The organism is Aquimarina agarilytica ZC1 (assembly GCF_000255455.1).
Taxonomy (GTDB): Bacteria; Bacteroidota; Bacteroidia; order Flavobacteriales; family Flavobacteriaceae; genus Aquimarina; species Aquimarina agarilytica.
This window is the reverse complement of record NZ_JH621258.1, coordinates 1-57,671: the sequence shown is the minus strand read 5'-3', so window position 1 is coordinate 57,671 and position 57,671 is coordinate 1. Positions and strand designations below refer to the sequence as shown.

The window sequence follows — 57,671 nt, the reverse complement described above, 5'->3', positions numbered from 1 at the left end:
AAATCAAACATCAATGCAAAATCTGAACAAACCTTACAGCGTTTACAAAAGATACTAGCGGATTATGCCGACACAAATATTTCTATATCGGGTCATACTGATAGTAGTGGAGCAGAGGCATACAACTTACAATTGTCAAAAAACAGGGCAGAATCGGTAGCTGCATATTTAAAAACTCATGGCTTAGATCCTTTGCGTTTTAGTGTGCAATGGTATGGAGAAACAAAGCCAAAATATGATAACAGTACGGCAGAAGGGAGAAGCAAAAATAGAAGGGTAGAGTTAGGCATTGTAGCTAATGAAAAAATGCAAAAAGAAGCTATAGAAGAAGCTAAAAAGCAATAGGTTGTAATTTAAAACGTATCCTATTTATAATTATGTTGAAAAATGCCTCTAATTTTGAGGCATTTTCTATTTTGTTCTACGTGGTTTTAAGTAAATTTGGGGATTACATTTTTAATAGAATCGCTCTAAAATTTGAAGTTGTTTTTCTAATGGCTTGATTTTTGTAGATTTTATTCTTTAGGTTAAAAAGGAATAGTAGTTGTCTAATTTTGAAGGAAATTCATATTTATGGGATTGTTGACAAGGCGTAAAAACAAAAAATTTAGTTATACCCCGCGTTATTATAAAAACGAAAAGGAGGGAAGTCCCTTTGAAATTAATCAAAAATTTGATAGCTACCGTAATACCATAGAACCCGCTAAGGGTTTAAAAGGTAAATTCTCAACTGCATGGGACGAATATCGAAGTAATCCTAAGAGTAGTGCAAATAAAAGAGTCTTATATATTTGTATTGTACTACTAGTTCTTTTTTTATTTATTATAGATTTTGATCTATCCATATTTTTTAAACGCTAATGTCCGATATTATTCAACTTTTGCCTGATCATGTAGCCAATCAAATAGCTGCAGGTGAGGTAGTACAACGTCCAGCATCGGTAGTGAAAGAATTATTGGAAAATGCTATTGATGCGGGAGCTACACATATCAACTTAATTATAAAGGAGGCTGGTAAAACACTTATTCAAGTAGTGGATAATGGTAAGGGTATGAGTACTACCGATGCCCGCTTATCATTTGAGCGCCATGCCACCTCAAAAATAAAAACAGCCGAAGATTTATTTGCACTTTCCACAAAAGGTTTCCGAGGTGAAGCTTTGGCTTCTATAGCAGCAATTGCGCATGTAGAACAAAAAACAAAGCAAGAAAATCAAGATTTAGGGACACATATAAAAATAGAAGGGAGTGAGGTGATTTTGCAAGAGCCTTGTGCCACACCAAAAGGAACTACTATTTGGGTTAAAAATTTATTTTTTAATGTGCCTGCTCGTAGGAATTTTTTAAAATCTAATGCGGTAGAGTTACGTCATATTATTGATGAATTTCATAGAGTAGCTATGGTGCATTGTAATGTGCATTTTGAGTTTTATTCTAATGGGAATGAAGTATTAAATTTGCCAGCAACAAATACGCGCCAACGATTGGTGCATATTTTTGGAGGTAAAACAAACGAAAAATTAGTCCCCGTTTCCGAAGAAACCGAGTTAGTTACTATTTCTGGTTTTGTAGGGAAGCCAGATTTTGCAAAAAAAACAAGAGGTGAACAATTCTTTTTTGTGAATGATCGTTTTGTGAAAAGTCCTTACTTACATCATGCCGTGATTTCTGCATTTGAAGGCTTGTTAAAAGATAAGAGTTATCCAAGTTATTATTTGTATTTGAGTGTTGATCCTAAATCAATAGATATCAATATACATCCGACAAAAACAGAGGTGAAGTTTGACAATGAACAATCACTATATGCAATTTTACGAGCAACTGTAAAGCATAGTTTAGGGCAGTTTAATATTGCGCCTGTCTTGGATTTTCAACGTGATGCAAGTATGGATTTGCCATACGAGCAAGTGAAAAAGACGATTAGTGTTCCTAAAATTGAAGTGAATAGAGATTTTAATCCTTTTGCTACTGAATTTGAAAAAGAAGCACCGCGTTTAAAAGCACTCAAAACCGAAACACCTAAAAGTAGTAATACTACATTTGTGTCTAATTTTAAGGCTAAAAAAACAGATGATTGGGAAGCCTTGTATTCGGGCTTAAATAAAGCGACTGAAACTATTGAACCTGCAACGGAATTTTCTAAATTAGAATTTGAAAGTTCTGCAAATACGGTGTCTATGTTTGATAAAGCTTCAGCGGAAGCGGATAAAACGCAAACAGTTTATCAGTTGCAACGAAAGTATTTGATAACCACCATAAAAAGTGGTTTGGTAGTGGTGCACCAAAATAGAGCACACCAACGCGTGTTGTATGAGGAATTTAGAAAACAAATTAGTTTGTCAAATGCAGTAAGTCAGCAATTGTTATTTCCGTTGGAACTCACTTTTTCTTCAACAGAAATTGCGTTATTAAAATCATTAGAAGCACATTTAGAACACGCAGGTTTTAATTTTAATACATTTACCGAAGAAGGAGTTTCTATACAGGGAATACCACCGGTAATTACCGAAAGTGAGGTGTCTATTATCTTAGAACAACTTATTGCAGATATGGAGCAGGAATTACCCGATACTGGGTTTTCTCAAATAGATGTTATGGCAAAGTCATTAGCAAAAAGTGCAGCAGTAAAAACAGGAGTTGTATTGGAAAACGAAGCACAGAAACATATGGTAAATCAATTATTTGCCTGCGAAGAACCTAATCGCGCTCCAAATGGAAAAACAACTTTTATTACATTAGGGGTTGACGAATTAGATAAAAAGTTTTAGGATGGATAGAATTACAGATACAGTAAAAACTTTATTGATCATAAATGTAGTGTTTTTTATAGGGAGTAATTTTTTGGTTCCCAATATAGCAGATACCTTATTTGCACTGTGGTTTCCTAAAAATCCTAATTTTAAAATTTGGCAACCTTTGACGCATATGTTTATGCACGGAGGTACGACTCATTTATTGTTTAATATGTTTGCTTTATATATGTTTGGTAGTCATATTGAACGTGCAATAGGAAAATCAAAGTTTATATTTTTATACTTTTCAGCAGGTTTTGGAGCTGCGGCATTACAGATTTTATTCGGCTATTATGAATTTATGCCCATGTATGCTGTTTTAAAAAATAATGGCTTAACCGATGTGAATGTTGTTGAATTTATTAAAAATATTTTAGAAACGGGCCAGTATACTAATTATGATGGTTTAACTCAATCAGGATTAAGAAAAATGATTGAATCATTTAGTATTCCAATGGTTGGAGCATCTGGGGCAATATTTGGAGTTTTGGTTGCGTTTGCTGTTTTGTATCCTAATTTACCATTAATGCTAATGTTTATTCCCGTACCAATAAAAGCAAAATATTTAATAGGTGGTTATTTTTTATTGGACGTATATGCAGCATTAACGGGGAATAATATTATTGGTCCAGCAAATACAGCTAATTGGGCACACATAGGTGGGGCAGTGGTTGGTTTTATAATTATATGGTATTGGAAAAAGAATTCGTTTAATGATAAACGTTGGTATTAATGAACTTTAAAGAAGCATACACGAAACATTTTTTACTAGCTTCAGTTTTACATAAGCTGATTATTGTTAATGTACTTGTTTTTGTATTTTTTCCATTGGTAAACACCTTGGGTTTTTTGTTTAAAACAGACTTGGAATTTATTAAAAATTGGTTTGCGTTTCCGCATGATATTTTTAGTTATGTATACAAGCCATGGACATTAATAACTTATGGCTTTTTACATTCGGGATTTAGGCATTTGTTGTTTAATATGTTGTATTTGTACTTTTTTGGACAAATATTTTTGAATATACACAATGGGCGTCGTTTTTTGAATGTTTATTTTTTAGGGATTATAGTTGGAGCTTTGGTATATATGTTATCCTATAATTTATTTCCAGCTTTCTCATCAGTGTCTTCTTCGGTATTAGTAGGTGCTTCTGCAGCGGTAAATGCTGTAATGGTAGCTGCTACTATACAGAGTCCGAATTATTCGTTTAAATTGCTATTTCTTCCTTTTACATTTAAATTATGGTGGATCACTGTTGCTTTATTGTTGTTCGATGTAATTAATATTCCTAATGGAAATGCAGGTGGACATTTAGCACATTTGGGTGGAGCGCTAATCGGTTATTTGTACATGAAGCAATTACAAAAGGGGAATGATATTGGACAACCTGTCGAAAATTTTATGGATTGGGTTGTAGCCTTAACAAAACCTAAAGAAAAAGTTGTATTAAAAACAGTACACAAGGCAAAAAAAGCTAAGACAACCACAAGGAATACCGCTTCAACACGTAAAACTACCCTATCCAGACAAACCAAAACACCCACACAAGAACAGATTGATGCTATTTTGGATAAAATAAGTAAAAGTGGGTATGAGAGCCTTTCAAAAAGTGAGAAAGATTTTTTGTTCAAAGCAGGTAAAAATTAGAAAGCACTTATGAAGCGTATTCTTTTTTTGTTAAACTCCATTTTGGTTTTTGTTTCATTGTGTTCATGGGGGATCTCATACATACCACCGACAAAATTACATTTTATTAACTATTGCACGCTTTTAATGCCAGCACTGTTGTTAACGAATGTTTTTTTTGCATTGTATTGGCTACTTCAATTAAATAAAAAATGTTTATTATCTATTGTTTTTTTACTATTGAGTGCTAATAGTTTATCACGTTTATATGGAATTGGTTTTTTTAAAACAGTACCCAGTGTAAGTGTTGTGAAAAAGCCCATAAGTATTATGTCTTATAACTCACGTCATTTTTCTTCGGCAGATGAGCATACTGTTTTTTATAAAGAATTTATTGATGCATATAAAGGGAATTTGCCAGATGTACTTATGGTACAAGAAACATTAATTAGTGCTATAAAAAAATTGAACAAAGCCTATCCTTATGTTTCTATAAAAGCGGAGGGAGCAAAACAAGGATCTAATTTTATAGTTTCAAAATATCCTATAGTAAATCAAGGATTAATTAGATGGGACGATAGACTGATGGGTAGAGATGCGGCTTTTGCAGATTTGAAAATAGAAAATGATACTATTCGTTTTTATAGCATTCATTTATCTTCTTATAAGTTTTCAAAAAAAGCCGAGGAATTACAAAAAAGAGGAGGGAAGAGTATTTTGAAGCGTTTTAGTAAAGTATTTAAATATCAGCAAAAACAAGTTGAGAAAATAAAAGCGCATATAAAGCAGTGTCCTTACCCAGTGGTGATTGGTGGGGATTTTAATAATAATGCATTTTCATATGTATATAAAGAACTGTTTAATGCTAGTGATTTTAAAGATACTTTTGTTGCAGCCGCCAATGGATTTGGAGCTACTTATGATTTTAGTTATTTTCCGACACGAATAGATTTTATTTTTGTGCCTACATCTGCTCAGGTTTTTTATCATAAAATTGATACGCACAAAGCTTGGTCCGATCATTTTCCTATAACCGCTAAAGTAAGTTTTTAGTCATGTGGGAACTATTGAGATTTTTTATCCACTATGGGTTACACTTTTTGTTCCCAGGAGTGATAGCTTACGTTTTTTTTAGAAAACAATGGAAAAAAGTGTGGTTACTGTTACTACTGACTATGCTAGTAGATTTGGATCATTTGTTAGCTACAGATTTTTTCGAAGCTAATCGATGTAGTATTAATTTTCATCCCTTACATACCTATTATGCTATTGGAGCTTATGTTGTGCTTTTTTTTATTCCTAAAACAAGAGTTGTCGCATTGGGATTACTTTTACATATGTTAACGGATTATCAAGATTGTATGTGGATGTAAGTTCTCGATACATTTTCCCTTCGCTATCGCTACGAGAAAATACTCGAACCAGTAATCGTGTATTATTTAAGTCTTTATATTACTTCGAGTGATTTACGTAATGAAATGGAGTAAATTGTATCGAGAAGTGGCTGTTGATTTATAGCAACGTATTTCTCGATACATTTCCCTTCACTATCAATACGAGAAAATATTCGAACCAATTAGCGTGTTTTATTCAAGTTTAGTATAAATCTTCGTATGGCTTCGAGTGATTTGTGAAATGGAATGAAACAAATCGTATCGAGAAGTGCTGGTGCTAGTTACAAATCTTGACTTTCTAAATAAGTTAAAGCATTTGGACCTTCGTTAAAAAGTAGATCTAAAATAGATAGGTTGGGAATGAATCCGTGTTTACTTTCAAAAACTTGAATGTAATTATCAAAGTTGGCGCCAATGTTTTTGTCTTTTGGATTCACAAGATATCTGTAATCAGCAATGTCATGTGGCGATTGTAAATTAAATTCGGTCGTTTTTGTTTGTGGTGTAGCTATTTGTAAGCAATCAAAAATAAATTCCGAAATTTTATGATTAAAATCAAGAAGGAATTTTGGCTTTTCTTGAAAAAGTGGAGCTATGTCATCTTCGTAAAATTCAAAGTAAGGAGAAGTTCTGTATGCAGCTTCTAGTGATTTCCAATGAATTTTTAAGCTGTTAAATTGATGCTCAATTTTAATATCCCTATATAAACGTTTATTTCCTTTTACACCAGAATGAAGTATAGGCAGGTTTAAAAGTAATATACCATTGGCTCCATAAATATAAGTACGGTTACGTAAAGTCTGTTTTTGATAATTATCACAATCTTCAAAAACAATACTTTTCGCCTTAGCTATAGCTACATATTGTGCAATAGAACCAAAATAACTAGGGTGTGTAACTATTTGACTCATTTAATTAGTACTCCGTTTTTGTATTATGCTTGTTTTTCTTTTCGCTTTTTTAAGAAGAAGCTAATGCCCATATATGCTAATATAAGTGCTAAAACTAAATAGCGATAGGAAACCAACTTACCATCACCTCCCACGGTGGTCATGATTCGATTCCAACGAATTTTGTTGAAAAAACCTTTGGCGTTAGTATCCCAACTCATGAATAAAAATACAGGTTTTCCTACTACATGATTTTCAGGAACAAATCCCCAATAGCGACTGTCTTCACTATTATGGCGGTTGTCACCCATCATCCAATAGTAATCTTGTTTAAAGGTGTATGAAGTAGTTGGTGTATTATTGATTAGTACTTGACTTCCGTTAAGGCTTACTTTATTTTCAATACCCATTTCTTTACCTTCGTAGACTTCGATAATACGCTTGTAAAAGTCAATATTCTCAGGGGTTAAATTCACAGATTTTCCTTCTTCGGGAATGTAAATAGGTCCCATTTGATCCTTATTCCAGTCAAGTTTACCATTATTTGGGAAGATTTTGGGTTCTTTTTCTCCTTTAGGACTAATGATACGTTCAATTGAAGCCACATCTTTACGTTTTGCAAATCGTTTGGCCTCTTTTTCTGTTAAGGCAGAAATATCGTAAGTGGTCCCTAAGTTTTTAAATTTAGCAATTCCAAAAGCTTTAGCCTGCTCATACTTTAAAGCGATAGGTCCTGTTTGCCTGTCTCTTGTAGCTAATCCATTTGGAAAAGCAACAGGATCGGTAATGTCATATCTTTCATAAAATGATTTTAGACTTACGGTAGCATTAGGCTTTTTAGTTTGTACATTATACGAGTACTGCGGTTTTGCTTTTTCAGGAAGGTCAAGCGGTTTTCCGTCAATAAAAATTTTACCATCTACAATAGTTAAGTTATCTCCAGGGACACCAACACAACGTTTAACGTAATTACTTTTCTTGTCAATAGGTTTGGTAACTTTAATACCATTACGAGTAAAAAACTGGGTTACGGTATCAACGGGCCAGCTAAACACTACTATATCGCTACGTTTAATTTTACTAAAACCGGGTAACCTAAAATAAGGAATCTGTGGCTTTTTTAAATACGAACGCTTCTTTATAACCGGAATCGTATCATGTACCATAGGAAATGATACCGCTGTCATAGGAGCACGTGCCCCATAATGAAATTTACTCACAAATAAAAAATCACCGATAAGCAATGTTTTTTCTAATGATGAGGTTGGAATGTTATAAGGTTGCATCACATAAGTATGCACAATAGTAGCAGCAACAACAGCAAATAAAATGGAACTGACCCATTCACCAGCGGCAGTTTTTGGAGTTAAGCTACGGTCTTTAATATGTTCAACATCTAGAAAGTAGTTTACATAAAAAATATAAAAACCTAGAGTGGCTACTACTAAAAAAGTATCAGTAGGTGTATTTTTACCAAAACTACGTATGGTTTCTACCCAAAAAATAGGGAGCATAATTACATTTATTACCGGGATAAATAGGAGTAGTACCCATGACCAGTGTCGGTTTATTATTTTGGTTAAAATATAAGCATTGTAAACAGGTACGGCAGCTTCCCAGGCTTTAAAACCAGCTTTAACATATAATTTCCAGGTTCCTAAAAAGTGAATCACCTGTATAACTAAAAAAAATATAAACCACTGTGTTAGTGTCATGATAGTATGTTTTATAAATGCATTTAAAGCAAATGATTTTACTTCAAACTATTATTTATTGTGTGTATTAAAAAAAATAATACATCATTATTTTGGAATTTAAAGACCTAAAACGTCTTTCATTCCATAAATTCCTTTTTTATCAACCAACCATTCCGAAGCAACTACAGCTCCTAGAGCAAACCCCTGTCTGTTGTAGGCTGTGTGTTTAATTTCTATTTCATCCACTTCAGAATGATAAGTAATGCTGTGTGTTCCAGGAACATCGCCAACACGTTTTGCCGTAATGGTAAGGTTTTTTTTGTCCCCTTCATATAGCTTCCAACCTTCAAAATCAGTATTTTCAATAATACCTTCGGCTAATGTAATGGCTGTACCACTAGGCGCATCAAGCTTTTTTGTATGGTGAATTTCTTCTGTTGTCACGCCGTAATTCCCAAGCATGGGATGCATTAGTTGCGCTACTTTTTTATTTAATTCAAAAAATAGATTCACCCCTAAACTAAAGTTAGAAGCGTATATAAAGCTTCCTTCTTTTTCAATGCATAGGCTTTTCATAGTTTCGTAATGATCTAACCAACCTGTAGTACCCGATACTACGGGAACTCCAGCATTAAAACAGTTGGTCAAGTTACCTACAGCTGCGGTTGGAATGCTAAAATCAATAGCTATATCTGCGACAGAAACATCATATGTAGTGGTGTTTTGGTCAACTTTAAGTACAATTTCATGTCCTCTTTCTAAAGCAATTTTTTCAATTGCTTGTCCCATGCGTCCGTATCCTAGTAGTGCTATTTTCATTTTATTTGATTTCTTTTTGAAACGATGCTATGTAGCGCTGTCTTGTAAATTATTTTTTAACTAGAAATTAATTTGTTGGCGAATATACAACTTCTTTATAGTATGCAATTAAAAACTATATTGTAAAACCATTCCATAATTAGCTTGAGCTGTTGGGGTATCAAACTCAATTTTAGGCGAAAAGCTTAGTTTTTTATTTAGATTATATTGTTGTAGGTGAGCTGTTACATTGGCATCTACAATATTTAATACATACAGGCCCACGGTAATCAGTATGGATAATTCTTGTTGTTTTCGAAATTGCCTTTGGGCTTCAATTAGACCGTTGTTGCTTAATATAGCTCGATCATTTTCTTGATCATAAAAGCGATCAGTAGTAATTCCGCGCAAGCGATTTTTAAAAATATCTCGAATTTCATCGTGATTATTTTTATTCCATAGGGTAATTCCGATTCCTGTTCCCAAGGCGCCATAAACAATTGGTATTTTCCAATACTTGCCAGTGTAAGCTTGTCCTAAACCGGGAAGTACGGCAGAGTAAAATGCAGCTTTAGAAGGGGCTAAGGCATTATAGGGGCGAATATTTTTTTGTTGCCTAATTTTCCTACGCTTGATACGTGCTAACTTTTTTAAGTTCTTTTTTACGGCAACTGAATCTACAGATACAATGCTTAAACTATCTTTTTCTTGCGCAAGCAATTGGATTGAAAAAAATAAAAATAATAATATTAGCCCTTGTTTAGCCACGCTTTAGTAACTTCAAAATACGATTAAAATCTTCTTTTGACGAGAATGGAATGGATATTTTACCTTTTCCATTACTGCTAGCTTTAATGTCTATTTTGGCACCAAAAAAATCAGCAAACTCGTCTTGAACCTCTGTTACAAATGAAGGATTTTGTTTGGTAGCCTTTTTATTGCCAGCAGTTTCTTTATTTGTAAGACTGCGAACAAGTTCCTCTGTTGCACGCACGGACAAAGAATCACTAATTACCTTTTCATAAGCACTAATTTGGGTGTCATGATCTTCAATATTAATTAAAGCACGCCCATGTCCCATACTCAAAAAGCCATCACGCATTCCCGTTTGAATGATTGGATCTAATTTTAATAAACGCAAGTAATTGGTTATGGTGGAACGTTTTTTACCTACACGTTCGCTCATCTGTTCTTGCGTTAAATTGATTTCATCAATTAGTCGCTGGTAGGAAAGTGCTACTTCAATAGGGTCTAAATCCTGACGTTGAATATTTTCAACCAAAGCCATAGCTAATGATTCATTATCATCGGCAATACGGATATAGGCAGGTATGGCTTTTAAACCTAGTTTTTTACTTGCACGGTAACGGCGTTCACCACTAACTAATTGATAGGAGTTAAAACCAAGTTTACGAACAGTAATGGGCTGTATTAAGCCTAATTCTTTAATAGAACTAGCTAATTCATTTAAAGCTTCTTCATTAAAACTAGTACGTGGCTGAAAAGGATTTACCTCAATGGCATCCAAATCCAATTCGACAATACTACCTACTACCTGATCTGCATTTTTATCATTTGCTGATTTAATGTCATTTTCAGGATCTTTAAGTAATGCAGATAATCCACGTCCTAGCGCTTGCTTTTTAGTTGCTTTCGCCATAAATAGCTATTTCTATTTGTTTTTTTCAATAATTTCATTGGCTAAACTTAAATAGTTAGCCGCTCCTTTACTACTAGCATCGTAATTAATAATGCTTTCGCCATAACTCGGAGCCTCACTCAAACGTACATTACGTTGAATGATTGTTTTAAATACCATTTCGTTAAAGTGTTTTTGTACTTCTTCAACAACTTGATTAGATAAACGTAAACGGGCATCGTACATGGTAAGTAATAAGCCTTCGATATCTAAATTTTGATTGTGTATTTTTTGAACACTTTTAATGGTATTTAGTAATTTTCCTAAGCCTTCCAAAGCAAAATATTCACATTGAATTGGTATGGCTACAGAATTGGCAGCAGTCAAAGCATTTAGTGTTAATAGCCCTAGTGATGGTGCACAATCGATTAAAATATAATCATATTGGTCAACTATAGGTACCACAGCTTTTTTTAGCATGTATTCACGTTGCTCCTTATCTACCAATTCAATTTCAATAGCGACCAAATCAATATGGGCAGGTACTAAATCAACGTTAGGAGCTGTAGTTTCAATAATAGTATCTTTAATATCAGCTGTATGTTCCAATAATTGATAGGTGCCTATCTCAACACTTTCAACATCAATTCCTAATCCCGAGGTAGCATTTGCTTGTGGGTCAGCATCAATAAGCAATACCTTTTTTTCAAGTACACCAAGTGAAGCAGCTAAATTCACTGAAGTTGTGGTCTTACCTACGCCTCCTTTTTGATTAGCTATCGCTATAATTTTTCCCATGCATTTAGATTTGGTTAGGAATGTAAAAATACAACTTTAAAGCTGTATAAAAAATCTACTTATTAACAGTTTTTGTAGTGTGTAAAGCTTGATTAGTGAGACTAGATAGATTTACATAAAATTAACTATTCCATTTATGAAGCCTCCACCATGGAATGATATACATTTTGTACATCGTCATCTTCTTCTAATTTTTCGAGTAACTTTTCAACGTCGGCCAGTGCGTCACCACTTAATTCTTTGGTCACTTGTGGTATACGTTCAAATCCAGACGAAAGTATTTCGATATTTCTATTTTCTAATTCTTTTTGAATGGCTCCAAAGCTACCAAAAGGGGCATAGATTAGCACACCATCTTCATCTTCAAAAATTTCTTCGGCACCAAAGTCAATAAATTCTAATTCTAATTCTTCTACATCAATACCATCAGCATTAATACGGAAATTACACGTATGATCAAACATAAATTCAACCGACCCCGAAGTACCTAAATTTCCATTACATTTATTAAATGCAGCCCTAACATTTGCAACAGTTCTGTTATTGTTATCTGTAGCGGTTTCAACTAGGATAGCAATTCCATGCGGTGCATAGCCTTCAAAAAGGACCTCCTTATAATCACCTTGGTCTTTATCCGAAGCTTTTTTTATAGCACGTTCAACATTATCTTTAGGCATATTGGCTGCCTTTGCATTTTGAATAACAGCACGTAGGCGAGAGTTTGATGCAGGATCAGGACCTCCTTCTTTAACAGCCATTACAATATCCTTACCAATACGTGTAAACGTTTTTGCCATTGCCGACCAACGTTTCATTTTTCGTGCTTTACGAAATTCAAAAGCTCTTCCCATCTTATAAATGATTTAATTATATGCGGACGTAAAAATATTAAATTAAGATTATATACAAAGAAGCATTCATTTTTTTTGAAGGAGACATACCAGTTTTACTGAATTAGAGGACCTTTTTAATTTCTGTGATCCATAACCTATAAAAAAATTAGTAATAATCAATTTTTTTAGTCAAAAATAGACAAGTAATCGTTGAAATGCATATTTCTTTGTTGAAAAAAATAGTAATTTGCACACTTAACAACTTGAAAAACAGATTGTTATATGTTTATCTGATTTTTTTAATTATACATGATAAAAAAGCAAACCTTTAGTAGTCTGAAAAAATCTACACCGGAAGAATTATTTGTCGATATTGGTTTGACCATAATTTGTGTTGATGAAAATTGTGTCATCCATTTTATTTCGGGGGACTATAAGCGGTATTGTATAGTGAAAAAGGAATTGGTAACAAATTTAGTAGGAACCTTGTTGCCAGAAATTGAAGTACAATTATTAAAATGTTTTCAACAAATTAAGCATTCGGATTCGAGTATATTAAAAACGACTATTTATGATATTGAAGATCGGAAATGTATTATCGTAGAAATAAGAAAAACGCTTAAGTTTCAGGGTGGTAAAAGACTGTATGTGATAAAATTACAGAATGAAGTCATATCTGCATTGTACGATATAAATTATGATGAGCAATTGAGTATTGCTTTAAATGAAAGATCGTTTGAAAATACGCCAAGAAATTTACCTATTAAAGATGATTTTTATAAGCATAAAAATAAATTTAAAACTTTTGCTGATAGTGCGGGAGTGGGGTGGATTTTTTTAGATTTAAAGTTAAACATTTTAAGTTGTGCATCGGAGATCAGCCATTTTTTTGGAATAGAGTTTGAAAATTCAAGAGAAATGATCAAAAAGTTTTCTGAGGCGATTATTGGTCATGATATTGAAAGCTTATGCAAACAAGTAATAAATACAGGAGAACTTTGTGTAGTTGAAGTTCAAAATAATTACGGAATTTGGTTTAGTGCCACTATACAATTGGATAAAGATGATTTAGGACAGCCTATGGGCTTACTTTTAAGTTTTTTTAATATTCACGAGTATAAAGTGGCCTTGATAGAAAGGAAAAAGGTAAACGACTTTTTTGGGAAATTAGTAAAAACCAGTCCCGCAGTCATCACAACATATGATATCAAAAAACAACAATTTTCATACGTAAGTTCTAACATAGCTCGATTTGCAGGTTACACAGAAAGAAAAAATGAGGTTTTTAATAATGATTTTTTTATGAGTATCATTTATAATAATGATATCTCTTTATTAAATGCACATTATGATGATGTAGCCCAAAAAAATGGAGCTATTCCATTACAAATAGAATACCGAATACTACATAAAGAAACAAAAAAACCAGTGTGGTTGTTGGCAACAAGTAGTGTTTATCAACGTAGTGCAGCAGGAGAGGTGTTGTCAATAATAACCTCCACACAAAATATAAATGATACAAAAAAAATAAAACAAGAATTAGCCGTTTTTACCGAAAGAGTACAGGCAGCTTTTAAATGTAGTAGGTCTGCCATTTGGGAATGGTCAAGTGGACAAAAAAATAAGGCATGGTGGCCCGAAGAATTATGTGACCTAATAGGGTGGAGTAGTAGCGAAATTGGAAGTTCATTCAGGCAATTGTTAGGCTTTATTCATAATGATGATAGGGAGCTATTCATAAAAAGCTTGAAGTTACTTTCTCAAGAAAATAAACATTACGAAAAAGATATAAGAATAAAAACAAAGCAAAGGCAATTTAAATGGTTTAGAATTAGCGCTAAAATAAACGAAAGTGAAATTGATAATCAAAAGAAAGTTGTAGGGACGCTAACGTATATTCATGAAAAAAAACAAGCAGAGCATAAATTAAAAAAATTAAATGAAGAGTTAGAGCGGTTCGCATATTTGGCAAGTCATGATTTGAAAGAACCTCTAAATACGATAACTAGCTTTATTGGTTTATTTAAAGAAGAGTTTTATGAAGCTTTAGAGAGCGACGCGCAACAGTATTTACAGTTTATAGAAGGAGCTACAATTCGAATGGGGAGTTTAATAAAAGATCTATTGGCATATTCGCAGTTAGAGAATGTTTCCCTTAAACAAGAAGCGAATAATTTGAATTTGATTGTTGCCGATGTTTTGAATGATATAAAAAAAACGATTCATGTTTCGGGGGCATTAATTTGTGTATCGGAATTACCAAAGGAGGTCATTTGTGATCGTACTCAAATACGTCAACTTTTTCAAAATTTGATAACAAACAGCATAAAATATCAGTGTAAAAATACCATACCTAAAATAACTATTGGGTGTGTAGATCGGAAAGAATTTTATGAGTTTTTTATAAAAGATAATGGTATTGGGATACATAAAAAACATTATAAACGCATATTCGAAGTGTTTAAGCGCTTACACCTACCCGAAGATTATGAAGGGAATGGTATCGGTTTAGCCAATTGTAATAGAATTATAAATAATCATCATGGTAATATATGGTTAACGTCAGAATTAAATAGTGGAACAACTTTTTATTTCACTTTACCTAAATAGAATTTAAAAATAAAGATTATGGAACAGATGGATTGTGTACTTTTAGTTGATGATAGTATCACAGCTAATTTTTACAACAAAAAAATTTTAAATACGTGTCATGTTACTAAAGAAATTGTAGAAGTTCATAATGGAGAGGAGGCCTTACATTTTTTGAAAGCATGTGAAATAAAGAATGAAAAAAAACCTAATGTAATTTTTTTAGATATCAATATGCCTGTAATGGATGGGTTTGAATTTTTAGAGGAATACATGAAATTTCCATACCAATTTAGAGCCGATATTTTAATAAGTCTTTTAACTACCTCAAACTGGAAGAATGATATGGATAAGGCCAAAGAAAGGTGCGATTTTATTTTTGATTTTATAGAAAAACCTTTAGCTAAAAAAGATGTACAGCATGTATATGAATTTTATAAAAGTCAAATTCATACCGTATAAATTGTATTATTAGACATGCAACAACAACTTTATGGAAATGAAAAAAGATCATATAGAATATTACAGGTAATACAGGCTTCCATATTATAATAATTGAAGGATTTCTTTGTGGGAGGAAAGTAAATCCACCATACTACATATTTTTGAGGAGTTCACATCAATACTTTGGTGCAAACCTTTTAACCATTTCATATAATTAATAATTTGTTGTTCCAAATTCAAATTAATTAATTGATTTTTATCAATTTGCCCCATGCTCCAATCAAAAAAACGCTTGTTTCCAGTATGCGAAGTATTAAAACAATTAACAATTTGATGTCTTCGGTCTTTTTCTAACACAGCAATTAGTTTATCTAACGTATCCGCTTTGTCGGCTTCTATGTATTGCATAAAGTATCCATCTTCGTAATATAAATATCCAGTAATTCCTTTTTGTTGATTATTACTCCTACTTTTTGTTAAAATATCATTTATTACTATATCTGTCACAGGAATAATAGCTTTACTAATATATATAGCGCTATAGTATGTATTCATTGTATTTAAATTATTGATTTTCAATTGTATAATTTAGTTATTTTATCTTTTAAAAAAAAAGCATAATAATTGTATTTAATCGATTTTATTTGCTTTTTAAAGTTTTAAAAAAAGAATATTACATATAAGTTTCTAATATTCAGTTATATGTGTACATTCGTGTAAGATTTAGATTAATAAATGCAAACAAATAAGGAGTGGAGAATATAAAAGTAATATTTAGCAAATATTTTTCTATTAATTTTTTTTTAATATCAACAGCTATTTGTGCGCAAGATATTGATAATGATGGTACACCAGATACGGTAGACCCTAATGTAAATAGTGCTGTTGCAGTAAATGATATGCAGACTATCCCTTTGGCAACAGTATCAGAAGTGTATATATTGGATAATGATGATTTTATTGGAAATTCGGATGTGCGATCTGTAGGTTTCATTGAATTAACAGATTTAGGAACTGGTTCCGCAGGCGGAACGGTTAAATTTAATGTAGACAGAGGAACACTAAGGTATACTCCATTAACTAGCGAAGCAGGAACAAATGTTTCTATTAATTACCGAGTATGCAATACGCTTGCTAATCCAAATGTATGTGCCAGTGCTACATTGAATTTAACAATAATGACTAACACAAATTTTGTGTGTACCAATACAGCTTATGTAATTAGCGCACCTAATAATACCACGTCATCTACTTTAGGAGCATTAGATTTACAAGCACCAGAAACGCCCTCGGGAGTAATTACACTTTCGGCAGCGGGGACATATAATGCCTTAGCTTTTAATACCAATAATAATTTATTATATGCGCTTCAAACTCGAGATTTTGATACTACCGATACAGTCAGACGAGGTGATTTAGTAACCATATCTCCATCGGGAGTGGTGGTAAGTTTAGGTAAACCAGTAGCCGATTCAGCTGCTACAGCAGCTTTAATGCCTACTTGGCCAGGTAGCGGTAATGTGGCTAATTCGCAATTAAATCTCAGGAATTTTATAGGAACAATTGATTCACAAACCGAAACCTTTTTGACATTTGCACAAGATAATGTGGATGGTACCAGATATATTGCCAAAGTAGATTTAAATGCCTTTGAATATTCTTTTGTTCAATTAGATCGGAATATTAATCCCGCCGATGTAGCCTTTTCAAATCAGACAGGCTTACTTTACGGTGTTAATGGAACAACAATACGATCCTATAATCCAAATACAGGTGAAGTTTTGGATATTACTGTTGATCCAAGTTCGGATACACTTATAAGTAGTGCAGGAGGTGCATGGTCTGATGCTAATGGAAATGTATATTTTTATAAAAATGGAGGTACTACAGGAAACGTTATATTGTTTTATAATGTGACCACAAATGTGGCCAAAAGAATAGGGGAAGTAACCCCTTTTTCGGACTTTGATGCAGCGGCATGTACCCCGCCTGTAATTACCAAATCGGCAAATGGTTTTACGTTTGCTCCAGGATCAACATTTACTTATACTTTTGAAATTTCAAATACATTAACTACAGTTTCAAACGTAGGTTTTTCTGATGTACTAACTTCTTCAGAGTTTAGTTTTGTACCCGGTTCTATAGTGCCAGCAAATCCAGGAGGAGGTACTATTACTAATTTTACTATTAATAGTATAGAAATAGAAAACATAATTGTACCTGCCGCTGGGAGTACCACTTTTGATGTGCAAATAGCCGTAAGCTCATCGGCAGAAGTAGGCAGTTTTAGTAATACTGGTTTTGTTAGTTTTGGTCCGCAAACCATAAGTAGTGATGACCCAAGGACGCTACCTGCTTCAAACCCAGATCCAACGGTAATAAATATAGTTAGAGATGCCGATGGTGATGGGATTACCGATAATTTAGACTTAGATGATGATAATGATGCTATTTTAGATGAGGTGGAGTGTCCTCGAAATTTTTTAACAATTTCTGCAGTTGATTTAGGTTTGGGTAGTAATGAGAGTAATGTGAGTGTAGTGAATGTTGATGTAAGCTCAAAATTTGGATTAGGAAATGGAAATGTGGTTATAAGTGCAGAAAATATTTACACAAATAACAGTGGCGAATTTGTGGCGGGTAACCCCGCAATTATTACAGCATATTCTCGGTTTGATTTTACAGGTACCTCTCAGGTTTTTTTACAATTAATACACGATCCAGTATTGTCTCAAGACACTTCATTTGATGGTATTCGTAGTGTAGATGGAACTACCTATTTCTTTTCGGGTAGCTTAACGACCGGTTTTTCAAACATTCAAGATGGAAATAAATATTTAGTACAGCGGAATACTTCAACAAGTAGTACGTCAACATCATTTATATGGGAATCGGAAATATCCAATGTACAAAGCTTTGAAGTTATTACGACTGACGAAGATACTGCTAATCCAACACAGCCTAATGCCATTTATGAAATCCGTATTAGTATTGCCGAGGATTTTGATGGTGATGGTATTCCTAATTGTTTGGATTTAGATAGTGATAATGATAATTGTGCCGATGCTGTTGAGGGTGCAGGAGGCTTTGCGCAAGTAGATCTGGTAACAGCCGCAGGTACAGTATCGAGTGGAGTAGGCTCAACAGTAAATCAAAATTTATCGAATTTGCCAAGTACAGTTGATAGCACACCTGGTAGTATAACTTTTGGAGTACCTATAATAGGTCCTGCCACTACAGCAGTTACACAAGGTATTGATGAGAGTCAAGATGGTACAAAAAATAGTCAATGTTGCGAAATTATTCCACCAACACTTTCTCCAAATTAGATTTAATTTTACATTAAAATATTGATTTTCAAATTTTTATGTTTTTTTTTGGTAACTTAACTTTTATATATATAGTAATAATTATTGGATATGAGGCAATACTACGATTCGAGTTATAAAATAGTAGTTCTATTTTGTATATTGTTAATGGTACATTATACGCAGGCAACAACTGGAATGTTTTTTTTAGATGCAGTTATAATGCCACCAATAGATCCATGCAGATCTTGTGCAACAGCAACTTGTGGTACGGCACCAATAACAGATCAAATTAGTGTTTTTAATAATGTTGATGGAGTAGGTACAGATCAATTGTGTCACCCAGATGTTTTTGAAATAGTAACTTCAGGGGATACGGTGACCTTTTGTGCGACATTTACTACTCCAGCAGTGTTGGAAGAGAATTTTATTAGTTTTTTAGGGGCAACACCAACTACTAATGCTGGTTGTACCGTGTCTAACATCAATAATTGGCAGTTTTTCAATGGGTGTTCACCAGTCACAGCTACGGGAAGAGTAACTAATGAGCCTAATTTGCCTGCTAATATAGGTAGACCTATTTGGCAAGTAAGCCCAAATACAACTTATGAATTATGTTATGATGTCACGGTATCGGGAACTTGTTCTTTAGTTTCAGAACCTTGTTTTGCCCCACATTGGGTACCTGCACCTTGTGAGCTTCAATTGGCTACTGCAGCAGTAGATTGTTCAGCAATGAATGGTACATATAATTTAGAAATAGCTTACACCAATGGTGGGCAAGGAGCTGGGACATATGCGATCAATAATGATGTAGGGGTTCTAGCAGGTGATGATCCTAATTTAGTAGCTAATGGCTCTATACTCATTAATAATATACCCGATGGATCGGCCTATAATGTTTTTATTTTAGGAGATAATGTTGTTTCTGATTGTGAATTTTCAGTTACTAGTCCAGGATATACTTGTGCTTTTTGTCCAAAAATAGTTAAAGCTACAGTTGAAAAGGATACCTGTGGTGCTGATACGGTAACATTACGGGCAGAAGTAGATACAGGTATCGAAGGACAAGATTATTATATTGAGTGGTTACAGAATGGAATACCAATTAGTACTAATGCAGCTTCAACCGTAGGACTAGATGGTGTTTTTGGTACAGCCGATGACCCTACAACAGCCTTAGTCTACGTACATACGTTAAATTTAGCAGGAGGAATAGCAGCTTGTGGTTTTGAAGATCAGGTATTTACTGCTAGATTATATTGTAAAACATCAGATGAATTAAACCAAGGGAATAGTGCTGTTGGGGGAACGCAAGTAAATGTACCAGCGGGTAATACTTTAATAGCTACTTATAATGCAGCTGCGGAAACCTGCATTAATTTAGATTTAAGTAGTGTGCCCGCAGCAGCTATTGCAGAAAGTTTTGATTATCAATTTAGGGTGTCATCGGGACCACCATTTGGCAATAGTTGGATATGTGAGGCAGTAGTTAATGTAAAAAAACCTGTCTCTTCAACCGAAGGACCTTTCTGCCACCCTTATTGGGCTACCAATGGAGGATGCCCAGTAGGACCAGCAGCTGTAATAGGAAACACTACGTGTTTTGGTGGGCCCGGAAATGGTGCAGGTACATTATTAATCCCGCCTACTGTAGCAACTAATGATTTGGGAGGAATTAATTCAACAACACCAGCTTCGGGACTATGGCAAATATGTACCTATGATACTTTTTTAGATAACGGAGGGAATACGGAAGGTGTATTAAATTATGCATTATTAAGAGTAAATTATTTTTTACCACCAGGTACAGGAGTTAATTTTACGGATTATTCCATTGTCGATGCCGTAAATATTTCTACTCCAGCTCCCATAGCCAGTACACCAGTAACAACAGTGAATAATCCTAATGGACCAAATTTGGTTACAGGCCTTCGTGTATGTAATGCACCTGTACAAGGAGTGGACTTTACATTACCTAATGTAGCAAACTGTGAATTAAATTTGGTCACAGTTTGTGGAAATGCAGTTGTACGTTATTCAGGTGATGGAGGAATGAGTTATTTACTTCCAGAACCACCAGTGCTTCCTATTAATGGACAAACTATTTTTTATGAAGTATCTACACCTGATTGTTCTGCAATATGCGGAACAACAGGGAGTTATGTGTTAAGTAATTGTCCTCCTTTACTTGATAGTGATGGAGATGGTGTTAGTGACTTAGTAGATGTAGATGATGATAATGACGGAATTTTAGATATAATTGAAGGGACTACAGATACAGATTTAGATACGATTCCTAATTATCTCGATTTAGATAGTGATGGTGATGGTTGTCCTGATGCTGTTGAAGGAGGGGATGCAATTATTCAGCCTGTATTGTTAACATCTAATATGGATGGTGGGAATGTTGGAACCCCTTCAGGGCAATCCATTCAAGAAAATTTAACAGGAGTAATTACTAGTGCAGACCCTGTTGCTGATGGTATTATAGATAGCACAGGTAGCGTAACCCTAGTTGATGGAAATACAGTTGCTGCAGTACAACAAAGTTTAGGGGAAAGTCAAAACGCTACAACCGATGCAGATTGTTGTCAAATTGTACCTTTGATTATTATGCCTAATTAATTTAAACGCTTAAAATCTTTACTCTAGAGCTATATAAGAACCGTGTTTTTTGATATTAGTAAGTCTCTCTATTTATGAAAATACAAAAAAAGACTGTTCAAAAACTATATGCTATAAATGTCAATGTTTTTTATCGTTAAAACGAGTATTTTATCTATTAAAATCATCTTTTTATCTAAAATACTGTTAATCAGTTAATTGTATTTTTAAAGAATTGTAATTTAATGTTCTAAAAATCTGCTTTAGAGCATATTACGATTTTTTTAAAATAAGATGATTATGGATAAAATTACTCAAACCTCATTTTTTTACAATAAGTTATTATTGATATTAATCTGTTTTACTATTGGTGCTTTTCAAACAACTTACGCCCAAGATATCGATGGAGATACAGTTACCAACCAATTGGATTTAGATGATGATAATGATGGAATATTAGATGCCGTAGAGAGTGGGTGTGATCCAGCAGCAACTACAGGATTAGGATTAATATGGGATCCAAATATTGATGCAAGTACAGATGCATTTTCAAGGACAAACTTTAATACTGGGAATCCTAAAGTTGATCGTTATGAGCCCTCTCAGTTTGATCCTGTGTTTGGGTTTCCTGTAGATTTTGTGCAACCAACAGTATCTAATGTAAGTTTTGGTTCGGGCTTGGTTGATGAATCCTTAGATCCAAGCAATGAAGTGGAGGTTTCGGGGTATTATTTTTTGAGTGGAGCCACAGAAACAGATGTTACAGGAGCAAAAACAAATAATGATTATTTAGAATTTTCGTTTACAACATTGACGGATAAATCGGTTTTATTACGTTTTTTTAACCTTCAGGATGTACCCACATTTATCCCCGGAGTTTACGAAACTGCAAGAGGAGTAGATTTACGTCAAAGTTTTACAGCACCTACAGATCCAGTCTTTCCGTTATATGTAGATTTTACCTATCAAATTGAAATTAGTACCGATAGCTTTACAACGTCTACAGTGTTAATTCCTAGCACCACAACAGTGCGTAGACAAAACGGGCTTTCATTTACCAATTCTCTGGATGAGCAATTTGAGGTGCCAGCGGCATTTGATTATGAGGAATTTGGGGTGTTTCCACAATATCAGTTACACCCGGGCCAATTGTATACCGTGCGTTTGTATGTCTATGCTTCCGAGGATCAAGGAGGATTGGGAAGGGTTTCTTTCGATAATTTTAGACTAAATGTGAGTGATTGTACAACGGGAGATACAGATAATGATGGTATTGTCGATATGTATGATCTGGATAGTGATAATGATGGTTGTGCTGACTTGGAAGAGGGAGGAGGTAACTTTACAGTAGTTGACAATGGAACAACTGCTATGGGAAGCCTTTCCGATGGAAATGGAGGCATAGTAACTCAAAACTTAGGAAATACAGTAGGAGCTACTCTAGCTGGTGTTCCTAATATAGCAGGAGCAGGGCAGGTACTCGGGAATACAAAAGATGGCATTAATTACTGTGATGATTTTGATGAAGATGGCGTACCCGATGAAGTAGATTTAGATGATGATAATGATGGAATTTTAGATGAGTTAGATGTGTGTAATATTTCGACAAGCACTACAGATCCTATTGGAACAGCAGTAAATTGGGAAGCAGGAGGCTTTCGAATTTTTACCGTAGGAGGAAATACAGACGCTACCGGAGCTTTGGATAATGGTTTTGAGCAAGCAGTGATACGAGAAGGTATCAATATTAGTACGTTGAGTAGTGCATCCGATTATACCTCTACAGGAAGTGTAGGAGGCGGAACTGCAGATACTAGTGTTATTACATTTTCAAACGGAACCATTACCTATTCGGATACTTATGCAGCAGATGCGCAAGCCGAATTACGTACTACAACAGCAGGCGGATTTATATCGGGTGATACTGGTAGTGGAGTGTATGTGGAATCGGAATTTAATGGAGGGGTTGATGATGAATACACGGTATCTTATAATTTCACCACTCCGGTAACTTTGTTTAGCGTAGATATCGTAGATATTTTTGATACGTTTGGAAATCCCCCCAATCCATCTGATCTAATGCTCCAGTATGAAATAATTGCAGGAGGGAAATTAATAGCTTTTTTAAGGGATGAACCTACAGGTGATGATACTGTGGGGACTGTAGATATTTATGATGCAGTAGGTACCTTGAGAGGGAACATTGGTTCGGGACAAAATATTGAAACTACTATTTCATTTTTGACACCTAATCCTGTTTCAACAGTTGCTATACGCCACCGTATTGTTCAGGGTTTTTTAGGACCTTTTATGAGTGGAGGAACTAATTTTAACGCCGTACGCGATCCTCACGGCTTTGATCAATTCTCTTTTAGTACCGATAGTTTATGTACCAACTCAAAAAACACAGATAGTGATGGTGATGGCTGTCCTGATGCTGTAGAAGCTTCTGGTGATTTCAGACCAACAGACTTAACCTCAAGCAATAATTTGGCAGATGCCGATGAAGGAGATGTGGACGGTACTGGAGTTCCTTTGGATGGTCCTGGCGGAAGTCAAACAACGCAGAATGCTACGGCAGGTTATCTGGATGCAGGAGTTGAAAACTGTACCGATTCAGATCTAGATGGCGTACCAGACGTTACAGATATCGATGACGATAATGATGGGGTATTGGATACAGGTGAGGGTTTGAGGTGTTTTGATTCACCTATTTTTAATTCAGGAGAAGCTATACCCGTCGATTCCTATAGATTAATGCATGGTTTTACTACTACGACTACATTTAATGATGTTTTCTCTACAACTACGAACGCTCCTTTTTTGAATCCAGGTTCGATAATTATTAGTGCTAATAACATTACGATAAATAATCAACCACAGTATGCTTTTATTGAAAATATTACAGCAACTGATTTGGCTGATGCAAAGAGCAAAGATGAATATTTAACCTATACTTTTACCACAGTAGATAATATTATCAATGGGAGTATAGATTATATTTATAAATTCAGACAAGTTGACCCTACTTTAAGTTTCACAACTACCTATTCCATATCAAATGATGGTACAAATTTTACCGATTTAGGTACTATTTTCACAGCTAGTGGGGGTTCAGCAGGTTTTCCTAATGGTTCGCAACCTACTGAAATAGCAAATTATCCCCTTCAAGCTAGTACAACATATACGGTTAGGCTTTATTTCTATGATGTAGAAGCTGCCGCAGGAAATGTTATTTTAGACGATCCAGGTTTATTCTTTGATTATTGTTTAGGAAGCGATAACGACAACGATGGTGTTCTGAATCACCTTGACCTCGACTCAGACGGTGATGGTTGTCCAGATTTAGTAGAAGCAGGGGTAGCACCAACTACAGGAATTGGTCAAGGAACAATTGAAAACGGAACAGGTGGAGTTGTGATTACAACCACACCCAATGTAGATAATGCCCAGTTTACTTTTATTTCAGATGCTACTACAGATAACAATGGTGATGGATTGTTAGATAGCATTGATGATAATGGAGGTACAGGAATGCTAGATGGTACACCAGAATATACATCAAGCTACAGTACTTTTGCATCTGATTCGACTGTAAATGCTTGCTTAGATTCAGATGGGGATTCTATTGCCGATGTATTTGATTTAGATGATGATAATGATGGAATTTTGGATGTAGATGAATGTTCTTCTCAATTTGTTCCAACGGAGAACGATGGTTCATTTGGTCTGCTTTCAAGTGGATCTAGAAATTTAGAAACACCAATAACATCTAATGGTTATTCGTTTGCATCTTTGAATAATGCTGCTGGTCAATATGCGATAATAAGTAAAGCAACAACAGGATGGAGCACAGCTCCATTTTGGGAAGATTTAGCAGGTCATACCACTGGTTTAGATGATGATGCTTATCTAGCAGTAAATGGATCTAATAATGTTGGGATATTTTACAGTCAATCAGTTACACTTCCTGTCAATTCGGATTTTACATTGTCTTTATGGGGTGCAAATGCTGTTTTAGCCCCTGATACGGCTTCTTTTCCTGCTGAAGTAGGTATAAGAGTTCTGAATAGTGGTAATAACGTTGTTGCATCAGCAAGTACAGGTCAATTAACCATTCAACATATTTGGGTAGAAGCAAGTGCTACTTTCAATACAGGTTCTCAAACAGATTATACGATAGAGGTTTTTAATATTTCAACTGGTATAAATGGTAATGATTTTGCTATTGATGATATAAGTTTGATTGATACCTCTAATCTATGTATTACAGATACGGATAACGACGGAATTCCAAATAACTTAGACTTAGACAGTGACGGTGACGGTTGTCCAGATGCGGTAGAAGGTGATTTAAGTTTTGAACAGTCAGATTTAAGCGATGCTTCGACAACATTATTAAATCAGCCTAATAACAATAATAATGATGGTAGCATTTCAACAGGTTATTTAGGAAGCACTACCGAAAGTGTGTTATTTAATTTAGGAACAACTGTAGATACCGATCCAATGTCACCAACGTATGGAGTACCATTATCTACTTTAGCAAATACACCCAACACTCAAGGTATAGGGGGTAGCCAAGATGTCAATGATGATACCGCTTGTTGTGATATTGTACCACCAATGATTGCTCCAAACTAATATTTTTAGGTGATTACGTAAATATAGATCCCTCTCTAAAGATGTTAGAGAGGGGCTATTTTATCAAATAATTTTATAGCTCAATGTTGATTTTTTTGACAACTAAAAAATTGAAATACGTTGTAAATTTTATTGAAAATTAACTAACCCATAATTTCATAGTTAAAATTTTATAAAGACAGCTAAGTTTAATTATATGTAAAATCATAAACTTGTGTATTTGGTCTATAAAAAATTAACTTTCATCTTAAAAGTATGTATTTTATCTAATTTACTGTAATTCAAGCTGTTGTATTGTATTAAAAAATTAACTTTATATATAAAACACAGTAAATCAGTGAATTGTATTTTTGTTAATATAATCGTTATGGGGCTAAAATTACATTGTAAAAAAATTAACAGTATTCTTTTAAAAGTTTTTATTTTTTGGTGTTTGCTGTCAACAGGTGCTTTTGCACAATGCGAGTTCGAGTTTTCAGTAACTAGAGACGGCGCAGGCGTATATACGGTGACAGTAACATCGGATGCAGACAGAGGAAGCGCATTTCTCGAAAATTTGGTATCTAGCCAAATAAGTGTAAGCTATCCAGTAACAGCAGGTACCGTTACCAATTTTACAAATCTCGCTTCAGCAGTTTCTTATACGCAAGGAAATACCTTTATACCCAATGGGCAAACCATTAATGAAGTGACAACTTGGGGATATACTTCAGCCAATGTAGCTTTTCCAATGACCGCTGGTGTACCAAATCCGTTATTTTCTTTTGAATTAACAAATACCTGTTCGTCAGGTATAGTAAGTATTCTACCCGAAACGCCTTTAACATTACAAGATGATATGGGAGGCACTTTTACCGTAGGTTTATTTCAAAGTTATGTAGGTAATGGTCCAGGCAATGCAGATGTATGTGTGGGAAGCTCCGTAAGTTGTTTAGACACTGATGGCGATTCAGTAGCAGATATAGATGATTTTGATGATGATAATGATGGAGTATTAGATCGAAACGAATGTATAGGTTTTTTGTCACAAAATACAAATGGTACATGGAAAGGGAGAACTTCTTCAACTGTAACGGTAGATTTTCAGGGTTCAGGTACACAGTCAGCTGCAGTTTTTTTAATGATGGGCAAGTAAACTACAATATAGAAACTAATGGAGGAGAACCTCGGGTAGCAAGATCAGGTGATGTAAATTTCTCCATTGCATTTTCGCCAGCTGTACCTGCAAATGAAATAGCATTTTGGATATTAGATGTAGATCCAACTACCATAGGTCTGCCACCAACGGCAGCTTATACAGTGACAATTAATGGGGGAAATACACCAAACGGTGCATTTCAAAAAGCGCTAGGTGTACTTAACTACAATACTGCTAATGGAGCAATCACACTTAATGGTACGGTAGATAATCAAAATTTGGTTTTTAAGGGACATAGTAATATACTAATTTCTAGTGTTGAAATTAATTCTACTGGGTTTAGTGGAGATTTTATTGCTTATTCATGGTTTGCCTTATCTCCTTGTGATAGCGACAATGATGGGGTAGATAATAATCTAGATTTAGATAGTGATGGCGATGGGTGTCCTGATGCCGTAGAAGGAGGCGGTAGTTTTATCATAGGAAATTTAACAGATGCTAATGGTATAGGAGCTATAGATGGAGGGAATACAGGAGGAGGTTTTAATGGAACAGCTAGCTCTGGTGTTACAACAAACCTAACGGGAAACTATGGAGGAGCATTAGATCCAGTAGCTGCTAATTATGTAGATACACAAGGTCGAGTAACCATTACTACAGCAACAAATACCGCTCCAGGAACCGATGCTACAGTAACTCAAAGCTTAGGAAGTGGTCAAAATGTATATTTAGAAAATTGTACAGATACTGATGGAGATAATATTCCTGATAGTGTAGATTTAGATGATGATAATGACGGAATTTTAGATCATATAGAATGTGGTGATCCTAGTCTCGGAAACTTACCTCTAGATATTTCTAGAGTAGCGATTATTAGTGGTAGTGCCTCTTACGATCCTTTGAATTCAGATACGATAGAGTTAACACCAGATTTAAATAGCCAAGCAGGTACGGCAATGTCTATCACTAGAATAGATTTTACACAAGATTTTACTATAGAGTATGAACTAAATTTTGGAACTAATAATGATACCAATGACGCCGATGGAAATGCAACAGGTATAGGAGCAGGAGGTGCAGATGGAATTACAGTGATATTTCATAACGATCCTAATGGATCAGAAACGGTAGGAGTAGCAGGAGCAGGAATAGGAGCAGCTGGTATTATTAATGGTATAGCCATAGAGTTTGATACTTTTGATAATACGCTTTTTGGAGGAAATGAAAATGCAATAGCAGGCCCTGTAAATTTAAGGTTTGATCATACATCGATTTGGGACACAGATGACGGAGGGCCATTTGTTCAATTACCAGGAACAGGAGTTACTGATTTAGGTGAAATTGAAGATGGTACTTTTTATCCTGTATCAGTCAGTTGGGATGTTTCAACAACAACGTTGACTTGGTCTTTCAATGGTATTGTAGTTGGAACACTAGTTGAAGATGTTCCTACGTTACGATTTGGTGGGGCTACGGCAGCATATTTCGGGTTATCTTCTTCCACTGGCGGTTTGCGTAACAGGCATCAAGTTAGTTTAGAAAGCTTTGCAGGGAATTTAATTTACTGTGATACGGATCAAGATGGATTACCAGATTATTTAGATTTAGATGCTGATGGTGATGGATGCCCAGATGCCAATGAAGGAGATGGGAATTTTTTAGATGATGATGTAGTAACTGCTGGGGGTAGCATACAAGCAGGTAATACGGGAGGAAGTTTTAATGGAACCGCTAGTGGTGTGTTAATAAATTTAGGTAACACGGTAGATGCTAATGGTCAAGTCACCGAAGTGGATGGAAACACAGTACCACCAGTAGATCAAGCAGTCAGTTTCGCTCAGGCTTTGTCTGTAAATACTTGTACGGATACCGACGGAGACGGTATTGCGGATATTGATGATTTAGATGATGATAATGATGGAATTTTAGATGTAGATGAAAAATCAAGTGGTCCTGTAGATTTTACAGGGATAACACAAGTGGTTGCTCCATCAGGAAATCCTTCAACAGATGTGCTTTCTCAAAATAACATTTCCATTTTAGTAACTACCACTTCGGTTGATTTAACAGCCAATCTTAGTCCTAGCGGCAATGGGGCGATCATTTTAGATTCACAGAATTTAGGGGGAATTGATGTATTGAGAACTACCATCAATTCAGGGGATGGAGTGCCACATGAGTTTAGTTTCAATGCGCCCATTTCAAATTTAGAATTTGTAGTATACGATTTAGATAACGATGAAATTGTTGCTTTCGAAGCGAGTTACGGAGGAGTAGAGGTTCCAATTACCTTGGCTAGTAATATCACCTTAGGGGCAAACGTAACAGAATTCAACGGAGCAGGATCAGGTATCTATATAGGTACAGCACTCACCAATAATTTTGATTCCGGAGCCAATCAACGAGTAACTTTAAATCTTGATGGTCCTATTGACACTTTAATTATGACGATAGCAGAAGGCGCAGGTAGCGAGCGTAATTTTGGAATCACCATTGAAACTTTAACGGCTTGTGATGATTTAGATGGTGATGGTATTGACAATACCTTAGATCTCGATAGTGATGGCGATGGTTGTCCTGACGCGGTAGAGGGTGGTGGAAGTTTTACCCAAACCCAATTAGCTGACGCTACAGGTGTAGGAGAAATAAGTGCCAACAATAACAGCGCAGGTGCAGGTACCTTTAGCGGTACGGCAGCTTCGGTTACAAATAACTTAACAGGGAATTATGGAGGATCTACCGATCCGCTTACCGATGGTTTTGTAGATAATGAAGGTCGAGTATTAGAATTTCAAGATGGTACTGCGATACTTTCGGCACCTGTAAGCCAAAGTAATGGATTCTCACAAGATAATAATCAAGAAAGTTGCACGGATACAGACTTAGACGGCGTACCGGATGTAGTCGATATAGACGATGATAATGATGGAATTTTAGATACTGATGAAGCTAATTTTTGCGAAGACGAAGGGTTTTTAGAATTTCCGTTAAGTTATGCCAATTTAGCGGCAAATTCTAATGAAGGTGTTGCGTTACAAAACGCAGCTTGGCAAGCTGATATTATGGATGGAGCAGATCAAATAGGGAGACTGTTTTTTACAGCGTTACAAAATGGGACTCCAGGGTCTTACGGAGCACTTTGTAGTACTTGCGGTAATTTTCCAGTATCATTATTAAATAGTTCAGATGCAGAAACCATTGCTGATGATTTTGGCGGTGGAATTAATAATGTAGTGGTAGGAGCAATATTTGTACCTGGTACCCTTATGTTTGTGGAGTATAAAGCTACGGTGGAAAACACTTCTACTTCTGAACAAACTTTTACACTTTCATATGTGTCTAATGCCTCAGAAATTCCAAACCAAAACCTTGGTATAAATCACAATAAAGCTCCTAGTACCATCGATATAACTTTTGATGATACTATAGTGAGTACTACGGTTACAGATTATAATAATCCTACTTTGTTTGATCCTGTAACTTCATTGCATACTTCTGGTTTTACTGGGGGGGCAGAAACGGTAAGCTTGACAAGTGGTGGTTCATTTACAGTAACCAATGGAATTTCAGGAATTATAGGACAAAGTGGGAATACAGCACAATCAATTGGTTATTCAGTAAATTACACCATAACATTACAGCCTGGGCAGTCTACTGATATTATTGCTAGAGACAGAGGAGCAACCAATGCAGATAATTATGGATTCTTATTATCAAAATTTGTACCCTGCGGATCAGATATAGATACAGATAATGACGGTATTCCAAATAGATTAGATCTGGATAGTGACGGAGACGGTTGTCCAGACTCCGTAGAAGCTGGATTGCCATTGACTAATGGAGATTTAGGAAATGCCGATGTTGAAAATGGAAGCGGAGGAGTAGTTACCTCTACTATTAATGCAGCAAATGCACAACTAGATACCAGTGGTGTTGATACCACCCCACAAGATGGTCTAAATGATAGTGTTGATACAAATGGCGATGGAATACCTGACTATAATTCAACATATGCATTAATTGCGTTGTCAGATACCTTAGACGGTTGTGCTGATTTCGATAATGATGGTGTTGGAGATTTAGTTGATATTGATGATGATAATGATGGTATTGTAGATGCCGAAGAATCTCCAAGTTGTTTCTTTTTAGAAACCGAATGGACAGAGGGTGATCGTACAACTTTGATTACGGTAACTTCCGATATTAATAGTTTTAATACAACATATACTTACGAAAATATGGTAGATGGCGAAACAGCGAATGCTCAAGCCAATCAAGCCCGTTATCAAAATGGGCAAGCCGTTACAGGGAATACTATTATTCAATTTGAATTTGAAAGAGCGGTTAATATCAACGAAATTATTTTCCAGTTACAGTCTACCAGTAGTTTTATGAATACTACGGTGTTTGCTACCCTACAAGGTTCAAACGATGGTACTAATTGGACAGATTTAACGACTAGTTTTGATTACCAAGTAACAGAATCTGATAACGAAGTCAATGTAGTGGTAACTCAAAATGCAGATTTGTATCGTTTTTATCGTTTACAAGGAGATGCTGGTACAACCACTCAAAACGGTATTGTTAATGAAGTTACTTTCAACTTTAACAATTATTTAGCTTCCAAATATTTCAAAGCTACGTGTACCGAAGATTCAGACGATGATGGGCTATTAAATCACTTAGATTTAGATAGCGATGGCGATGGATGTCCAGATTCAGTAGAAGCCAATGTAAGCCCAACCACAGGAAGAGGACAAGGGACCCTAGATAACGGTAGTGGAGGAAGTGTGACCACAACTACGCCTAATGTTGATGATGCGCAATTTACTTTTGTTTCGGACATGACTAACGATAGTAATAGTGATGGTTTATTAGATAGTATTGATGGTGTTACTGTCAATGGGAGTACAGAATATACTTCTACTTTCAATACGTTTGCTTTGGATAGTAATATAGATGCTTGTTTAGATACAGACTTGGATGGGATACCTAATGTTTTTGACATAGATGATGACAATGATGGAATTTTAGATGTAGATGAAGCTGTTGTTTGTCCACAGGAATTACTAGATCCTGATCCTACAAGTGGTAATTATGTGTTGAGTTCTACAGGTTTTGGATTAAATGCACCTCAATTAACTTCGACCACTTCTTGGGCACCTACTTCTGCTAATGCTAATGAATTTGTAGGTATGCTTTTTGGTGGAACACGGAGAATCATTGGAGTAACCACTTCTGGAAGAGGTAATGCCAATCAATATGTAACTAGTTATGAATTAGAAGGGACTAAAGATGGAACAAATTGGATATCCATAGGAACTTTTACAGGAAATACTAATAATTCAGGACAGGTATTTAATATGGTAACAAATACTGATGAGGATTGGACAGGATTACGGATTAACCCTGAGACTTGGGTTGGTTTCCCTTCGATGAGATTCCAGTTTACTTTGGAGAATTCTTGCTCGCAGGATAGTGATAATGATGGAATTATCAACAGTTTAGATTTAGACAGTGATGGCGATGGATGTCCAGATTCGGTAGAAGCGAATGTAAGCCCAACTACAGGAAGAGGACAAGGTACCATTGAAAATGGTAGTGGTGGAAGCGTGACCACAACCACTCCAAATGTAGATGATGCAGTATTTACATTTGTTTCCAATGCTACTACAGATAGCAATGGTGACGGATTATTAGATAGTGTTGATGATAACGGAGGTAGTGGAACATTGGATGGAACACCCGAATATACTTCAGCGTATAACACGTTTGCATTGGATGATACAATTGATGCTTGTTTAGACTCAGATTTAGACGGAATACCTGACGTTTTTGATGTAGATGATGATAATGATGGGATTTTGGATGTGGATGAGTGTAGAATTGTATCAACCCAAGTTGTTGCAGGTACAGGAACTAGAGCTGCTGATATACAATGGGTGGTTTGGGATGACCCATCCATAACTTCTGATGATATTCAAAATGGTGATACGCACTCAGAAACTTTAGCTGATGGAACTATTATCAATTTTACTTTTAACAATATTGTAAAAAGTATTGCAAGTCGAGTGATAGAAGCAAATGATTTTTCAGATATTTTTGTTGGACCACTTGGACAGTTATATGATCCCTCTACGGATAGAGATCGTATTTTCTTTAACGGTACGGGTACTTATATGCTAGACTTGAACATTAGTGCGACACGAAATGGTTCAACAGTTCCAGTTCCTCCTATGATAGTAGGTGATGGTGAGTCAACCAATGGTTCAGGAGAATTTGTGAGAGTTACTACAAATGGTTCTGTTTATACAAGTTTCGAGTCTTATGGAAATGGAGGTGCGCAAACAGGATTAGGAACTGACACTGTAAATTATACGAATACGACAGCTGGAGGGGAAACTTTTATAACAGAAAATGCTACACTATTAAACATTTCAATTAATTCTGGTGGCTTTCAAGGAGTCGCTTTAGGTTTTGATTTATCGAGTATCACAGATTGTATAACAGATACCGATATGGATGGTATCATTAACAGTTTAGATCTAGACAGTGACGGCGACGGTTGTCCTGACGCAGTCGAAGGGGATTTAAGTTTTGAGCAGTCAGATTTAAGCGATGCTTCTACAACTTTATTAAATCAACCTAATAACAATAATAATGATGGTAGCATTTCAACAGGTTATTTAGGAAGCACTACCGAAAGTGTGTTATTTAATTTAGGAACAACTGTAGATACTGATCCTACGTCACCAACGTATGGAGTGCCATTGTCAACTTTGGCAAACACACCCAACACTCAAGGTATAGGGGGTAGCCAAGATGTCAATGATGATACTGCTTGTTGTGATATTGTACCACCAATGATTGCGCCGAATTAATACGATTTATTAATAAAAAATTAGCATATATATCGTTTCTTTTTCTATTATTCTTGTGTTAAATAAGTAGCTGAGGTTATACTTTTTCTTCCAAGTATCAACAGGTTTATCACTGTCGTGTTAACCTGCCTTAACCTAATGAAAAATAAATCAACCTATTTATACGAAACCCTAACAAGCAAATTGAATAATATAAAAATTTATGAAATACTATTTTTTATAATAGCTTCTTAAAATTAACAAAAAATGATTACTGATAAAATTATAAAAAAAATAGAGTCTCATTTTTTAGGTGTAACAACGTAATGATCTTATATGCTAATTAAATAAAAAACCTTAGTCTAATATTTGTGTATTTTGTCGATTTTTTTTATGTTTTATCTTATTTAAAGTTGTTTTTGTTTAAAATTTAATTATTTGTAAATCAACAAGTTGAAAAATACATAAAAAGTTATTAACTTGGTTGTCAGTAATTTACTTTTTTAATATATGTAGCACTTTTACTTTTATGTTTTTTTTAACTTAATATTATTTATTGAATTTGAAATAAATAGAAATCATGGTTTTCTTTTAATGAAAGCGATATGCTTTATTATTTGAAATTTAATGGTTAACTGTAATTAAAAAGTTAAGGATTTTAAAGTAATCATGTTTTATATGTTTTAAAGCGATTAAGTTTTAAACAATGGGGCAAGTTAATAATAGGATCAGTTTCAAAAGAATATTAGGAGTAACTATTTGGTTGCTTTTTTTTAATGTATTATCTGTTTTTTCGCAGTGTGGCACAATAACATTAAGTCCAGGTAATTGGGGATATACAGGAGGATGGTCTGTAGGAAATCCAAGTACAAACTTTAATGATAATGCCAGTGGAGATTTATTAACTACTAATATTAACATGCCCACAGGTGTCGATGAAATTCGATTTAATTTTCGAATTGGGACAGGAGACTTTAATGGAGCTCAAGGGAGAACAGGGCAGTTAATCATGAGCTTTGGGGGAACGACTTACACCATCTGGAATAACCCGTCTAGTGGGATAACAGTAACCACTCAACTCTTCGGCGGCGCTCAGATTGTCGCAGGGCCCTCCTCTTGGAATCATGGAAATACCCCTTTTGCATTAACAAATGTTTCTATTCGCATTCCTTGGAATAGACCAGGGGGAAGTTACCAGTTACGCTTTGTATCGAATTCACCAGGGGATGATTGGGGGGTAGCTACGAGTATTACTTATCAAGTACCTTGTGTACTTACTGGCCCAGCGGGTGCTGTTTTTAACGACAATGGCTTTTTAGGGGGAGTTAAAGGGAACTGTACCGAAGATGGACAAGAATCTTCGGTAGGTATTCCAACTACAATGTTTGTGAAATTAATACCTAATGGAGGGTCAGCAGCCACAATTGCCAGTCAAGTATTAGCTAACGGTAGTTTTAGTTTGCTATTACCCAGTAATTCAACTGCCACATACACTGTTATTTTAGATGATAATAATACCCTTAGTGATATTACACCAACGTTACCAACGAATTGGACTGGGATTGCTACCTGGACAGGTACAGTAACCCCCAGTAATGGGAATACAACACCGCCCATATCATTTTGTATTTATGATGGTCGCACCGATACGGATAATGATGGTATTGTAGATGCAGAAGATGTAGATGACGATAATGATGGGATACTAGATACGGTAGAAGGAACTACAGATTTTGACACTGATTTAATTCCAAATAGTTTGGATATAGATGCGGATAATGATGGTATACCCGATTACATAGAAGCACAAGATCCTAATCTAATTATAGGGCCAGCCTTAGTGGATGACAACTTCGATGGGTTATATGATGTGTGGGATCCTGGTTTAACCCCTTTAAATTCTGATACAGACCCTGATCCTAATTATTTGGATTTAGATAGTGACGGAGATGGGTGTCCAGATGCCTATGAGGCAAATGTTACAGGGGCAATAGTATCGACAATGACCGTAGGAACTTCATTAAATGTGGGGGCAAATGGTTTAGCGGATAGTGTAGAATCACCAAGCGATAGTGGTTTGATTAATTATACTTTTTCTGATGTGGCTTATAACGCTTTTAATAGTCGTTGTACCGTAATCGATTCGGATACCGATGGAGAGCCAGACTTAACAGATATTGATGACGATAATGATGGAGTATTAGATGCTACGGAGTCACCAAATTGTTTTTTAAGTTTAGATGAATTTACTTCGATAGCCAATGTGTTTTCTAGTTTAACGAGTCCAGATAATGTAAGTGTACTTACGGACGAGATCAGTTCTTTTACCTATAATTTCAATAGCGGTCAACCCTTAGCAGGGGCTAATATTTTTACGATAGTTTTTCCAGATCAAGTAGAATTAACAGAATTATTATTAGATAGTAATGGTTCCTACGGAACAGGAGGAACTGCCATTATGCAAGGTTCTGTAAATGGAGTCAATTGGGTAGATTTAACTTCTACAGCAGTATCGATTGCTACCAATGCCGATAAAATATTTACCGTAGACCAAAATGCAGGGAGTTACAAATACTTTAGAATACTTGGAGTAGCTACAGCGAATACCACTACAGGAAATACCGCGGAAGTTATTCCGACGATCAATGTTGCCAATTATAATGCCAGTGAACATCCTAAAAATACTTGTACGGATAACACCGATGGAGATGCATTTGTGAATCATCTGGATCCCGATAGCGATGGAGATGGTTGTGGTGATGGTTACGAAGCAGGAGCTACAACAGATCAATCCGCTACTTTTGCTTTTACGAATACGACTATTAATGGAGAAGATACCAATGGAAATGGACTAGCAGATACGGTAGAAGATGCTGTGAATGATGGGCAAATTAATTATGCTTCTACATATTTTAGATTCGCAACCTCAGCAGCATTAAATTTATGTGCCGATAGTGATAATGATGATGTAGGCGATTTAGTAGATATTGATGATGATAATGATGGTATTCCAGATGCCCTTGAAAGTCCAAATTGTTTCTTAACAGAAGAAGAGGCCATACAAATTTCAGGAATCACAACTCCATTTGATATTCAACCAGGGGAAGATACGAGTCTCTTATTTGATGGAGCCACAACGGCAACATTTAACTTTGTAAATGCCCAAACGATAAATATTGGGGATGTATTATTTACGATACAATTTCCAACCCCAGTTGATTTAGGAACGTTGACGGTACTAAATCGTTTTGCCAATGGAACTTATCAATTAGAAGCGTCAAAAGATGGGGTGAATTACCAAGAAGTAACCACAACGGCTGTAACAGGGAGTATAAACAATGCAAGAGTGTTTACTATCGACCAGAATATAGATACGTATTCATTTTATAGCATAGTTGCAGAAACCGCAGGTTCTACAAATTCAGGATATATCATTCAAGAAATACAAACTACTAAAGGGGCATTGTCTTATGACCCTAGCTTGAATCCAAAACAAGTGTGTACCGACGATATTGACAGTGATGGTATTTATAATCATTTAGATCTAGATAGTGATGGTGATGGTTGTCCAGATGCAGAAGAAGGTGGTGTGTTAAATATTACGGGGTTAACCACAGGAGACTTAGTAAATACAGGTGGTACAACGGCAGGCGTAGCGAATTCGAGGTTTGTATTTGTGAGTCCAGCTAACGATAATAATGGAGATGGATTATTTGATGGAGCTGATGGTAGTACCATAGATGGAAGTCCAGAGTATACCAATACTTATTATCTGGCAGCCTCTGCCGTTTTAGATGCCTGTGCAGATTTAGATAATGATGGGGTTGGTGATTTAGTAGATATCGATGATGATAATGATGGAATTTTAGATACCGTAGAATTAGGTTGCGGGGTTGGAATTTCAAGCAATACGGCTCAAACCAATACCGCCAATGCACAGAGTGTTGCTGGGCAAATTACTAACGGAAGTGCGGTTGCAGATTATACAATTGACTTTACGGATGTGAATGTAGCATTTTCTGCTGCGAGTGTGATTGTTGGTGATGGCGTACATTATTTATTAAATGATAATGATGCCGATGGAGATTTTGGAGAAATCATTGCAATAACGGCAACGGGTACTAGCGTATTAAATACAGTGACGTACGGACCTCAAACCAATAACAATCCAGTTACAGCGACAAGTAGAGATAATGATGCGCAAAGCATTTTATTAAATTGGGTACCCGCAGTGGTTGCCACAGTGGTAGATCCCGATAATCAATTAGATGTTGCTGATGGTATAGAAATTACTTCGGGAACTACCATAAATCAAACAGCAGATCAATTTGACGGGGCGGCTACTTGGAGGATTGAATTTAATGTGAATTTGTTGGCGAGTTTTAATCTTACAGCGACTCATGATCATGCTACAGCAAACGCAATAGGTACGGAGTCTTATGGATTTAATGCCAGTGTTTGTGAACTAATCAATACCGATAGTGCGAATGATGCCATTCCAGATTACTTAGATGTAGATAGCGATAACGATGGCTGTAGTGATGCCAAAGAAGCGAATGCAACTTCATCGACTACAGCAAATTTTCAGTTTACCAATACCTTGCTGAATGGAGAAGACGCTAATGGAAATGGTTTAGCAGATATCGTCGAACAGGCTGCGCCAAATGACGGAGAAGTAAGTTATGCCCCTACTTATTATTTAGTTACCGATGCTACACAAGACGGGTGTACGGCACCAGATTTTGATAATGATGGTGTGCCAGATTTAGTGGATTTAGATGATGATAATGATGGTATTTTAGATGTAGTAGAATTAGGTTGTGATTTCCAAACTACAGCCGCAAATAATGCTCCTGTAACTATTGTAGGTTCACAAGAAGTGAGTGGGGTATTTACAGATGGAGGGGCAAATGCGGGTTATGTGATTGATCTTTCGGATGCTAGTGTTGCCCTAACGACAGCTGATCAGTTTGATGGTCAAGGAGTATCTTATTTATGGAATGATGGCACTCAGAATTTTAGTAGTACGATTACGGTAACTCCAGGGGCCAACAGCTTTGTAAATGTAGTGCGTTGGGGACCCGATTTGTTAGAAGTTAATGATGCCCAATACGATAACAATTCACAGACGATTGAGGTAAGCTGGACTCCAGCAGTTTTAGGATATGTTCGAGATCCAGATAATCAATTAAGTATTGCCGATGGTACACAAATTTTTTCAGGAGACAGTATTTTACAATTATTAGATCATGTAAATGGAACTGGAACTTGGTATCTAGAATTTCCTATCAATTCTACTATGAGCGTATTTACCTTAACTACGGATCACACGGATACCGCAAACTTTGGTCAAGATGGATATTCGTTAGTGGTAGAATTGTGCGAAGACCCAGATATCGATGGTGATGGGATAGCACCACACTTAGATTTAGATAGTGACGGCGATGGTTGTCCCGATGCGGAAGAAGGAGGAGTGTTGAATATTACAGGTTTAACCACAGGCGATTTAGTAAATAGTGGAGGAACGACCACTGGAGTTGCGAATTCTAGATTTGTATTTACAGCACCTACCAATGATGTTAACAGAGATGGATTGTTTGATGGTGCCGATGGAGCAACGATTGATAGTACTCCAGAATATACGAATACGTATTATTTAGCACAGTCAGCCGTTTTAGATGCCTGTGCAGATTTTGATAATGATGGTGTAGGAGATTTAGTAGATCTTGATGATGATAATGATGGTATTTTAGATACGGTAGAATTAGGTTGTGGTTTTGGGATCTCTAACAATACAGCACAAACCAATACGGCTAATGCACAAAGTGTTGCTGGTCAATTTACAAACGGAAGTGCAGTTGCAGATTATACGGTAAACTTTACAGATGTGAATGTGGCCTTTGGAGGAACCAGTGTAATTGTTGGAGACGGAGTGCATTACTTATTGAATGACAATGATGCAGATGGAGATTTTAGTGAAGATATCACTATTACTACTTCAGGAACGAGTGTTTTAAATACAGTTACTTACGGAGCTCAAACGAATAATAACCCAGTTACAGCCACGAGTAGAGATAACGATCAACAAACGATTTTATTGAATTGGATACCTGCAGTAGTAGCCACTGTAATCGATCCCGATAATCAATTAGATATAGCTGATGGAATGGAAATTACCTCGGGGACTACCATTACCCAAACGGCAGATCAATTTGACGGAGCAGCTACTTGGAGAATAGAATTTAATGTGAATTTGTTGACGAGTTTTAATCTTACAGCGGCTCATGATCATGCTACAGCAAACGCAATAGGTACGGAGTCTTATGGATTTAATGCCAGTGTTTGTGAACTAATCAATACCGATAGTGCGAATGATGCCATTCCAGATTACTTAGATGTAGATAGCGATAACGATGGCTGTAGTGATGCCAAAGAAGCGAATGCAACTTCATCGACTACAGCAAATTTTCAATTTACAAACACCTTAGTTAATGGAGAAGATACTAACGGGAATGGTTTAGCAGATATCGTCGAACAGGCTGCGCCAAATGACGGAGAAGTAAGTTATGCCCCTACTTATTATTTAGTTACCGATGCTACACAAGACGGGTGTACGGCACCAGATTTTGATAATGATGGTGTGCCAGATTTAGTGGATTTAGATGATGATAACGATGGTATTTTAGATGTAGTAGAATTAGGTTGTGATTTCCAAACTACAGCCGCAAATAATGCTCCTGTAACCACTATAGGTTCACAAGAAGTGAGTGGGGCATTTACAGATGGAGGGGCAAATGCGGGTTATGTGATTGATCTTTCGGATGCAAGCTTAGCATTAACAACAGCTGATCAGTTTGATGGTCAAGGTGTATCTTATTTATGGAATGATGGGGCTATGAATTTTAGCAGTACCATTACGGTAACTCCGGCAGCAAATAGCTTTGTTAATGTAATACGTTGGGGGCCAGATTTGTTAGAAGTTAATGATGCCCAATACGATAACAATTCACAGACGATTGAGGTAAGCTGGACTCCAGCAGTTTTAGGATATGTTCGAGATCCAGATAATCAATTAAGTATTGCAGATGGTACACAAATTTTTTCAGGAGACAGTATTGTACAATTATTAGATCATGTAAATGGAACTGGAACTTGGTATCTAGAATTTCCTATCAATTCTACTATGAGCGTATTTACCTTAACTACGGATCACACAGATACCGCAAACTTCGGTCAAGACGGATATTCGTTAGTGGTAGAATTGTGTGAAGACCCAGATATCGATGGTGATGGGATAGCACCACATTTAGATTTAGATAGCGATGGAGATGGTTGTCCTGATGCAGAAGAGGGAGGCGTATTAGGAATCGCTGGTCTTACTACAGGAGACTTAGTAAATAGCGGTGGAACAACCACAGGAGTTGCCAATGCACGATTTGTGTTTACAGCACCCACCAATGATATCAATAGAGATGGATTATTTGATGGAGCAGACGGTGCAACTATAGATAGTTCCCCAGAATATACGAATACTTATTATTTAGCACAATCATCTAGTTTAGATGCCTGTGCGGATTCTGATACCGATGGTGTTGGCGATCTAATAGATCTTGATGATGATAACGATGGGGTGTTAGATACGGTAGAATTAGGCTGTGGTTTTGGAACTTCAAGTAACACCGCACAAACGAATACAGCAAATGCTCAAAGTGTAACAGGTCAATTTACGAATGGAAGTGCGGTTGCAGATTATACAATTGACTTTACGGATGTGAATGTAGCATTTTCTGCTGCGAGTGTGATTGTTGGTGATGGCGTACATTATTTATTAAATGATAATGATGCCGATGGAGATTTTGGAGAAATCATTGCAATAACGACAACGGGTACTAGCGTATTAAATACAGTGACGTACGGACCTCAAACCAATAACAATCCAGTTACAGCGACGAGTAGAGATAATGATGCGCAAAGCATTTTATTAAATTGGGTACCCGCAGTGGTTGCCACAGTGGTAGATCCCGATAATCAATTAGATGTTGCAGATGGTACAGAAATCACTTCGGGAACTACGATTTCACAAATAGCAGATCAATTTGACGGGGCGGCTACTTGGAGAATAGAATTTAATGTGAATTTATTAACCAGTTTCAATTTGACAACGTCTCATGATCATGCTACGGCTAATGCTATTGGCTTAGAATCCTATGGATTTAATGCCAGTGTTTGTTCCCTATTAGATACCGATAATGATGGTATTGTAAATAGTTTGGATTTAGATAGTGACGGAGATGGTTGTCCAGATGCTGTGGAAGCAGGAGTACCCTTAGGAAATGCAGATTTAGTTTCTGCTTTAGTTACTAATGGAAATGGTACAGACGCTACAGCAAACACGACTACAACTATAATCAATGCACAATTAGATACCACAGGTACCGATTCAGCTCCTGAAGATGGATTAAACGATAGTGTAGATACTAATGGTGATGGAATACCCGATTATACTTCAACCTACAGTTTAATTGCCCTATCAGATACCCTAGATGGTTGTGCTGATTCCGATAACGATGGCATTGGGGACTTAGTGGATATTGATGATGATAATGACGGTATAGTAGATGCAGAAGAATCACCTAGCTGTTTCTTTGCAGAAACGGAGTGGACCGCAGGAGATCGTACCTCGTTAATTACTGTAACCTCTGATTTGACGATGATCAATGCTTCATACACATTGGATAATGTAGTCGATGGAGCTACAGCGAATGTGGCTGTGGATCAAGCACGTTTTACTAATGTACTTCCTGTTACGGGAAATACGATTATGCAGTTTGAGTTTATCAATGCTATCGAGTTAAATGAGATTATTTTCCAATTACAAAACTCGAATAGTTTCTTGTTAAATGGGGTAAGTGCCACCGTGCAAGGTTCTAATGACGGAACGAATTGGACAGATTTATCGGTAAGTACAGCTTATGGTCAAGCAGAAGCAGATTTAGAAGTGAATGTGGTAATTACTCAAAATGTAGGATTGTATCGTTTTTATAGATTACAAGGAGATGCAGGAAGTACTTGGAGTAATGGATTTATCAATGAGGTGACTTTTAATTTAACGAATTATGTAGCCTCTAAATATTTTAAAGCAACATGTACTGAAGACTTAGATGATGATGGAGTTTTAAATCATTTAGATTTAGACAGTGATGGAGATGATTGTCCAGATGCAGTCGAAGCAAATGTAAGTCCAATAGTAGGTCTGGGACAAGGAACAATTGAAAATGGTACAGGTGGAGCAGTAACCACAACAACACCAAATATAGATGATGCTCAATTTAGTTTTGATCAAACTACAAATGGAGGAAATGATGATACGAATGATGATGGGTTACGGGATAGTTTAGATAGTAATTCGGGAGCTACGTTACCTTTAAACGGGACAACAGAATATAGTTCTACTTATAATGAAAATGCTTTAGATGCAACTAGAAACGGATGTATTGATACAGATAATGATGGCATCGGAGATTTAGTAGATATTGATGATGATAATGATGGGATTTTGGACGTAGATGAACGCGTTCTTTGTGCAGAAGAATTGTTAGATCCAGATCCTGCTAGTGGAGATTATGTGAACAGTGGGAATTTCGGTGGCTTGAATGCACCCCAGCTAACTTCTGGAACAAGTTGGTCAGGAGTAAATAATACGGATACGAATCAATTTGTTGGAATGTTATTTGGTGGAGCACGACGAATTATAGGAGTGACTACAGCAGGGCGAGGTAATGCAGGACAATGGGTGACGAGTTATCAATTAGAAGGAACTAAAGATGGAACTAGTTGGGTTTCTATAGGTACTTTTACTGCCAATACAAATAATACTACTCAAGTATTTAATACCGTAAGTAATTCAGATGAAGATTGGATAGGGTTACGCATTAACCCCTTGACATGGAGTTCTTTTCCTTCGTTAAGATTCCAGTTTACTTTAGAAATACCTTGTTCACAGGATAGTGATGATGATGGAATTATCAATAGTCTAGATTTGGATAGTGATGGAGATGGCTGTCCAGATGCTGTAGAAGCTGGAGTAGCACCTACGACGGGTATTGGAAATGGAGATGTTGAAAATGGGACAGGAGGAGCAGTAACTTCTACAACTAGTATCGCGGATGCTTTCTTTAGCTTTACACAAGATGCCGGAAACAGTGATCCTGATACCAATAATGATGGATTGATTGATACTGTTGATAATAATGGAGGAAGTGGAAGTTTAGATGGTGTTCCTGAATATACTTCTACATATAACAATTTTGCATTGTCAGAGGTGTTAAATGCATGTTCTGATACAGATAATGATGATATACCTGATTTATTCGATGTAGATGCGGACAATGATGGGATTATCAATAGTGATGAGTCTCCGACATGTTTTATTCCTGAGACCGTTTGGACTACAGGAGATCGTACAGCTGATATTACAGTGACCTCTGATTTAACTATGATTAATGCTTCTTATGCATTAGATAATACTGTAGACGGAGAGACAGCCAATGTAGCGGTGAATCAAGCACGTTTTACTAATGTATTACCGGTTACGGGAAATACAATTATGCAATTTGAGTTTACTAATGGTTTAGATATTAGTGAAATTATTTTCCAATTGCTGAATTCAAATAGTTTCTTGTTAAATGGAGTGAGTGCTACAGTACAAGGTTCGAATGACGGTAATAATTGGACAGATCTATCCTTAAGTACGGCCTATGGTCAAGCAGAAGCAGATTTGGAAGTAAATGTTGCGATTACTCAAAATTCAGGATCGTATCGTTTTTATAGATTACAAGGAGATGCAGGAAGTACTTGGAGTAATGGGTTTATCAACGAAGTAACTTTTACCTTGAATAATTACCAAGCTTCATTGTACCCACGAACTACGTGTACTGAAGATTTAGATGGAGACGGAATTTTGGATCATTTGGATTTAGATAGTGATGGAGATGGATGCCCAGATGCGGTAGAAGCAGGAGTCGCTCCAACTACAGGTATTGGAAATGGGGATGTGATCAATGGAGATGGAGTGACAAATACTACGACTAGCACGGCTGATGCACAGTTTGGATTTACATCTAATGCGACGAATGATAGTAATGGTGACGGATTATTAGATAGTATAGACGATAACGGGGGTACAGGAACTCTAGATGGAACACCCGAATATACATCAACATATACCACTTTTGCATCAGATAGTACTGTTAATGCTTGTTTAGATTCTGATGGTGATTTAATTGCCGATGTTTTTGATGTGGATGATGATAATGATGGGATTTTGGATATAAGTGAAGATATATGTGGAACGGCATACGAGCAATTCTATGATGTAGATGGAGGTGCTACTTTTCCAGGGACGGTTAGGTCTGATAATTCAAATGGAGATCTTAGTGCTCTTTCTGCTTTTAGTGCGGGAAGTGGTTTAACACTATCAATTAGTGGTCCATCAAATGATAATCAATGGAATTTTTCAGGACTTTCTGCCATTACACTTGCAGAAGCGATTACTAATAATGAGTATGTAGAATTCACGTTTACCTCGACAGTGTTGCAAAAAATTATTAGTTGGGGAACATTTTCTCAAATTAACGGAACAGATATTATTGAAAATGGAGCATTACTGATTGATACAGATGCTGCTTTTACAACTTTTACTATTTTAAGTAATATTGAAGGTATTACTTCAGGATTGGGAGTAGTAGTGGATTATGATATTATTCCTGATTTCGTGTTACAACCGAATCAAAACTACGTTATGAGGTTTTACCCTTACGGAGTTGGAGGAGGAAGTGGAGATTTAGATGCACTCATTCTAGATTTTGAATGTTTATCAGATACTGACAATGATGGAATCATAAACAGTCTAGACCTAGACAGCGACGGAGATGGATGTCCCGATGCCGTAGAAGGGGATTTAAGTTTTGCGCAAACCGATTTAAGTGATGCTTCAGCGACTTTATTAAATCAACCCAATAACAATAATAATGATGGTAGCATTTCAACAGGTTATCTAGGAAGCACTACCGAAAGTGTGTTATTTAATTTAGGAACTACCGTAGATACAGATCCTACATCTCCAACTTACGGAGTACCCTTGTCAACGCTGGCAAATACTCCAAATACGCAGAGCATAGGGGATAGTCAAGATGTAAATACAGATAGTGGTTGTTGTGATATTATACCACCTACAATTGCTCCAAATTAATTTGAGTATGCTCTAAAATGAGTTGTTCTTAAATCAATTTAAAGTCTCATACGATTTACTGATAAGAATTTCGTGTTAATAGGTTGATTTATTTCTCACTAGTCTAATGTAGGGCAACATGATAGTGATGAGTCAGTTGGTGCTTGGAGGAAAAAAAAATATAGTCTTAGCTAGGGGTTGCTTTTTTAATGCAAGAATAGTAGAGAAAGAAACCACAGTTATGCGAAATTTTTGTTAGCAAATCGTATTGCAAGTAAGCTAAATAGGATATCATCTTATTTGTAATGAATGAATAAGAAACCATAATATTTTGTCTTTTATAGAAAATTTAACCTAGTTACAGAGTGACAACTAACAGGCTATATATAAAATTGAAAAAACAGTAGTTTGATTAGAATTAAGTGTTTGATATTCAGTTATTTGTTGCTTATTAATAAGTGCGCTTAAACGATTTTTTAGGTATTATAGCGGTATTAAATAACGGGTTATCGAAAAATAATAAAAAAATATAAATAACTGATTTTCAATAAGAAAAGAAACGTTAAATTTATAAAGTGTTTGTTTTTAAACATTTAACTTTTGATAGGAAACATAGCTTAATCAGCAGTTTGAATAAAAATCTTAGGATTATGAAAAAAATTACTTCAACCTCTTTTTTTAGTATTTGTCATAAAAAAGAATCCTTCCTTACAGGGAAAGGTCTAACAGTATTACTTTTTTGGTTTTACAGTATAGTTGCTTTAGCGCAATTTCCTGTGGAACCAATAGTGCCTAGTCCTTTTGTTCCCGATAGTAATTTCTTGACTAATCAAGATCTTACAGTGGTAGCTACAACTGATGCTATGACAAATTTAGGTCAGAATAATGTATATGTTGTTACTGATGTAGGCTTAAATATATATGGGATTGTTTCTCCTTTTCCAAATACAGGAACTATTAATTTAGGACAATACATACCAGGTCAATATTTTGTATACATGTTGTCATTTGATGGAACTGTTGTGCCTACAACATTAGTAGTGGGGAGTAATCTTTCCATTGTTGAAACAGGACTTTGTAATGCCATTGAAGGGCCAGTGCAAATTCAAGTTAATCCAGTGTTCATTGATACAGATGGCGATAATGTGAATGATGTAGTGGATTTAGATGATGACAATGATGGGATTATTGATGTAGTAGAAAGTAACTGTAATCTATCAGGAGCTACATCATTAGGATTAATTTGGGATCCCAATATTGATCCGGCTACCGAAGTGAGCTCTAGAACAAACTTTAATACAGGAAATCCTAAAAATACACGATATGAGCCTTCTCAATTCGATCCTGCTTTTGGTCTTCCGGTAAGTTTTGTAGAAAATAATGTGCCAAATGTGATTTTCGGTTCAGGTTTGGTTGATGAGTCTTTAGATCCAGTAAATACAGTAGAGGTGCAAGGATATTATTTTGTGAGTGGTGCCGATGAAGTAGATGTTGCGGCGGCAAAAGCAGATAATGATTATTTAGAATACGGGTTTACTATGCTGTCAGATAGGACTGTTATTTTACGTTCCTACAATTTGCAAGATGTAGTTACTTTTATGCCTGGTATTTACGGGGCTATAGGGACTAATTTAAGTGCTAACCAAGGAAACCCAGATGACAGACCACAATATGCCGATTTTACATATGATATAGAGATAAGTACGGATAATTTTGTGACATCAACAGTTCTTTTAACAGGTAAAACTACCAATCGTAGAGCTGATGGTTCAGCTTTTACCAATTCATTTGATGATGCTTCTTTGCCAGCATCAGATCCAAACTTCTTCCAATTCGAAGAGTCAGTTGGTTTTACACCTTTTGCATTAACGCCTAGTGTAACTTATAAAGTAAGGCTATATATCTATAATGCGCAAGATATAACTTCGAATGGGTATGCGACCTTTGATAATTTCAGATTAAATATAAGTGATTGTCCAGATGCGGATCTGGATATGGATGGTATTATCAATCAATTGGATTTAGATAGTGATGGTGATGGTTGTGCAGATGCTGTTGAAGGTGATTCAGGTTTTATAGAAACGGATTTACAAACTTCTAGCCTTAGCGGAGGAAATACAGGAGGGACTTTTACTGGTGACCCAATGGTCGGGGGAGTAGTAACAAACTTGACTGGAATTATAACAGATCCCGATCCCGTAGCAAACGGAATTGTAACAGCAGATGGTTTGGTGATTACTACGGGTAGCCCTGCTGGAGAAATGCAGGCGCTTAACATTTCACAAGATGCAACAATGCAAAATTGTGATGATGATGATAATGTGGATGTTGCTGTTGAGGATGGGGCGCCAAATGGCGGAGATGGAAATAATGATGGTACTCTTGATAGTTTACAACCAGATGTAGCTTCAATACCTGACGGAAGTGGAACAGGGAGTTATGTAACTTTGGCTGTTACCGGGGATTGTAGTCAAATTACAAACATGCAAATTGTTCAAGAGTCTGAAATTGTATCCAATGGGGGTATTGAAGATGAAGCTTATGAATACCCATTTGGTTTAGTGGATTTTACATTAGAATGTGGATTAGCAGGCCAATCGGCTACAGTAAAATTTTATTGGTATGGACTTACAGCCATAGAACAAAGAGATGCTTACAGAAAATATGGAGATAGAGTTTTTGGTATTGTAGATAAAATTTATAGAAATTTTCTTATTACTGAAGCCATAGAAACCGTAAATGGAGCACAAGTATATACGGTAGAATATCAATTGACTGATGGTCTTCTTGGAGATGACTCATTAACTGGAGCAGAAATTTTAGATCCTACTGGACCGGCTGTAGCAGATAATACAGATAATGATTTATTACCAGATTTAGTTGATATAGATGATGATAATGATGGTATTCCTGATAGTATAGAATGTACATCATACACAGGTAATCCTACTTTTTCAGGAGCTGGTAATGCAATAGCTGGGGTACAAAATAATACAGATGGCGATGAGGTATTTAGTGTAACTTATAATGATGCTGGAGGAACAGCAACATCAGGTGCTGGGGGCATAACTACAACACCAGGGGATTCTCCAAGTAATTTAGTTTTTAATCAAAATACACAATTCTCAGTACAGGCAGAAAATGCTAATTTGACACTTTCAGGCTTACCTATTGGTACTTACGCTTTAAGTGCGCAAGTAGATACTGCAACATTTGTGGCTGATGGGGGAACAACGATTTCTCCCGATGGTTTAACTATTACAGTTACTACTACAGAAAGTAATGTAACGCTTGCTAATTTCGTAGATCCTCAAGTTTTAGATAGTCTAACAATTACAACTACTTCAGCAGATACAACTAATAATTTTGATATAAATATTTCTCTAACAGGTCTAGCATGTCCAGATACAGATGGTGATGGTATTCCAGATAATTTAGATATTGATTCAGATAATGATGGTATTCCAGATAATGTAGAGGCACAAAGTACTGCAGGATATCAACCTCCATTGAATAATGATACGGATATGGACGGATTGGATGACCAATACGATCCAGATTTTGGAGGGAGTACACCGATAACCACTCCTGAAAATTCAGATACAGATACGATTCCTGATTATTTAGATACAGATTCAGATGATGACGGTTTATTAGATGTAGTAGAAGCAGGGCAAACACCTGCAACAAATACGAATGATATTGATGGTGATGGATTGTTAGATGCTTATGATGATGTAAATACTCCTGCAGGAGATCCTTTTGATGTGAATGATGATTTAGATGGAGGGGCAGTTGATACACCAAATACAGATACAGGTAACCCTAGCCAAACAGATACGGATGTTGATTTTAGAGATTTATTAGAACCTTTAGATTCTGACATGGATGGAATTATCGATGCGGTTGATTTAGACGATGATAATGATGGGATTAGAGATGTTGATGAAGCTGTTTGTGATCTTAATGGTCCACGTGTTCCTGGTTTAGTTTGGGATTCAAACAGAGGTACTTTGAATGGAAATACAGGAGCAGCGAAAGTTGATCGATATGAACCTAATATAGTAGAGAGTGCTTCATTTCAATTAAATGCAGTCTCTGCAACTTTTGGAGCTGGTTTAGTTGATGAGTCAACATTAAATGTACCTAATAACGTACAAGGCGAAGGGTATTATTATGTTAGTGGAGCGGATGCAGCGGATATAACTACGGCAAAAACTAATGGGGATTATATAGAATATGCTTTTACATCTTTAGCAGATGTAGCAACAGCCATTCGTTCGGTTTCTATTCATGATGTTCCTTCTTTTATAAATGGAACATACAGTGCTACTTTAGGTGCAAATTTAGGAGATGACCCTGTTCTGAATCCAATTTATTCTGATTATACATTTCAAGTAGAGATTAGTGGAGATAACTTTAACTCGTCGAATGTATTAGTATCAAATAGAACAACAACACGTTTAACTACTGGAACATTTAGTGGACCACCAAATGCTGATACTTCGGAGTTTGTAAATTTAGGTACCAACGCTTTTCCTATTGCAGAAAATACTTTTTATAGAGTTCGTATTTATATTTATGCTTCACAAGCAGCTAATGGTTTTGCCACCTTTGATAATTTTGCAATTCAAACGAGTACTTGCCCAATAGTAGATTTTGATGGAGATGGTATTCCAAATAGTGTAGACTTAGATAGTGATAATGATGGTATTTATGATGTAATTGAAAGTGGAGATCCTAATGCAGTAGATCCAGATAATGATGGAAGAATAACTGTTAGTCCGGCAGATGTTGGAACAAATGGTATTCCAGATGTGGTAGAAGGAGCACCAGATAATGGAGTTGTACCAGTTCCTGTTGATACTTTTAATGCAGATAATGCTCAAGATTTCTTAGATATTGATGCAGATGATGATGGTATAGTAGATAATATCGAAGCGCAAACTACAGGGGGATATCAATCGCCGTTAGGTGTGGATACAGATATGGATGGTGTTGATGATCGTTATGATCCAGATAATGGAGGAACAGCAATTACACCAACTAATACCGATGCTACCTTTGTAAATAGCGATACCATTCCCGATTATTTGGATTTAGATAGTGATGGAGATACAGAAAGTGATACCATAGAAGCTTATGATACCAATCAAGACGGAATACCCGAAGTTGGACCGGCAAATGCTGATGCGGATGGAGATGGTTTAGATGATAATTTTGATTTGGTAGATTTAGCTACTGTACCTACAACAAACTCAACCAATGGAGGTCAAACAGCAGCAAACCCGTTCCCGGATGCTGATATGCCAGGAATGGAACCAGATTGGAGAGAAAGTAATGATTCTGATAATGATGGAGTGCCAGATAGTGCGGATTTAGATGATGATAATGATGGTATTTTAGATACAGATGAAGATCCTAATATAGATGGAGATGGTGATCCTAATACAGGTGATCCAGCAGATATTGATCCAGATGGAGATGGAATACCCAATCATTTAGATATTGATTCGGATAATGATGGAATTCCAGATAATGTAGAAGCCCAGCCTACAGTTGGTTATACAGCTCCTGGAACTAATGGAGTGGTAGCGCCAGGTGATGTTGGAACAACAGGTATCCCATTAGTATATGACCAAACACTAGGTTTAGGAACACCAGAAAATTCAGATACGGATACCATTCCAGATTATTTAGATACAGATAGTGACAATGATGGATTATTGGATACAGCTGAGGCAGGTTTAGATATACCAAATAATTTTAACGATACCGATATGGACGGATTGTTAGATGCGTTTGATGCAGATAATACTGTTAGTGATGTAAACAACAATTTAGATAATGGATCAGTAGATACGCCAAATACAGATACAACGGATGCAACACAAACAGATATAGATGTTGATTATCGTGATCCAAAAGAGCCATTTGATACTGATGGCGATGGAATACCAGATACGGTAGATCTGGATGATGATAATGATGGTATTTTAGACAGCGTTGAAGGTTTGGTATGTAATAATTTTGATTTTTCAACTATTTCTGGGGGATCATATGGTCCAATAGATTTCTTTAATGAGCTTACAAATAATATAGCTTCCGCTTCAGTCGAAGTATTGACAGGAAGTTTAGTAGCAGATCCAGTCCTTCCTATAGTTGGAAGTTTAAATGATGGAGATAGTTTTCGAATTACAACAACTGAACCTACTCAGTTTACATTAAATACACTGAATGGAACGGTAGGAGGACTTGGTTTCTTTGATTTGGAAACCTTAGTTTTTACTGCTAATGGGACATTTATAGTGAATGATCCTGACGGTCAATTAAATGTTACTACACTATCACCATTTTCTATTAGTATTCAAGGTTTGACTGGAGATGCTGGAAATCAAGCAACGGCGACATGGTCAATAACAACTTTAACAGATAGTTTAACAATAGAACAGACTGCAGGCGGAAATCCAATTTCTAGAATTGCTATTAATTTTAGCTGTACTGTAGTTGATACGGATGGAGATGGTATCCCAAATCATTTAGATTTAGATAGTGATAATGATGGTATTTATGATGTTGTCGAAAGTGGAAACCCAGCAGCAACAGACAGCGACAGTGATGGTAGAATTGACACAGGCGGCACAGTTTCAGTAGGTTTAAATGGGATACCCGATGAGGTTGATAGTGATGATGATTCGTTAACAGCAACGGCAACAACACCAGTAAATAGTTTTGGTACCGATGGGGCAGATTATGTAGATATTGATGCAGATGATGACGGAATAGTAGATAATATAGAAGCTCAAACTACTGGAGCTTATGTTGGGCCTAGTGGAATAGATAGTGATGGAGATGGTATTGATGATGTGTATGATCCAGTTGATGATACTGATATATTAAATCCAGTTGCAGGGTTAGGAACAGCTATTGTTCCAACAAATACGGATGCTACTTTTACCAATAGTGATACCATTCCAGATTATTTAGACTTAGATAGTGATGGTGACGCGGAGAGTGACACCATAGAAGCTTATGATACAAATCAAGATGGAGTCGCAGATACAGTACCAGCAAATGCTGACGCTGATGGAGATGGATTAGATGATAATTTTGATGGAATAACTTTAGGAGCAGGGACAGTAACTACAAACCCAACTAATGGAGGGCAAACAGCAACAAACCCGTTCCCAGATGCAGATATGCCAGGTGCAGAACCTGATTGGAGAGAAGGGAATGATACCGATGGAGATGGTATTCCAGATAGTGCGGATTTAGATGATGATAATGATGGTATTTTAGATACAGATGAAGATCCAAATCAAGATGGAGATGGTGATCCTAATACAGGTGACCCAGCTGATATTGATCCAGATGGAGATGGAATACCAAATCATTTAGATATTGATGCAGATAATGACGGAATTCCAGATAATGTAGAAGCCCAGCCTACGGTTGGTTATACAGCTCCTGGAACTAATGGAGTGGTAGCGCCAGGTGATGTTGGAACAACAGGTATACCATTAGTATATGACCAAACACTAGGTTTAGGAACTCCAGAAAATTCAGATACGGATACCATTCCAGATTATTTAGATACAGATAGTGATAATGATGGTTTATTAGATACTACTGAGGCAGGCTTAGCAATGCCAGCCAATACAAATGATATTGACATGGATGGATTATTAGATGCATTTGATGCTGATAATAGTTCAAATGATGTAAATAATAATTTAGATAACGGTTCTGTGGATACACCAAATACCGATACCACCGATCCAACACAAACAGATACGGATGTGGATTATAGAGATCCGTTAGAGCCTATAGATACAGATGGGGACGGTATTCCAGATGTAACAGATTTAGATGATGATAATGATGGTATTTTAGATGTAGAAGAAGGACAATGTGCACCAAATGCAACTCCGGGTCCTTCACCATTAATGTTATTATATGACAATGCTGGAGGGGATTTTTCACCTACTACAGTAGGAAATGATTTTATAGTAAGTGCATCTTCACAAATATTTGGTTCGGGAGTGAGTTATACCGAAGATCCTAACAATGTAGCTGGAGGTTATATTGATTTGCAAGGCGTAGATCAACCCGATTTAGCAAGTGCCGTTGCCGATAATGATTATTTAGAGATAAATTTTACTACGGGTAGTGATCCTTATTCAATTTCACAATTATTCTTTTTTGCTGAACCAGTAGGGGTTCCTGCAGTAGATTTCAGATCAGGGTATCAATACCAAGTAGAAATATCTGGAGATAATTTTGCAAGTAGTGTAGTGTTGTTTGATGAAGCGACGCTGTCACCACCAACTTCATCTTTCAGAGTACCAGCAACTACAAATTTACAGTTGATTCCAAATACCTTTTATAAGATTAGACTTTATCTATATAATAATCCAGCACCAAATGCAGGTTCGATAACTATAGATAATATTGCTTTCAGAAGTTTATTATGTACAGAATCAGATTTTGATGGGGATGGTATTCCAAATAGTGTTGATTTAGATAGTGATAATGATGGTATTTATGATGTAGTTGAAAGTGGTAATCCGTTGGCAACAGATACAGATAATGATGGACGTATAGATACAGGAGGTACTGTTGCAGTGGGCGCAAATGGTATACCAAATGAAGTAGATAGTGATGATGATGCTTTTTCGGCAACTGGAACAACACCAATGAATAGTTTTGGTACCGATGGGGCAGATTATGTAGATATTGATGCGGATGATGATGGAATAGTAGATAATATAGAAGCACAGACTACTGCAGCTTATGTAGCACCTAGCGGAACGGATAGTGACGGAGATGGGATCGATGATGTGTATGATCCAGTTGATGATACTGATATTTCAACTCCAGTGGCAGGGGTAGGAACAGCTATAGTTCCAACAAATACTGATGCTACTTTTACCAATAGTGATACCATTCCAGATTATTTAGATTTAGATAGTGATGGTGATGCAGAGAGTGATACTATCGAAGCCTATGATACCAATCAAGATGGAGTAGCAGATACAGTACCAGCAAATGCTGATGCAGATGGTGATGGATTGGATGATAATTTTGATGAAGTTACTTTAGGAACAGGAACAACGAGTACAAACCCTACTAATGGAGGGCAAACAGCAACAAATCCATTCCCAGACGTAGATATGCCAGGAGCAGAACCTGATTGGAGAGAAGGGAATGATACTGATGGCGATGGTATTCCAGATAGTGCAGATTTAGATGATGATAATGATGGTATTTTAGATACAGTAGAGGATCCAAATATTGATGGTGATAATGATCCAAATACAGGTGACCCAGCTGATATTGATCCAGATGGCGATGGTATTCCAAGTCATTTAGATATAGATTCAGATAACGATGGTATTCCCGATAATGTGGAGGCACAACCTACTGTTGGTTACATTGCACCAATAGAAGATGATCCATTAACTCCGTTAATAAATGAATCTGATACAGATGGAGATGGATTAAATGAAGCTTACGAAGGTGTAGGTGACGAAGGAATAGCTATTCCAGAAGATAGTGAGACTATACCTGATGGTATACCAGATTATAAAGATACAGATAGTGACAATGATGGATTATTGGATACAGCTGAAGCAGGTTTAGATATACCGAATAATTTTAATGATACCGATATGGACGGATTGTTAGATGCGTTTGATGCAGATAATACTGTTAGTGATGTAAATAACAATTTAGATAATGGATCAGTAGATACGCCAAATACAGATACTACAGATGTAACACAAACAGATACAGATGTTGATTATCGAGATCCAAAAGAGCCATTAGATACAGATGGCGATGGAATACCAGATACGGTAGATCTGGATGATGATAATGATGGTATTTTAGACAGCGTTGAAGGTTTGGTATGTAATAATTTTGATTTTTCAACTATTTCTGGGGGATCATATGGTCCAATAGATTTCTTTAATGAGCTTACAAATAATATAGCTTCCGCTTCAGTCGAAGTATTGACAGGAAGTTTAGTAGGAGATCCAGTTGGCCCTATTGTTGGAAGTTTAAATGATGGAGATAGCTTTCGAATTACAACAACTGAACCTACTCTGTTTACATTAAATACACTGAATGGAACGGTAGGAGGACTTGGTTTCTTTGATTTGGAAACCTTAGTTTTAACTACTAATGGGACATTTATAGTGAATGATCCTGACGGTCAATTAAATGTAACAACAGTATCACCATTCTCTATTAGAATTCAAGGTTTGACTATAGATGCAGGAAATCAAGCAACGGCTACATGGTCAATAACAACCTTAACAGATAGTTTAACAATAGAACAGACTGCAGGCGGGAATCCAATTTCTAGAATTGCTATTAATTTTAGCTGTACTGTAGTTGATACGGATGGAGATGGTATCCCAAATCATTTAGATTTAGATAGTGATAATGATGGTATTTATGATGTTGTCGAAAGTGGAAACCCAGCAGCAACAGACAGCGACAGTGATGGTAGAATTGACACAGGCGGGACAGTTTCAGTAGGTTTAAATGGGATACCCGATGAGGTTGATAGTGATGATGATTCGTTAACAGCAACGGCAACAACACCAGTAAATAGTTTTGGTACCGATGGGGCAGATTATGTAGATATTGATGCGGATGATGATGGTATAGTTGATAATATAGAAGCACAGACTACCACAGGATATCAAGCACCTTTAGGTGTAGATACGGATGGTGATGGTATTGATGATCGCTATGATCCAGTTGATGATACTGATATTTCTACTCCAGTGGCAGGAACAGGGACAGCTATAGTTCCAACAAATACGGATGCTACACTTGCAAACTCGGATACTATTCCTGATTATTTGGATACAGATAGTGATGGTGATGGTGAATCGGATAATTTAGAAGCATATGATACGAATGATGATGGGGTTATTGATACTCCTATAGGTGCTACTGACGCTGATGGAGATGGATTATTAGATCCTTATGATACAGTTGATTTAGCGGTTAACTCTATAACCAATCCAACAAATAATAGTCAGACTGCTACAAGTTTCCCTGATACATTTATTGTAGGAAATGAGCCAAATTGGAGAGAGTTTCCAGATAATGACATGGATGGCATTCCTGATACTGTTGATTTAGATGATGACAATGATGGTATTCCAGATACAGAGGAAACACCAGGCAATGTAGATCCAAATGCAGATACCGATGGCGATGGGATACCAGATTATTTAGATACGGATATCGGACCAGACGCAAATGGAGACGGAGTAGTAGATAGCTTCGATACCGATGGCGATGGAGTTCCTAACCACTTAGATTTAGATAGTGATAATGATGGATTACCAGATGTCACAGAAG

At 36.2% G+C, this 57,671-nt stretch carries 24 protein-coding genes (1 of these 24 running past the window's edge); 16 read left to right on the top strand and 8 right to left on the bottom strand.

Features of this window, described 5'->3' with window-relative positions:
- The 7 genes from KQA_RS0208980 to KQA_RS0208945 form a co-directional block, all read left to right on the top strand.
- Window positions 1-345 carry the final stretch of an OmpA family protein gene (locus KQA_RS0208980; protein ID WP_029209532.1) on the top strand. It extends 354 nt beyond the left edge of the window, so 345 of the gene's 699 nt are visible here — the last part of the coding sequence; its start codon lies off the left edge, out of view; its stop codon occupies window positions 343-345.
- Window positions 346-573: 228 nt separating this feature from the next.
- Window positions 574-861: a hypothetical protein gene (locus KQA_RS20745; RefSeq protein ID WP_010180266.1), complete on the top strand. Its 288-nt coding sequence runs from the start codon at window positions 574-576 to the stop codon at window positions 859-861.
- Complete coding sequence (mutL, locus tag KQA_RS0208965) at window positions 861-2,768, top strand: DNA mismatch repair endonuclease MutL (RefSeq protein WP_010180264.1); 1,908 nt, start codon at window positions 861-863, stop codon at window positions 2,766-2,768. Before KQA_RS20745 ends, mutL begins: the two co-directional genes overlap by 1 nt.
- 1 nt (window position 2,769) lies before the next feature.
- Window positions 2,770-3,525, top strand: a complete 756-nt coding sequence (locus KQA_RS0208960; RefSeq protein ID WP_010180262.1) for a rhomboid family intramembrane serine protease — start codon at window positions 2,770-2,772, stop codon at window positions 3,523-3,525.
- Window positions 3,525-4,442 carry a rhomboid family intramembrane serine protease gene (locus KQA_RS0208955; RefSeq protein ID WP_010180260.1) on the top strand — a complete coding sequence of 306 codons (918 nt, stop codon included), beginning with the start codon at window positions 3,525-3,527 and terminating at the stop codon, window positions 4,440-4,442. Before KQA_RS0208960 ends, KQA_RS0208955 begins: the two co-directional genes overlap by 1 nt.
- A 309-nt stretch (window positions 4,443-4,751) precedes the next feature.
- Window positions 4,752-5,474 (top strand): endonuclease/exonuclease/phosphatase family protein, encoded by a 723-nt coding sequence (locus KQA_RS0208950; RefSeq protein ID WP_232285874.1) that lies wholly within the window; start codon window positions 4,752-4,754, stop codon window positions 5,472-5,474.
- A gap of 2 nt (window positions 5,475-5,476) precedes the next feature.
- Window positions 5,477-5,794, top strand: coding sequence for a DUF6122 family protein (locus KQA_RS0208945; RefSeq protein ID WP_010180257.1), 318 nt, complete (start codon window positions 5,477-5,479; stop codon window positions 5,792-5,794).
- Between the two features lie 302 nt (window positions 5,795-6,096).
- Here the strand turns inward: KQA_RS0208945 and KQA_RS0208940 are convergent, their stop codons facing one another.
- The 7 genes from KQA_RS0208940 to KQA_RS0208905 all read right to left on the bottom strand — a co-directional run bounded on the left by KQA_RS0208940 (window position 6,097) and on the right by KQA_RS0208905 (window position 12,488).
- Window positions 6,097-6,726, bottom strand: coding sequence for a WbqC family protein (locus KQA_RS0208940; protein ID WP_010180256.1), 630 nt, complete (start codon window positions 6,724-6,726; stop codon window positions 6,097-6,099).
- Window positions 6,727-6,749: 23 nt separating this feature from the next.
- The gene (gene lepB, locus KQA_RS0208935; protein WP_010180253.1) at window positions 6,750-8,420 is read right to left on the bottom strand and encodes a signal peptidase I; all 1,671 of its coding nucleotides are present in this window, start codon (window positions 8,418-8,420) and stop codon (window positions 6,750-6,752) included.
- Between the two features lie 99 nt (window positions 8,421-8,519).
- Window positions 8,520-9,221, bottom strand: a complete 702-nt coding sequence (gene dapB, locus KQA_RS0208925; protein WP_010180251.1) for a 4-hydroxy-tetrahydrodipicolinate reductase — start codon at window positions 9,219-9,221, stop codon at window positions 8,520-8,522.
- 108 nt (window positions 9,222-9,329) lie between these two features.
- Complete coding sequence (locus KQA_RS0208920; RefSeq protein WP_232285873.1) at window positions 9,330-9,920, bottom strand: DUF5683 domain-containing protein; 591 nt, start codon at window positions 9,918-9,920, stop codon at window positions 9,330-9,332.
- A gap of 40 nt (window positions 9,921-9,960) precedes the next feature.
- Window positions 9,961-10,860 carry a ParB/RepB/Spo0J family partition protein gene (locus tag KQA_RS0208915; protein WP_010180247.1) on the bottom strand — a complete coding sequence of 300 codons (900 nt, stop codon included), beginning with the start codon at window positions 10,858-10,860 and terminating at the stop codon, window positions 9,961-9,963.
- Between the two features lie 12 nt (window positions 10,861-10,872).
- On the bottom strand, window positions 10,873-11,637 hold the full coding sequence (locus KQA_RS0208910; protein ID WP_010180245.1) for a ParA family protein: 765 nt from the start codon (window positions 11,635-11,637) through the stop codon (window positions 10,873-10,875).
- Window positions 11,638-11,771: 134 nt separating this feature from the next.
- Window positions 11,772-12,488 (bottom strand): YebC/PmpR family DNA-binding transcriptional regulator, encoded by a 717-nt coding sequence (locus KQA_RS0208905; RefSeq protein ID WP_010180242.1) that lies wholly within the window; start codon window positions 12,486-12,488, stop codon window positions 11,772-11,774.
- Window positions 12,489-12,779: 291 nt separating this feature from the next.
- Here KQA_RS0208905 and KQA_RS0208900 point away from each other — a divergent pair, with 291 nt between their 5' ends.
- A complete protein-coding gene (locus tag KQA_RS0208900) occupies window positions 12,780-15,080 on the top strand; it encodes an ATP-binding protein (RefSeq protein ID WP_010180240.1) in 2,301 nt (766 codons plus the stop codon).
- Between the two features lie 18 nt (window positions 15,081-15,098).
- The gene (locus tag KQA_RS0208895) at window positions 15,099-15,521 is read left to right on the top strand and encodes a response regulator (RefSeq protein ID WP_010180238.1); all 423 of its coding nucleotides are present in this window, start codon (window positions 15,099-15,101) and stop codon (window positions 15,519-15,521) included.
- An 84-nt stretch (window positions 15,522-15,605) separates the two neighbouring features.
- Here KQA_RS0208895 and KQA_RS0208890 read toward each other — a convergent pair whose 3' ends face one another.
- Complete coding sequence (locus KQA_RS0208890; protein ID WP_010180236.1) at window positions 15,606-16,058, bottom strand: BLUF domain-containing protein; 453 nt, start codon at window positions 16,056-16,058, stop codon at window positions 15,606-15,608.
- Window positions 16,059-16,255: 197 nt separating this feature from the next.
- Between KQA_RS0208890 and KQA_RS0208885 the strand changes: the two genes are divergently transcribed.
- The 7 genes from KQA_RS0208885 to KQA_RS18770 form a co-directional block, all read left to right on the top strand.
- Entirely contained in the window at window positions 16,256-18,832 is a 2,577-nt protein-coding gene (locus tag KQA_RS0208885; RefSeq protein WP_010180234.1) for a DUF6923 family protein, read from the top strand.
- A 90-nt stretch (window positions 18,833-18,922) separates the two neighbouring features.
- The gene (locus KQA_RS0208880) at window positions 18,923-21,439 is read left to right on the top strand and encodes a hypothetical protein (RefSeq protein WP_157366635.1); all 2,517 of its coding nucleotides are present in this window, start codon (window positions 18,923-18,925) and stop codon (window positions 21,437-21,439) included.
- Between the two features lie 279 nt (window positions 21,440-21,718).
- Window positions 21,719-26,062 (top strand): beta strand repeat-containing protein, encoded by a 4,344-nt coding sequence (locus KQA_RS0208875; protein WP_157366634.1) that lies wholly within the window; start codon window positions 21,719-21,721, stop codon window positions 26,060-26,062.
- Window positions 26,063-26,429: 367 nt separating this feature from the next.
- Window positions 26,430-27,197: a hypothetical protein gene (locus tag KQA_RS20230; RefSeq protein WP_010180228.1), complete on the top strand. Its 768-nt coding sequence runs from the start codon at window positions 26,430-26,432 to the stop codon at window positions 27,195-27,197.
- Window positions 27,107-34,081, top strand: coding sequence for a lectin-like domain-containing protein (locus KQA_RS0208860; RefSeq protein ID WP_157366633.1), 6,975 nt, complete (start codon window positions 27,107-27,109; stop codon window positions 34,079-34,081). Before KQA_RS20230 ends, KQA_RS0208860 begins: the two co-directional genes overlap by 91 nt.
- A 685-nt stretch (window positions 34,082-34,766) precedes the next feature.
- Window positions 34,767-46,310 (top strand): beta strand repeat-containing protein, encoded by an 11,544-nt coding sequence (locus tag KQA_RS0208855; RefSeq protein ID WP_010180223.1) that lies wholly within the window; start codon window positions 34,767-34,769, stop codon window positions 46,308-46,310.
- 629 nt (window positions 46,311-46,939) lie between these two features.
- The coding region (locus tag KQA_RS18770; protein WP_010180221.1) for a hypothetical protein at window positions 46,940-57,671 on the top strand (10,732 nt) is incomplete at its 3' end.

Coding starts and splice junctions, on each gene's coding strand:
- KQA_RS0208905 (WP_010180242.1), bottom strand. CDS start 12,488: ATGGGAAGAGCTTTTGAATTTCGTAAAGCACGAAAAATGAAACGTTGG.
- KQA_RS0208890 (WP_010180236.1), bottom strand. CDS start 16,058: ATGAATACATACTATAGCGCTATATATATTAGTAAAGCTATTATTCCT.
- KQA_RS0208900 (WP_010180240.1), top strand. CDS start 12,780: ATGATAAAAAAGCAAACCTTTAGTAGTCTGAAAAAATCTACACCGGAA.
- dapB (WP_010180251.1), bottom strand. CDS start 9,221: ATGAAAATAGCACTACTAGGATACGGACGCATGGGACAAGCAATTGAA.
- KQA_RS0208915 (WP_010180247.1), bottom strand. CDS start 10,860: ATGGCGAAAGCAACTAAAAAGCAAGCGCTAGGACGTGGATTATCTGCA.
- KQA_RS0208860 (WP_157366633.1), top strand. CDS start 27,107: ATGGAAAGGGAGAACTTCTTCAACTGTAACGGTAGATTTTCAGGGTTC.
- KQA_RS0208960 (WP_010180262.1), top strand. CDS start 2,770: ATGGATAGAATTACAGATACAGTAAAAACTTTATTGATCATAAATGTA.
- KQA_RS20745 (WP_010180266.1), top strand. CDS start 574: ATGGGATTGTTGACAAGGCGTAAAAACAAAAAATTTAGTTATACCCCG.
- KQA_RS0208950 (WP_232285874.1), top strand. CDS start 4,752: ATGTCTTATAACTCACGTCATTTTTCTTCGGCAGATGAGCATACTGTT.
- KQA_RS0208940 (WP_010180256.1), bottom strand. CDS start 6,726: ATGAGTCAAATAGTTACACACCCTAGTTATTTTGGTTCTATTGCACAA.
- KQA_RS0208895 (WP_010180238.1), top strand. CDS start 15,099: ATGGAACAGATGGATTGTGTACTTTTAGTTGATGATAGTATCACAGCT.
- KQA_RS0208945 (WP_010180257.1), top strand. CDS start 5,477: ATGTGGGAACTATTGAGATTTTTTATCCACTATGGGTTACACTTTTTG.
- KQA_RS0208880 (WP_157366635.1), top strand. CDS start 18,923: ATGAGGCAATACTACGATTCGAGTTATAAAATAGTAGTTCTATTTTGT.
- lepB (WP_010180253.1), bottom strand. CDS start 8,420: ATGACACTAACACAGTGGTTTATATTTTTTTTAGTTATACAGGTGATT.
- KQA_RS0208855 (WP_010180223.1), top strand. CDS start 34,767: ATGGGGCAAGTTAATAATAGGATCAGTTTCAAAAGAATATTAGGAGTA.
- KQA_RS0208875 (WP_157366634.1), top strand. CDS start 21,719: ATGGATAAAATTACTCAAACCTCATTTTTTTACAATAAGTTATTATTG.
- KQA_RS0208955 (WP_010180260.1), top strand. CDS start 3,525: ATGAACTTTAAAGAAGCATACACGAAACATTTTTTACTAGCTTCAGTT.
- mutL (WP_010180264.1), top strand. CDS start 861: ATGTCCGATATTATTCAACTTTTGCCTGATCATGTAGCCAATCAAATA.
- KQA_RS20230 (WP_010180228.1), top strand. CDS start 26,430: ATGGGGCTAAAATTACATTGTAAAAAAATTAACAGTATTCTTTTAAAA.
- KQA_RS0208910 (WP_010180245.1), bottom strand. CDS start 11,637: ATGGGAAAAATTATAGCGATAGCTAATCAAAAAGGAGGCGTAGGTAAG.